This is a genomic window from Streptomyces sp. NPDC002156, from assembly GCF_053593675.1.
Genome location: NZ_JBSFDA010000032.1, coordinates 1 through 57,671 on the forward strand (window position 1 = coordinate 1; position 57,671 = coordinate 57,671).

Sequence of the window (57,671 nt, forward strand, 5' to 3'; positions counted from 1 at the left end):
GATGAGCTCGAGCGCGGCATCGAGCACTTCCTCTCGCTTCGCCGCCCCCTTCGCGTACTTCCGGCCCGGTGGCATGGCCACACCCTAACGCGCCCCTCCCCACACAAGGGGGCGCATACCCATCGTGTATCGTCACGCGGTGCTACAGGCAATTCCGGGACGCCGGTTCTGGCACCCCGTGACGGCGTACCGGGCTTTGAAGGACTGGTGAAATGCCCCCCACTCGGAGGGAGCGCGGCAAGACCGAGCGCTACTACCGCATGCGTGAGAACGTGGTGGACATCGCCGTCGAGCTGTTCTCGAAGAACGGGTACACCGGTACGGGCGTCGCCGACATCGGCGAGGCGGCCGGACTGGCCCGGGGCGCCCTGTACTACTACATCGGCTCGAAGGAAGCGCTCCTCGCCGAGATCCACGACCGCGTCATGGATCCGCTGCTGAAGGAAGCCACCGCGATCGTCGAACTCGACCTGAGCTTCCAGACCAGGCTGCGGCTGCTGTCGGAATCCCTGCTCTGGCAGATCGTCAACAGGCAGGAACACGTCTGGGTGTTCCTCCACGAGTACCGCCAACTCCAGGGCGAGTACCGCGAGTTGTTCCGCGACAAGCGGCACCGCTTCGAGTCGTGTATTCGCGACATACTCGCCGACGGAAACAGCCGGGGGCTGCTCCAGGGGCGCCCGCAGGAGGACTTGGAGCTGGCGACGCTCGCCTTCCTGAACCTGCACAACTACACGTACCAGTGGCTGGCCGGCCGCCGGGACATGCAGGTCGAGGAACTCTCCGCCTTCTACTGCGACATCTTCTTCAACGGCATCCTCACCGAGCCCGCCGACCGGGCGGGCGCCGAGGGCGAGTTGGCGGAGGGCAGAGCCGTCCTCCAGGGGATGCGGGGCATCAAGCCCGAGGTCAAGGCCAAGCCCGTCAAGACCAAGGCATAGCCCGCACTGTTTCTGTTCTTCTCTCCGGGGCGTACATTACGCTCAAGAATGTACCGACCGGTCGACACTTTATTGGAGGACGGAATGCCGATATCCGCCGGGAACGCCGAGGTCGCCGGACGACGTGTCGTGATCACCGGGGCCGGACGGGGCCTGGGGCGTGTTCTCGCGCAGGCCTTCGACGCCGCCGGGGCACAGCTGGGGCTCGTGGCGCGGTCCGAGGACGCGCTCAAGGAGGTCGCCGGGACGCTGCAGGGCGACCCTCTCATCTGCGCCGGGGATGTGCGCGAGGAGGCCTTCAACGAGTCCGTCGCCGAGGGCATGGTCGAGCGGTACGGCGGTGTGGACGCCTGGATCTGCAACGCCGGGGTCTCGCCCGGGGTCGCCGCGGTGACCGACACCAGCGCCGAGGCCTGGCGGGAGGTCATCGACGTCAACCTGACCGGAACGTTCCTCGGGGCCCGGGCGGGCGCGGCCGTGATGGGCGCCGGAGGGCGGATCATCGTCACGGGGTCCGTCCTTGGCGACCGGCCCAAGGGCGGCCTCGCCGCGTACTCGGCGTCCAAGAGCGGCGTCCAGTCCCTGGTGGGGGCGCTGGCACAGGAGTTGGGGCCGCGCGGGATCACCGTCAACACGGTGGCCCTCGGCTGGTTCGACACCGGGCTCGGCGCGCACTGGCGGCGCAGCGCGGAGCGCGACAGCGGCATCGTCGACCACACGGCACTGGGCCGCTGGGGCACCCCCGACGACCTCCCTGGCATCTATCTCTTCCTGGCCTCCGAGTCCTCGGCCTATGTGACAGGGACGACGATCACGGTCGACGGCGGCTACTCGCTGCTGTGACCGACCGTTGCCGACCGAGTGGGCCTGTTGGCGTCGCGTGACGTCAACAGGCCCTGGCCAGTGATCAGTTGGTGCTGAACACCCGTACGTCCCAGGCGCCGAGCTCCAGTTCGCCGCCCGCCGCGATCGGACCGCCGCTGTTCAGTACGTCCGTCAGGTCGGCCGGGGCCGTGACGCGCACCGGCTCCCAGCTCCAGTTGTGGACGATGTGCACGCGCCGCCCGTCCTCCGCCGTACCGGTGGTCGCCGTCACCGACTCCGGAAGGTCACCCCAGGCGCTGCGGGCGGCCGGGGTCAGCCAGCCGGCCAGCTCCCGGGCGAGATCGCGGCCCGGGACCGTGCCGACGTACGTCACCTGCCCCGAGCCGTGCCGGCGCGTGGTGACCGCCGGCCAGCGGCCGAAGTGCGGGTGCTCGTACGTCACCAGCGGCTCGGCGTCGGTCACGGTGAGACCGTCGGCCCAGTGCGACGCCGTCGCGCCGTCCGGGAGTTGGAGCGGGCCTCCGGGCACGGCACGAACCGGGATCCCGTCGGTCAGGTTGCTGAACTCGTCGTAGGTGACGCCCGCCGCGTCCACCAGGCGCCCGGGGGCGGGTTCGTGGCGGGCCCGCGCCTCGTGGTCGGCGTACGCCGTGCGCGGGCCGAGGACCAGATGGCCGCCCGCGTGGGCGTACGCGGCGAGCCAGTCGAGGGTCGTGTCGTCGACGACGTACAGCGCCGGGACGACCAGGACGGGGTGCCGGACCACCGCCTCCTCCGGGCTCAGGCCCTCCCGTTCGCCGCTCGGGTCGTGGAGCTGGCGGGCGTGCACGATCCTGACCTGGCGGCCGGAGTCGAAGGCGCCCCGGTAGAAGGGGTCGAAGATCCGGTGGTAGGCGGTGTCGTCGGGGCCGCCGTCTCCGGTCGCGAGCGGCGGATACTTCTGCATCAGCCACTTGCTGGGCGTCGAGTAGACCATCGTGATGTCGGCGTCCGGTTCGAGACCGGCGACCAGGGGGCCCGCCGCGTCCAACTCGGCTCCCAGTCGGGCCAGTTCGGCGTACGTACGACCAGGCCGGCCGCTGTGCGGGAGGACACCGCCCCAGTAGGTCTCGGCGCCGAAGTGCAGGGTGTGCCAGTGCCAGTACTCGATCATCCTGGCCCCGCGCCCGACCAGCGCCCAGGCGGCCTGGCGCCACTGGCCGTCGTAGGCGGGGCGGTTGTCCCACGCGAAGCCGATGGAGGAGGCGTTGGTCTCGGTGACCAGGAACGGGGCCTGCTTGGAGGAGAACATCCAGTCGGCGGTCTGGTACAGGGCCCAGACACCCGTCGTCTTCCAGCGCTGCGCGTGCGCGTCCGGCGTACGGTCGGGAAGCGCGAGGCTGTCCTGCATGTCGTAGTACGGGTTGCCCGACGCGATGTCGAGCCGGTCGGTCAACTCGTCGTCCTGGACCGCCGGGCGGGTGTACGAGATGCAGGTGGTGACGAACTGGTCCGGGTTCGCGTACTCCCGGACGATGTCGGCCTGCCAGCCGATGAACTCGGTGACCTGCCGGGCCTGGAACTCCCGCCAGGCGACGTCGTACTGGGGCTGGACGTTGCCGTCGGGCGTCCACAGGTCGGCCCAGGTGGACAGGCGGTGCGACCAGTAGACGAGCCCCCATTCGCGGTTCAGGGTCTCGATGTCCCCGTACTTCGCCCGGAGATGGTCGACGAAGCGCTCGAACACGCCCCGGTTGTGCAGGAGTTCGTTGCCGGGTTCGTTGTCGACCTGGAAGCCGATGACCGCCGGGTGGCCGGCGTACCGGGCGACGATCTTCCGGATCACCCGCTCGGCGTGGAACCGGAACGCGGGGTGCGTGAAGTCCACCTCCTGCCGGGCGCCCCAGCCGATCCGCTGCCCGGTGGCCCGCTCGCCGGTGATCTCCGGGTACTGGCGGGCCAGCCATGACGGCACGGCGTACGTCGGAGTCCCGAGGACCACGGAGATACCGCGCTCATGGGCGCCGTCGAGCACCGGCTCCAGCCAGTCGAGGTCGAAGCGACCGTTCTCCGGCTCCCAGGTCGACCAGACCGACTCGCCGACCCGGATCACGGTGAACCGGGCGTCGGCCATCAGGTCCAGGTCGGCCTTGAGCTGTTCGCCGGGACGGTACTCGGGGCCATGGGTGGGCTGGTACTCGTGGTAGTACGCGGCGCCGAACAGGACGCGGGCGGGCAGAACCGCCATGAAGTCAACCTCCAGGGGAGAAAGGGGAGTTGGGTAACTTGGCTGGCCGGGTAACGAGTTACTGCTTCACCCCGCCCGTGGCCAGACCGCTCTGCCAGTACCGCTGGAGCAGCAGGAAGGCCACGACGAGCGGGACCACCGAGATCATCGAGCCGGTCACGACCAGCGCGAGCATGTCGCTGCTGGCGCCCGCCCCGCCGTTCTGCGCCTGGGCGGCCCAGGAGGAGAGCCCGAGCGTGATCGGGTACAGATCCGAGTCGTTGAGCATGATCAGCGGCAGGAAGTAGTTGTTCCAGGTCGCCACCAGCGTGAACAGCAGCACGGTCACCAGTCCGGGCGCCAGCAGCCGCAGCACGATCTGGGAGAAGATCCGGAACTCCCCGGCCCCGTCCATCCGGGCGGCTTCGAGGATGCTGTCGGGCACGGCGTCCTGGGCGTACACCCGCATGAGATACAGGCCGAAGGGGCTCACCAGCGAGGGCAGGATGATCGCCCACGGTGTGTTCACCAGCCCGACCTTCGCGAACAGCAGGTAGGTCGGAATGGCCAGCGCGGTCGCCGGCACCATGACAGCGCCGAGTACGAGGTTGAAGGCGGCGCCGTTCCCACGGAACCGGAACTTGGCGAACCCGTACCCCGCCGCTGCCGCCAGCAGTGCGGCACCGACGGCGCTGACACCGGCGTACAGCAGGGTGTTGAGCAGCCAGTGCAGGAAGACGCCGTCGTCCTGGGTGAAGGTGTCGCGGATGTTCGTCAGCAGTTGCGGGGCGTCGGAGAACCACAGGCCGAAGCTGTTGATCAGGTCCTGGGTGCTCTTCGTCGAAGCGATCAGCAGCCAGAGGAGGGGGAGGAGGAAGTAGGCCAGGACCGCCAGCATGGCGATGGTGAGGGGCGTGCTGCGGCGGCGGGCCGGGCGTCGGCGCCGCTTCTCGGTGGCTTCGGGAGCCTTGTCGGCCGTCCGAACCACGCTGCTCGCAGGGGGAGTTGTGGTGGTCACGCGGGCCTCCTGCGGTTCGCGGTGAGGAGGAAGGCGTACGAGATGATCACGATGACCAGGCCGAGGAGGAAGGAGACGGCCGCCGCGTAGTTGATCTGCTGGCTGGTGAAGGCGAGCGTGTAGGCGTAGAGGTTGGCGGTGTACGAGCTGTCGATGACGTCCGGGACGATCTTCATCAGCAGGTTGGGCTCGTTGAAGAGCTGGAAGCTGCCGATCACCGAGAAGAGCAGGGTGAGCGTCAACGCGGGCCGCAGCGCCGGAAGTTTGATGGACCAGGCGATCCGCCAGGCGCCCGCTCCGTCCAGTGCGGCGGCCTCGTACAGGTCCGTCGGAATGGTCCGCAGGGCCGCGTACAGGATGATCATGTTGTAGCCGACGAACTCCCAGGTGACGATGTTCGCCAGGCTGCCGAGCATCCAGCTGTCGGTGAGGAAGTGCGGGGCGGGCAGGCTCAGTTTGTCGCTGAGCTGGGCGAACGGGCCGAAGTCCGGGCCGTAGAGGTAGCCCCACATCAGGGTGGCGACCACGCTCGGGACGGCGTACGGCACGAAGATGCCCAGCCGGATCACCTTGGCGAGCCGCAGCAGGCCGCTGTCCAGCGCGAGGGCGAAGAGCAGGGCGAGCAGCAGCATCACCGGGACCTGGATCACGAAGAAGGTCGCCACCCGGACGACACCCTCGCGGAGCTGCGGGTCCTTGACCGCGGTGAGGTAGTTGTCCAGGCCGACGAACGACGTGCCGCCGACCAACTTCTCCTGGAACAGGCTCAGATAGGCCGCGTAGCCCAGCGGGGCGAGGAAGAGGAGGAGGAACAGGACCATGAAGGGGGCGATGAACAGCGGGCCCGCCGATCGTGGTCGTACGAGGAGCTTCGGCATCAGGGGGCCGCCTTCACCGTGAAGCCCTGGCTCTTGGCGAACGTGGTGATCCGGGACTGCCAACTCCCCAGCGCGGCAACGGTGTCGGTCTTCCTGGCCAGGGAGTGGCCGACGGTCTCCGTCCAGTCGGTGGCCACCTGGTCGAGGAACGGCGGCCACTGGAAGGAGGGGTCGACCTGGGCGCTGATGCCGGCGAAGACCTCGTTGACCTTCTGGCCGCCGTAGAAGGCGGGGGTGGCGCCGATGTAACTCGCGTCCGCCAGCAGGGCCTTGGTGGCCGGGAAGAAGAACTGCTTCGTCGCGAACATCTTCGCGCTCTCCGCGTCACTGTTGAGGAACTGGGCGAACATGGCCGCGGCGATGGGGTTCTTGGTCGAGCGGATCACGGCTGTCGTCGAGCCGCCCCAGTTGCCGGCGCTCGGCTTGGCGGCGTCCCACTGCGGCATCGGGGCCGCCCGCCACTTGCCGGTGGTGTCCTTGGCCGAGCCGGAGAGGAAGGCCGGGCCCCAGGCGCCGACGATCCAGGTGGCGTACTTGCCCTTGTTGAGAGCCGCGTACCAGGAGTCCGTGAAGTCCGGCTCGACACCGATGACGCCCTCCTGGGCGAGCCCGCCCCAGAACGCGCCGAGCTTCTTGGAGACCGCGTCGTCGACGCTGATGGCTATGTCGCTCTTGCCGGAGGTGACGTACGGCTTGGCGCCCGCCTGCCACAACAGCCCGTGCCACGCGGCCACTTGGTTCGCGGCGAGGTTGGTGAGGTACACGTCCGGGTCGGCCTTGTGCAGCTTGCGCGCGGCCTCGGCGAACTCGTCCCAGGTCTTGGGGACTTCGATGCCGTGCTTGTCGAAGATGTCCTGCCGGTACAGCATGCCCATCGGGCCGGTGTCCTGCGGGATCGCCCACACCTCGCCGTCGCTGCCGCTGACCTGGCTCCAAGTCCAGTCCACGAACTGGGACTTGAGCGCGGAGGCGCCGTACGGGCGCAGGTCCAGCAGGCTGTCGGTGATCGTGAAGGTCGGGATGGCCTGGAACTCGATCTGCACCAGGTCGGGGGCGCCGCTGCCGGCCTTGAGCGCGGTACGCAGCTTGGTGTACTCCGGGGTGCCCTGACCGGCGTTGACGGCCTTGACCTTGATCGCCGGGTACTTCTTCTCGAAGAGGGCGATCTCCTGGGCGATCTCCGGGACCCACGTCCAGAACGTCAGCTCGGTCGGGGTCTTCATCGCCTTGTCGATGTCGGCCTGACCGACCGGCTCCGACGAGGTCGAGCCGCCGTCGGACCCGCCCCCGCCACAGGCGGACAGGGCCGCGCCGAGCGAGGCGGCACCGGCCGCGGTGAGCAGGAGGCGGCGGCTGAGGGCAGAGGAGGAGGCGGGGATTCTGGGCATGGTGGACTCCGGCCAGGACGAAAGGGAGTGATGGGAGGGCAGGGGAGGCGACAGGTGGGGCAGGCCGGCCTCTTGTCGGTGGGGCTGAGGGTGGGACTACAGGTGGGACTGGGACTGCGGGTGTGGCTACCGGTGGGGCGGGGGCGCGGTGGAGGACCGTACGACGAGGTCGACCGGTGGGTCGCTCGGCGGCAGGGGGTCCGCGTCCGGGTTCTCGATGGCGTGCAGGAGCCGCTTGAGGCCCTCTTGCGCCACGGCGTCGAACGGCTGCCGCACGGTGGTGAGCGGCGGGGTGATGTACGCGGCGACCGGGATGTCGTCGAACCCGACCACGCTGACGTCGTCCGGCACACGCCGACCGGCCTCCGTCAGCGCCCGGATCAGCCCGATGGCCATGTCGTCGTTGGCGGCGAACACGGCGGTCACCGAGGGATCGGCGGCGAGTCGGCGGCCCGCCGCGTATCCGGAGGCGGCCGACCAGTCGCCCACGACGACGGGCGGCTCGGGCGCGCCATGGGCGGCGAGGGCGGCCCGCCAGGCGTCGAGCCGGTCCCTGGCCGCGAACCAGCGTGGCGGACCGGAGAGATGATGGACCGTCACATGTCCCAGATCCAGGAGGTGTTGGGTGGCCGCCCGGGTGAGCAGATCCGCCCCGCCGCCCGAGGTGACCGGGTGGGAGGTGGCGAAGGGCGACGGTGCGCCGATGACCAGGACCGGTACGTCCACGGTCAGCTCCGCCACGCCGGCGCCCTCGTCGATCGGCTCGGAGACGACGATGCCGTCCACCCCCTGTTCGAGGAGTGAGCCGACGGCACCGGCGACGCCCGCGGGGTCGCCCTCCATCGTGTTGACGACCCGCAGCGCGTACCCGGTGTCCCGGACGGCGCGCTCGATGCCCATCAGCAGCGACGCGGGCCCGTACAGGGCGGTGCCCAGCGTCACCACGCCGATGGATCGCGTCCGCCCGGAGGCGAGTGCCCGGGCGGCGTTGTTCATCCGGTAGCCGAGGTCCTCGGCGGCCTGGAGAACACGGCGCCGTACGTCCTCGGAGACGTACCGCTCGCCGTTGAGCACCCGGGACACGGTCTTCTGGGAGACACCCGCGAGGCGTGCCACGTCGACGCTGCGGGGCGTCGACGAGGCCGCACCCCGTCCTGTCTGTCGTGTCACGGCGACTCCTCGCGGATCTCTGACTGCGCTGTCATGACTGCGCAGTCATATCTACGCAGTCGGAGGGGGCGCGTCAAGGGGTCGCGCAATCTCGGCGTAACTTTCGCCGCTGGAGTCGGGTGCGGGAGGAGGCTGGAATCGGGCGCCGGGGCTGGGAGCTGGGCGCCGGAGCCGGGCGCCGGGGCGGGGTGCCGGAGCCGGATGGTGGAGTCGGACGGTTGAGTCAGGCGGCGGAGTCGGGCGGGGAGGCGGGGTGCCGGAATCGGACGGTGGAGTCGGACGGCGTTGTCAGGCGGCGGGTGTCAGTGCGTGGCAGGCCGTCGGCGGGTGTCAGCGCGTGGCCGTCGGCAGCGGTTCGCCGAGATCCCAGAACAGCCCGGCCATGATGCGCAGGCCCTCCCGTGCCACCGAACCGAGCAGGTGTTCGTCGGGGGCGTGCTGGGCGCAGGACGGGTGCGAGTGCGGCACCCATACGGTGGGCAGGCCCAGGATCTCCGCGAAGGCGTCGTTCGGGAGCGTGCCGCCCAGGTTGGGCAGCAGGGCCGGGACCTTGCCGGTGCTGCGGCGCAGGGAGGCCGTCGCCCAGTGGACCCAGGGGTCGTCCGGGTCGAGGCGGGTCGCCGGGACCGCCTGGAGCAGTTCGACCTCGACCATCGGCAGACCGTGGGCGTCCAGGTGGGCGCGGACGATCGACTCCACGTCCTGCCAGGCGGTGCCGACGACGAACCGGAGCTGGACGTCCGCGTGCGCGCGGCCAGGGATGGCGCCGACAGGCTTGGCGGGGTCCCCGGCGGCCAGGGCGAGGACCTCCAGGGTGTTCCAGGCGAAGACCCGTTCGGCGGTCGTCAGACCGGGCTCGCCCCAGTCGGCGTCGACCTCGGGGTCGTCCGGTCCGCCGCCGACGGTGATGTCGGAAAGCGCCGCCGCCACCGCTTCCGGTACGGCCGGCGGGCGCAGCCCCTCCACCAGGATGCGGCCCCGGGCGTCGACCATGGTGGCGAGGGCGCCGGCGAGCACGGTGGCGGGATTGCGCAGTGCGCCGCCCCAGTTGCCGGAGTGGTGGGCGCCGTCGCGCAGGTCCACGCGGAGCCGGAAGTTGGCGATGCCGCGCGAACCGAGGAACAGGGTCGGCCGGTCCGCCGAGATCCGGGGACCGTCGGAGGCGATCAGCAGATCGGCGGCCAGCTCGTCCTTCATGCGGCGGCACAGCTCGTGCAGCCCCGGTGAGCCGAACTCCTCGCCCGTCTCGACGAGCACCTTCAGATTGAAGCCGAGCCTGCCGCCCCGGGCCGCCAGGACCTGCTCGAGTGCGGCGAGATTGACGGTGTGCTGGCCCTTGTTGTCGGCGGTGCCGCGCCCGTAGAGCCGGTCGCCCTCGACGACGAGCCCCCACGGGGACAGCCCGGAACGCCACCGGCCCTCCTGCCCGGGCACCACGTCCGCGTGCCCGTAGACGAGCACGGTCACCAGCTCGTCGCCCTCGTGCCGATGCCCGAGGAGAAAGGGCCCCGCGCCCGGTTCCGGATTGTCGACGACCTGGACGTCCGCCCCCAACTTCCCTACCGCCGGGACGAGTTCGTCCTCCAGATACGTCCGCAGCGCGGCCGTGTCGACGGGCGGCCGGCTCTCCGTCGGGTACGCGACCCGGCGCCGCAGGTCGGCGAGGAAGTCACCGGAGTCGTAGTACGCCTCGGCCAGGCCGATGGCGGTGTCCCGTGTGGTCATGTGTTCCCTTCCCTCGGGGTTTCCTACGTGTCTTCCTGCGTGTCTTCTTTCGAGCCCGCCGTCGGACTTCCCTCCGCCGCCAGCCGGCCGTCCTCCCGGTTCAGCCAGTGCCGGCGCAGCGCTTCGAGGACCACCGAGACGTCGAAGGAGATCACCCCGGGCAGCTCGGCCAGGTCCTGGGTGAGGAACGCGGCAAGGCCGTCCTCGTCGCGGAAGACGCCCTGGTGGACGACGCAGAAGTTGCCGGCCGTCGTGGAGACGTACCGCGCGGAAGGGTGCCGGGCGAGCGCCTCGGCGACCCGCTGGATCGCGCCCGGCGACACCGTCAGGGCGACCACGGCCTCCAACGCGTAGCCGAGCAGGCCCGGTTCGATCTCGACGCGGGGGCGCACCAGGCCGCGCTGGAGCAACGACTGGGTGGTGCGGTAGGCGGTGGACGAGCCGATGCCCAGCTCCCGCGAGACCTGCGCGGCCGTGATCCGCCCGTCGGCCGCGAGCAGCCGCAGCGTCCGGAGTTCGTCGCCGCCCGGCGGACCGGGGGTGCCGGGCGCGGTCGGCTCCTCGGCCGCAGACAGGAGGTGCTTGGCGAGCAACTGCCTCTGGTCCTCCGTCAGTCGGGGCAGTCGCCAGGTGTCGGACTTGGCGGTCGCGCCGAGGACGAGTTCCGAGCGCGCGGACCGTACGCCGGGGGTGGCGGGGATGGTCCGGGTGAGCAGTTCGCGGGTACGGGCGCGGCGTGCGGGCTGGACGGAGCAGTAGACGTCCGCCTGCCCGGCGGTGACCGCGACGAGGGTCGCCTCGGGCAACTCGGCGAGCCTGCGGGCGACTTCGGGCGCCCGGCCCGGCTCGGCGGTCACCCACACGTGCCACGGGTTGCCCTCGCCCGACACCGACCAGTCGAGCTGGCCGATCACCCGCAGCAGCCGGTCCGACTCCAGCCGGGTCAGCCGCCGCCCCACGGTGCTCGCCGACAGCCCGAGCACCTCCGCCAGCAGGCTCAGCGGCGCGCGCGGGGCGTGCTGGAGCGCGGCGACGAGGTCCAGGTCGTCCTCGTCCAGCGGGATCTCGTCGTGCGGACCGTCTGTCACGTACTCCATGACACCCATCAACCCACAGAATGAATCCGCCAACCAGCCACTTCATGTGAACGATATGAGCGCAACAAGGTTTTAACTTGCATGATTACGGCGGCAGGGTCGTCAATTGGGGCAGCCGATCAGGAAGGCTCCGCCCAGATGACTTCCGTCGAGAAAGCTCCCGAAGGCACGACCCCCGAAGAGAAGACCCCCGTCCCCTCCGCACCGCTCTCCGGTCTGCTCGGCCTGCTGGTCCGGATCGAGCGCGTCGGCAACAAACTCCCGCATCCCTTCTGGCTGTTCGGGGTGCTGGCCGTCGTACTCGCCCTGGTCAGTTGGGTGTTGGCCGCTGTCGGGGCCTCCGCTCCGAACCCCGCCAGCGGCGAGACGGCGACCGTCCGCAGCCTGGTCTCGGGCGCCGGTCTGAAGATGATGATCGGCGACGCGGTGACGAACTACGCCACCTTCCCGCCGCTCGGCACGATCCTCGTCGTCATGCTGGGCGTGGCCGTCGCCGACCGGGCGGGCCTGCTCCCCGCGATGCTGCGGGCCGCTGTCGCCCGGGTCCCCGCCCGCTGGCTGACGTTCACCCTGGCGTTCACCGGCATGGTCGCGCATGTCGCGTCGGACGCCGCGTACGTCGTCCTGGTGCCGCTCGGCGCGCTCGCGTTCAAGGCGGTGGGGCGCAGCCCGATGCTCGGCGCGGTGGTGGCGTTCGTGTCGGTAGCCGCCGGGTACGACGCGAGCCCGCTGGTCACACCCATGGACGCGGTGCTCGCCGGCCTCACCACGGCCGCCGCCCACACCGTCGATCCGTCGTACGTGGTCAGCCCGCTCTCCAACTACTTCTTCTCCATCGGCTCCTCGCTGGTCCTGGCCACCGTCGTCACCGTGGTCACGGAGAAGGTCCTCGCCCGGCGGGTGGCGGCCATGCCGGAGGAGGCCGAGCCGGGGGAGGAGACACGGGAGCAGGAGGACTCCGACGCGCTGACCCTGCGGCCCGAGGAGCGGCGCGGGCTGCGCCGCGCGGGCCTGACCCTGCTGGTGTACGCCGGGATCGTGGTCGTGGCGATGATCCCGCACGGGTCGCCGCTGCGGGGCGAGGGCGGCAGCATCGTGCAGTCGCCGGTGCTCACCGGCATCGCGGTCGTGCTCGCCGTGGCGTTCCTGATCACCGGCGCGGTGTACGGGCGCGCGGTGGGCACCGTACGCACCGGCCGCGACATCCCCGACCACATGGCCAGTGGACTGCGCGAGATGGCGCCGATCCTCGTGCTGTTCTTCGCCATCTCCCAGTTCCTGGCCTACTTCAAGTGGACCGGCGTCGGCGAGGTCATGGCGATCCGGGGCGCCGATCTGCTCAAGTCGGCAGGAATCACCGGCCCGTTGGCGTTCCTGGGCATCCTGCTCGTCTGTACGGTGATCAACCTGCTGGTGACGAGCGGCTCCGCCCAGTGGGCGCTGGTCGGCCCGGTCTTCGTACCGATGTTCATGCTGCTCGACATCCCGCCCGAGGTGACCCAGGCGGTGTACCGCATCGCCGACTCGTGCACCAACGCGGCGACCCCGATGAGCGCGTACTTCGTGATGACCCTGGGCGTCGTCCAGCGCTACCGGCGCTCCGCGGGCATCGGCACGCTGCTCTCCCTGACCCTGCCGCTGTGCCTGGTCATGCTGGTGACGTGGACCCTGCTGTTCTACGCCTGGTGGGCGCTGGGCATCCCGCTGGGACCGGGGGTGCCCGTCCGCTGAAGCCCGGTTCCCCGGAAGTCCACGTTCCCCATGTTCCTTGGCGTTCCTGGGTAGTTACCCGCTTTGCGCCGTCTTCTTCCCGCACCGTACGAGGAGAGCCGTCCGTGCCGCTGCCCGACATCGAGTCCCTGGCCCGTACCGCCCTGCCCGAGATGACCGTCGACCTGCGGACCCTGGTCGAATGCGAAACCCCCAGCGACGACAAGGAGTTGCTGTCTGCCGGACTCGCCGCGATCGAGGGGTGGGCGCACCGGCGCCTGGGCCCGCCGGACCAGGCCGTGCGCCACGACGGGGGCGAACACGGAGACGTCCTGGAACTCCTCTACCGGGGCACCTCGGAGACGGAGGTGCTGCTGCTCGCCCACTACGACACCGTGTGGCCGGCCGGCACCCTCGCCGAGTGGCCGTTCACCGTGACGGACGAGGGGAGGGTGAGCGCGCCGGGCGCCTTCGACATGAAGTGCGGCCTGGTACAGGCGATCTGGGCACTGCGCCTGCTGCGCGAACGGAGCCTGCCGCGTCCGACGGTACGGCTGCTCCTCAACGGCGACGAGGAGATCGGCAGCCCGTTCTCCCGGCCGTACATCGAGCGGCTCAGCGAGCGGGTGGCGGCCACGCTGGTGTGCGAACCGGCGGCGGGGCCGGACGGCGACCTGAAGACGGCCCGCAAGGGGGTCGGCCTCTTCGAGGTGGCCGTGGAGGGCGTGGAGGCACACGCGGGCCTGGACCCGTACGGCGGCGCGAGTGCCGTGCACGCCCTCGCCGAACTGGTCACCCGGATCGCGGACTTGGGCTCACGCGAGCACGGCACGACGGTCAACGTCGGTGTGATCAGCGGCGGTACGGGACGCAACGTCATCGCCGGACACGCCCGCTGCGGTGTCGACGTACGCATCGCCGACCCCGCCGAGGCGGCCCGCATCGACACCGAACTGGCCGCCCTCACGGCCTCCGACCCCCGGGTACGGGTGTCTGTCACCGGCGGCTGGAACCGCCCGGCGATGGTGCCGACGCCCGTCTCCCAACTTCTCCTCAAACAAGCGCAGTCGGTGGCGTCCGGGCTGGGCTGGACGATCCGCGAGACGGGCGTGGGCGGAGCGAGCGACGGCAACTTCGTCTCCGCGCTGGGGCGCCCGGTCCTCGACGGCCTCGGCCCTGTGGGCGGCGGTGCCCACGCCCGCGACGAACACGTGCTGCTGGCCCACGTTCCGGCCCGTACGGCGCTCCTGGCCGGGCTGCTGATGGCCCACGTGGAATAGCCGGCCCCGGACGTACGCTGGAGGAGTAGTCGGCTCTAGTGAACGGGGACCGGGATGACCTACGAAGTGCAGACCACGGAGACCGCCGAGGCGGCGCGGCAGACGCGGTTCGGGCAGCTGCCGGAGCGGATCCGCCTGGAGGACATGGTCGCCGGGCAGCCCGCGTCGGTGCCGGACCCGGCGAGGAACGCGTACAACGAGGATGAGTGGACGGTCCGGTACTGCCTGTGACGAAGGGCGGGCCGCCGGGTGTCCGGCGGCCCGCCCTGCAGGGGACGGGGATCGGTCAGCTCACGTCGGAGGCGTCCAGGCGGTACAGGCCGCTGCTGGTCGACGTGGTGGACGTGGACGTCGAGGTGGAGCTCGACGAGCTGCTCGTCGAACTGGTGCTGTACTCCGAGGAGTCGACCGCCGTACCGTTCGCCTTCACCCAGGTGGCGATCTCGGAGTTGGTGCCCTGGCCGGAGTCGCTGCTGACGATGATGTAGTGCAACTTCCCCGCCTTCACCAGGCTCTTGAGCTTGGCCAGGGTCATCGCGTTGTCGCTGCCCGACCAGCCGCCCATCGAGATCACGGGCTGGCCCGACTCCAGGATGATCGAGGACGCCGTCTGGTCGGTGGCCACCGCCAGCAGCCAAGTGGCGCCGTCCTGGTGCTTCTTGAGGTACGTGATCATGTCCGACGACACCTGGGTGCCGCCGCCCATCCCGCCGCCACCGCCACCGGTGCCGCCACCGTCACCGCTCGGACGGGTGCCCGACTCGGCCGCCGCCTCCGACGAACTCCCGCTGGAGGACGACGAGTTGCCGGACGGGGGCGTCCCCATCGACTGGCCGCCGCTGTTGCTCGTACCGCTGCTGCTGCTCGTACCCCCGGAGCCCTGCGGAGCACCGCCGCCACCCATACCGCCACCCATTCCGCCGCCCGTGCTGGGGCCGGCCGTCGGGTTGGTGCCGTTGGTGCTGGAGGTCGCGGCCGAGACCGAGTAGGCGGCCGGTCCTGCGAGCAGGGCGACCACCGCGGCCAGGGCCGCGATGCCCATCAGACGGTGCCGCTTGGTGAAGCGGCCGACCAGCAGGCCCAGTACGGCGATGGTGCCCGCCACCGCCACCACGATCTCCGCGACCGTGTACAGCGTGCCGGAGCCGGACACCCGCTGGAGCAGGACGACCGCCCAGACCGAGCTCGCCGCGACCGCCACCGGAAGAACCCAGGCCCACTTGGCAGCCGAACCCTCACGGAAGGCGCGGTAGAGCATGACCCCGCCGGCGCCCGCCAGGGCCGCGATACCGGGGGCCATGGCCGTGACGTAGTACGGGTGGAAGGTGCCTTCGGCGAGGGCGAAGGTCAGGTAGTGCAGGACGAACCAGCCGCCCCAGAGCATCAGCGCCGCGCGCTTGGCGTCCGTACGAGGGGCACGGCCGCGCAGGACCAGGCCCGCGACCAGGGCGATCAGCGCGAAGGGGATCAGCCAGGAGATCTGGCCGCCCATGATCTCGTTGAACATCCGGTAGAGACCGGCCTCGCCGCCGAAGCTCGCGCCGTTGCCCTGCGAGCCCACCGACGAACTCGCCCCGAAGATCCGGCCGAAGCCGTTGTAGCCGATGACCAGGTCCCAGACCGTGTTGTCGGTCGAGCCGCCGATGTAGGGGCGGGAGGAGGCCGGGATCAGGTCGACGACCACCATCCACCAGGCGGAGGAGACGATCAGGGCCACTGTGCCGACGGCCAGGTTGCGGATGCGCCTGCCCAGGCTCGCGTCGGCCGCCCAGAGGTAGACCAGGAAGAAGACCGGCAGGACGACGTACGCCTGCATCATCTTGGTGTTGAACGCGAAGCCGATCGCCACGCCCGACCACACCAGCGGCATCAGCCGTCCCGTGCGCACCGACTTCATCAGGGCGGCCGCGCCCAGCAGCATCAGGAAGACCAGGATCGGGTCCGGGTTGGTGTCCCGGGTGATCGCCACCGTGATGGGGGTGAGAGTGAGCGCGAGGGCCGCGATCGTCGCCGCCACCGGGCCGAAGTCCCGCTTCACCATGCGGAACAGCAGGGCCACCGAGCCCGTGCCGACCGCGACCATCGGCAGCATCAACTGCCAGGTGCCGTAACCGAATACGCGGGCCGACAGGCCCATCACCCATAGGGCGAAGGGGGGTTTGTCGACGGTGATGAAGCTGCCGGAGTCCAACGCCCCGAAGAAGAACGCCTTCCAGCTCTTCGTGCCGCTGTACACGGCCGCGTTGTAGAAGGTGTTGCCCGTGATGGAGGAGAGGTTCCAGGCGTAGAGGGCGGTGGCCAGGAGCAGGATTCCCCAGAGAGTCGGGCGGGTCCAGCTCGGGTCCTCGGGGGCGCCGGTGAACAGGCGCTTGGCGCGGGCCGCGAGGCCGCCGCCGGAGGGCGGGGGTTCGGCGCGGTGGCGGGGTGCGGGTGCGCTGTCGCGGGTCGGCGGCGGGGCGAGGGTCGTCATGACGCGTACTCCAAGCTGGGGGCGGGGCTGCTGCTGGTGACGTGCTGGGGTGCGCCTACCGGGCTCTGCGCGGGCACGCGGGCGGGTACGGGGATCCGGGCGCGGCCGGTGAGGCTGCTGCGCAGCATCCGGCGCATGCCTCTGAGGTCGTCGAGGGCGGTGCGGACGATGTCGACCCGGCTGTCGGGGTCGTCGACCCAGTCGACCGGCACCTCGTGGATGCGCAGGCGGTTGCGCTGGGCCAGGACCAGCAACTCGGTGTCGAAGAACCAGGCGTTGTCCTCGATGTGCGGGGCGAGGGCCCGGAAGACGTCGGTGCGGACGGCCTTGAAGCCGCACTGGGCGTCCGAGAAGCGGGCCGCGAGGCCGAGCTTCAGGAGGAGGTTGTAGGAGCGGGAGACGAACTCGCGCTTCGGGCCGCGCACCACGTCGGCCTGGCGGTGCAGCCGGCTGCCGATGGCCACGTCGCTGTGGCCGGAGAGAAGGGGCGCCACGAGCGGCAGGAAACCCGCCAGGCCCGTGGACAGGTCGACGTCCATGTAGGCGACCACGTCGGCCGTGGAGTCGCTCCACACGTGCTTGAGCGCGCGGCCCCGGCCCTTGGCGTCCAGATGGACGGCGTGGACATGGGGGAGGCGGAGCGTCAGGTCGGTCGCGGCCTGCCAGGTGGCGTCAGTGCTGGCGTTGTCCGCGACCGTGATGCGGAACGGGAACGGGAAGGAGGCTTCGAGGTAGGCGTGGAGACGGCCGATGCTCTCGGCGAGTACGTGCGCCTCGTTGTACACCGGCACCACGATCTCGACCGAACGCTGCCGGACGCCCCTCGCGTTCGTTTCGTTCATGCCAGTGACGATCGGGGCCGTATCTGGGGCGACCCTGAGGCGACTCTGAGCGACGAATGAGAATCAGCGGACTCACAGGTTGCTCATAGGCGCCCGGTGACACGTGACGTACTGACACGTGACTTCAGGCCGTGTGCGCGTTCCCGCCGCCCGGAGTCGCCGACGCGATCAACTGGTCGATCAGCGCGATCAGTACGTCCCGGCACGACTCGCGGTCCCGTGCGTCGCACAGCAGGACCGGAGTGTGCTCCGGCAGCGCCAGCGCCTCCCGGATCTCGTCCGGCTCGTACGGATGCTCCCCGTGGAAGCCGTTCACCCCGACGACGAACGGGATGTCCCGGCGCTCGAAGAAGTCGATCGCCGCGAAGCTCGACTCCGGCCGGCGTACGTCGATGAGGACCACGGCCCCCAGCGCGCCGATCGAGAGGTCGTTCCACATGAACCAGAACCGCTGCTGTCCCGGCGTACCGAAGAGGTACAGGATCAGTTCCTGGCTGAGGGTGATGCGGCCGAAGTCGAGGGCCACGGTGGTGGCCTTCTTCTCCTCGATGCCGTCGAGGTCGTCGATGCCGAGGCCGGCCGCGGTGAGCGGCTCCTCGGTGCGCAGCGGCACGATCTCGCTGACCGAGCCGACCATCGTCGTCTTGCCCACGCCGAAGCCGCCGGCGATGAGGATCTTGACCGTGTCGGGCGCCGAGGTCCCGTTCGCGGTCAGGCTAGAGCCGGCCAAGGCCGTCCCTCACTTTCTGGAGCAGGTCCATGTCCGTGGTGCGCGAGATCTGGCGCGGGGACTGGGCGGTGATCCGGCCGGCCTCCAGCAGATCGCACAGCATGATGACGACCACGCTCACCGGCAGGTCCAGATGGGCCGCCAGCTCCGCCACCACGACGGGCCGTGCGCACAGCCGCAGGATCCGAGCGTGCTCGGGCTGCGGCCGGGCGCCGCCGTCGGGCTGCGGCTCCACCGCCGTCACCGACGTGATCAGTGTGAAGTCGGCGCGGCTGGGCCGGGTCCGCCCGCCGGTGAGCGTGAACGGCCGTACGAGCCGGCCGGCCGCGTCGCTTCCGCTCACCTCACTCGCCGGCCGCGCCGACGACCCCGGCACGGGGGGCCGCGCTGAGGTGCTCACCGATCTTCTTCACCAGCATGTTCATCTGGTACGCCACCACCCCGACGTCCGCTCCCTGGCTGGTCAGCACGGCGAGATGGGCGCCCGGACCGGCCGCCGTGAGGATCAGGTAGCCGTTGCGCATCTCGATCAGTGCCTGGCGCACCGGACCGCCGCGGAAGTCCATGCTGACGCCCTTGCTGAGGCTCATCAGCCCGGACGCGGTCGCCGCGAGCCGCTCGGCGTCGTCGCGCAGGAACGCCGTCGACCTGCTGACGACCAGTCCGTCCTCGGAGAGCACGACGGCGTGGTTCACCTCGGCTACCCGGTCCACGAGTCCGGTGAGCAACTGGTCCAGCTCGGTGTGCGTGGCGGGGGTGGGGCGTGTCATTTCTCTGTCCTTCATCAGCGGTCTGCGGGCGGAGTCGAGGTGACCGGAGTGCCTGCGTCGGGGAGCGGTGCGTCGGGTTCCTGAGGCGAGTCGTCCTCCCCATGGTCGTACTGCTCTTCGGCGTCGTCGTCACGGGCCTGGAGGGTTCCGCGCTGGAAACCGGAGAGCGAGGAGGCCGCGCGCTCCGCCGAGAACTCGTCGAGCGAGTCCTCGGACGCGCCGTCGGGGTCGTCCTCCCGCAGCTCGGCGGCCAGACTGGTCTGCGGCACCCGGCGCGGCAGCGGGGTGAGCCCGCCCTTGCGCGCGGCGGCGCCCTTCTCGGCCTTGCCCTCACCGCCGCGGCCCGCCCCGACGAGGGCGGCCTGGCGGGGCGCGGGACCGGCGTCGGCGGTCCGGACGCGGGCCGCGACGGGCGGTGTCTCCCGGTCCCTGATGCGCTCGTGCGCGGGCCGCTCCGCGGCGACCGGCCCCGGCACCGCGGCGGACGCCTTCTCCGCATCCGAGGAGTCCGTGTCGGGCGCGGCGAGTTCGCGTACGACGACATCGTGCGGGATCAGCACGATCGCCGTCGTACCACCGTACGGCGAGGAGCGCAGCGTGACCTGGATGCCGTGCCGGACGGCGAGGCGGGCGATCACGAACATGCCGAGCCGCAGGTCGTCGGCGAGCGCCACCACGTCGAACTGCGGGGCCTCGGCCAGGTGTTCGTTGAAGGACGCGTAGTCCTCCTCGGACATGCCGAGACCGCGGTCCTCGATCTCGATGGCCAGCCCCTTGGCGACCATCGCGGCCCGTACGCCGACCGGGCTGGGCGCGGGGGAGTAGGCGGTCGCGTTGTCGATCAGCTCGGCCAGCAGATGGATGACGTCGGCGACCGCGGGCGGCGCGAGGTACACGTCCTCCTCGGTCTGTACGTCGACCCGCTGGTACTCGGCGACCTCGCCGACGGCGCTGCGCAGGATGTCGATCAGCGCGACGGGCTCGGTCCAGCTGCGGCCGGGCCGTTCACCGCTGATGATGACGAGGTTCTCCTCGTACCGGCGCAACTGGCTCGCGGTGGAGTCGAGTTCGTACAGGCCCTTGAGGATCTCCGGGTCCTGGTGGGCCCGTTCCAGCGCGTCCAGCTTGGTGAGCTGGAGGTTGACCAGGTTCTGGCTCTGCCGGGCGATACCCAGGATGACCTTCTGGAACCCGCGCCGGGTGTCGGCGAGTTCGACCGCGGTGTGTACGGCGGTCCGCTGCGCCGCGTTGAACGCGTGGGCCACCTGGCCGAGTTCGTCGTGGCCGTAGTCGAGCGGCGGGGTGGCCGACTCGACGTCGACCTTCTCGCCCCGGTTGAGCCGCGCGACCACGTCCGGCAGCCGTTCCTCGGCCAGACCCAGGGTGGCCATGCGCAGCCCGCGCAGCCGGCGGGACAGGGACCGGGTGATGCGCCAGGACAGCACGATGCACAGCAGCAGCGCGACGAACCCGCCCGCGCTCAGCGAGGCCGCCTTGATCAGCAGCGACCGTGCCTCGTCGGCGCTGCGGGTGAGCAGGCCCCTGGTCTCGTCGTGGATCAGCGAGCCGTACTGGACGCTCAGTTCGTCCATGGCGGCGGACCACTGCTTCTGCTTGTCCGGCAGGGTGATCTTCCGGTCGGCGCCGCCGCCGGGCGTGCCCGACGCGAGCACCTGGTCCTCGATGGAGGTCAGGGTCTTCCAGGCGGAGCCCGCCAGGATCGCCTCGGTACGGGTCTTCGCCGTGCCGCTGAGGGACTGGATCAGCTGGTCCTCGACGACCCAGCGCCGGGCGCTGACCAGCCGGACGTACGCCTCCCACTCGTTCTGGTCCAGACTCCCCGAGGTCCAGGCCAGGTTGAGCTGCGAGTCCTCCTGGGCGACCAGTTCGGCGGCCTGCTCCAGCGAGACGAGCGGGCCGGCCTGGGAGGTGAGGTCGCCGTCGTCGACCTGGGACAGCTCCTGGAAGGCGTGGATCTGGTTGCCGATGATCGACGAGTACTGGTCCAGCGCCTGCTGGGCGGAGATGTCCGTGAGCCTGTCGACCTGACCGCGGTAGTACTCCAGGCTGCCCGCCGCCGCGATCACCGAGTACATCCGCTCGCTGATACGGTCGGGGGCCTCCTGGATCGCCTTGGTCTGGCCCACCAGTTGAGCGACCGCCTTGTCCGTCACCTTGCGCTGCGCGTCCAGGGCGGTGCGGTCGCCCCTGGGTGAGGCCAGCCACTCGGCCGACAGCGTGCGCTCCTTCTGCAACGCCATCGTGGCATCGGTGCCCATGGCACCGGTCGCCTTGCTGAGCCCCGTCTGGTCCCGCAGCCGCAGGCCCTCCGAGAACATCTGAATCGTCGTCACGCCCCACATCGCGGCGAGGGTGACGCTCGGCACCAGTGCGAGCAGGATCAGCGAGAGACGTATGGAGCCGAGACGGCGCCGGGCACCTTTGCGTGGAGGCATCGTCGTCCTAGAGCGATCAGCGGTGAGCGGGAGTGACAGGTGACAACTGGCAGGGGGCGGCGGAAGCGGAACAGTCGGCGGAACATGTTTCCGGGTCCGCAGGATGCTATCCGTACAAGTGAACGTACGCACCGTGAGCCCCCAAAGCTTGGTGCAGCCGTTGTACGACGGTTGCCGCGCGGGAGGGTTGGGGAGCGAGGCGGAGGGGGATACGGAAGCCCCGCGGAGGGGCGCTGGGCGGAGTCGAGGAGCGGGCGGCTCAGCGGGTGCCGTTGGCGGCGAACCTCGCGACGTCGGCGATGTTCTGCTTGGTGACGAAGGCCGGCCCGGTGAGCACGGGAGCCGAACCGCCGCCGCTGAAGTTGCCGTTGGACTTGTACAGCCAGAGCGAGTCGACGGCGAGATAACCCTGCAGGTAGGGCTGCTGGTCCACGGCGAACTGCACATCGCCGCTCTTGACCGCTTTGACGATGTCGTTGTTGAGGTCGAAGGTGGCGATCTTCGCCTTGCTGCCCGACTCGTCCACCGACTTCACCGCCGCGAGCGCGAACTGCGCGCCCATCGTGACGACTTCGTCGATGCTCGGATCCTGGTTCAGCCGCGCCGCGACGACCGCGGTCACGGTGTCCATGTCGGTGCCGTTCACGTACAGGTTGTCGGTCTCACCGACGAACGTCTTCTTCACCCCGGCGCAGCGCGCCTCCAGGGCGACGTTTCCCTGCTCGTGGATGACGCAGAGGGCGTGCTTGACCTTGAGTGTGTCCAGTTTGTCGCCGAGGGCGCGCCCGGCGGTGCTCTCGTCCTGCCCGAAGAACGCCATGAGGCCCGCGGAACGCCAGGCGTCGATACCCGAGTTGAGACCGACCACGGGTATCCCCGCCGACTCGGCCTGCGCGACCGCGCTCCTCATCGCCTCCGGCTTGGCGAGGGTGACGGCGATCCCGTCGACCTTGTTCTTGACCGCGTCGCGCACGAGGGCCGCCTGGGCGGCGGCATCGGGGTCGCTCACGTACGTCAGCTCGATGTTGTCCTTGGCCGCGGCGGCCTCCGCGCCCTTCTGCACCCGCTCCCAGAAGGCGTCGCCCTTGGCGCCGTGGGTGATCAGGGCGACCTTGATCCGGGCGGTGCCGGCACCGGCGGTGCCCTGGCCGGAGTCCGACCCGTCGGAGCCGGAACCCGAACAGCCGGCCGCGAGAAGACATACGGCGGCCACACCGGCGGCAACGGCGGTGACACGGGCGGATCGTGCGGAACCGGAAGAGACGGGGGGTGTGTTCATGGGAGTGCGGCACCTCGCTGCGCGGCCGAGGAGGGGAAGGAGCAAGAGAAGGACAAGAGAGGGAGAGGAAGGGCGAGAGAGGGAGTGGGTACGGCGAAATCTGCGCGATCGTCGGTCGACGTGCACTGACTGTCCGACTTTCGCTGGGGCGGAGCCAATCGGATGTGACGCCCGGTAGTCAAGTGAGCAACCAGTGGGAACCGGAGTCCACAAGCCGGTTCGGGGTGTGCCCGGCGCGTGTGATCCCCCTCGGTCGGTCCTGGGTAGTGTCAGAAGGATTGCCGGTGCGGAGGAGGAATGGAAGGGGAAATGGGACCTCCGGTTCCCTTTCGTGTCCCCGGCGTCCGGCCGAACCGTCATCAGGCAGCCTCGCCCGTCCTGCACCGAGGAGCGTGACGTGAACGAGTGGCTGATCTACCGAGGCACCGGACAACCGCACGACGGAGTCGACCGGCTCCCGGACCCGCCCGCCTGGCGCCGCTTCGACGGCGGCCCACTGATCCGGCCGCCGGCCGCCGCCGACACCGTCTCCACCCGAAGGCTCGGCCAGAGCCGCGCCTTCGCCGAGCACTATCGGCCGACCCCGGCCGAACTGGAGCTGGTCAACGCGGCGTTGTACCTGCGCCGCCCGCTCCTCGTCACCGGCGAACCCGGCAGTGGCAAGAGCACACTCGCGCACGCCGTGGCCCATGAACTGGGCCTGGGCCGGGTACTGCACTGGCCCATCGTCAGCCGCACCCAACTCACCGACGGCCTCTACAAATACGACGCGTTGGGCCGCCTGCAGGACCTCCAGATCACCCGTCCGCGCGAACGCCCGGAGGCCGGGACGGTGTCGGTACTGCCCGGCCAACTGCCCCCGGAGGCACCCGACCTGCTCGCCCAGGGCATCGGCCGCTACCTCCAACTGGGCCCGCTCGGCACCGCGTTGCTCCCCACGGCACGACCCCGGGTACTCCTCGTGGACGAGCTGGACAAGAGCGACATCGACCTGCCCAACGACCTCCTCGGGGTCCTGGAGGAGGGCGAGTTCGGCATCCCCGAGCTGGAGAGGATCGCCGAACACCGCCCGGCGGTACGGGTCCGCGACCACGACGGGCGCTCCGTCGAGGTCCACGAGGGCAGGGTCCGCTGCCGTGCCTTCCCCTTCATCGTCCTCACCAGCAACGGTGAACGAGACTTTCCCGTACCGCTGTTGAGGCGCTGCGTCCACCTCCATCTGGAACCCCCGGACGAGGACAGGCTCGCCGCGATGGTCCGCGCCCACTTCGGCGAGGACGCGGCCGAACAGCACGCCGACGTCATCGCCCGCTTCCTGGAACGCAGGCCCGGCGAACAACGAGCCGCCGACCAGCTCCTCAACGCCATCTACCTGACCCGCCACGCCCAGAACGAGGAACCGGGCACCCGTGCGCACCTCGCCGACCAACTCATGCGGCCGTTGAATCGGCCGGCGCGGTGAGCGGGGGTGGGGGGGCGCTGGGGCGGCCGGGCCGGCTGGGGCCGACGGGCCGGTCGGGGTCGCTGGGGCCGTCGGATTCGCCGGGGGCGCCGGATCCGCCGGACCAGTTGGGTGCGCCTGGGTCGCCAGAGCCGCCAGACCTGTCGGTGCCGCCGGTGCCGCTGGAACCGCTGGACCAGTTGGGTGCGCCTGGGTCGCCAGAGCCGCCAGAGCCGCCAGAGCCGCCAGACCTGTCGGTGCCGCCGGTGCCGCCGGTGCCACTGGAACCGCTGGACCAGTTGGGTGCGCCTGGGTCGCCAGAGCCGCCAGACCTGTCGGTGCCGGAGGTGTCGGCGGTGCCACTGGAACCGCTGGGCGCGCTGATCCGGCGTCTGGGGGAGGCGGGGGTCAGGGCGGGAGCCGCTGAACTCGCGGATGCGCTCTGGCTGGCGGGGCGGATGGCCGAGGCGGAGACCGGGGCCGAGGTCGGTGGTGGGGTAGGTGTCGGGACTGGCGGCGGGGGCGGTGCCTTCGGCGGCGACGGACTCCCGTCGGATCAGGTGGACCGCCCGGTGACTCCGCGACTCCTCGCGGTCGTGCGGGACGAGCGCGCCGAGGGGACATGTGGCCCGCCTGGCGCCGAGATCCTCGTACCGACGGCTTCCGCCTTTCCGGGGCTGCTGTCTCTGGGGCATGCCCTGCGTCCGCTCCAGGGCCGGCCGGTGCCGGCCGGACCGTCGCGACCCCGGAACGACGACGTGCTCGACGAGTCGCGTACCGCGCAGGCGAGCGCCGTCGGGGACTGTGCCCTGCCGGTCTTCCGGGCCGACCGGAGACGGCAGTCCCGGATACAGCTGCTCGCCGACGACTCGCCGTCGATGGGCGCCTGGGAACGCACCCTGGAGGAACTGCGCCTCGCCTGCGAACAGTCCGGCGCCTTCCGGTCGGTGACCGTCCACCGGCTGCGCCCGCACCCCGACGGCGGAGTCGGCGTGCTGTGCCGGGCGGGCGGCAGCGAATGGCTCGCCCCGGCGGACGGTCTGCGCGACCCGAGCGGCCGGACCGTCACCCTGCTGCTCAGCGACTGCTCGGGCCCGCTGTGGCGGCACGGCGCCGCCCAGCGGCTGCTCCACCGGCGGCTGCGCACGGGCCCGCTGGCCGTCGTACAGCCACTGCCCGCCCGCCTGTGGCCGCAGACCCTGCTGCCCACCGAACCAGGCACCCTGTGGCGCACGACGGGCCCCGGCGGGACGCTCGGCTTCCGGCCGTTCCGCGACCGGGGCCCCGTGAACGGCGGGGCACTGCCGGTCCCCGTGCTGCCGCCGACCCCCGCCGCACTCGGCGGCTGGGCGCGTTTGCTGTCGGAACGGTCGGCGGACACGCTGACGGCCTCCGTTGCCATGGTCGGGCCCGAGGACCCGGGAACGGCACCCGCTCCCCGCCCCGACCGCACCCCGGAACAGCTGGTCGAGGACTTCCGCACCACCGCCTCCGCGGCCGCCCGCCGCCTCGCGGTCTGCCTCTCGGCGGCGCCGCTGTCGTACCCCGTCATGCAACTCGTACAGCGCGCCCTGCTGCCAGGGACCGGCCCGGTCGAACTGGCCGAAGTGCTCTTCAGCGACCTGTTGGTGGAGGTGGCGGACGACAGCGACGGCCCCGGTCCCTGGTACGAATTCGCGCCTGGTGTGAGGGACTTGCTGCTTCGCCGACTGGAGCTGGACGAGGCCCGCGCGGTACTGGAACAGTGCTCGCGCTATCTGGAACGCGTGTGGGGAGCCCGCGCCCGGAACTTCCCGGCGGTGGTGGTCGCCCACCTCTCCGGGACGACCGTCCGGACCGGGGCCGATCGCCCGGACGACACCGAGGAGACTCCCGGCCGACCGGTCCCGCAACCCTTCGCGGACGTACCCCGCAGGGTGCTGCGCAGATTCCAGCCGGGAGACGTCGACGGCACCCCGAACTTCACCACCAGTCGATCGCAGTCGCAATCCCTGGCCCTCCGGCTGGCCCGTGCCCGCCTCGCCCGCTACGAACGGCAGGGCGGCATCCGCGACCTCTGGGACGCCGTACGCATCCTGCGCGCGACCGCGCCCGGCGCGGAGACGGCTGCACTCCTCGCCGAATGCCTGCTCGGCCTCTGGGACATCCACCGGGACCGCGCGGTGCTGCGGGAGGCCGAGGACGCCGTCCGCGCGGCGGCGGACCCCGCCGGCTCGCCGCCGGCCCACGCGCACCTCGTCCTCGGCAGGGTTCTCCGGGCCCGCGCCGCGAACGAGCCCGACGACGAGGCGAGGGCCCGCGCACTGGCCGAGGCGGCCGAGAGCCTGGAGCGTGCCTACGCCCTGCTGCGCTCCGAGCCGGGCCCTCTGCTCGACGTCCTGCTCCACGTCGTAGAGGTCGTCCGCGCCCGCTACCGCCTCCTCCGCGATCGACGGCTGCTGTACGGCGCCCAGGTACGGCTCGACGCCCTGCTGGAGGGCTGGCCGGGCGAACGCCCCCTGCCCGGAACGGCGTTGCTGGCACGCGGCGGACTACTGATGGAGCTGTGCGCCAACGCGCGCGAGCGCGATTCGGCCGACGAGGCACGGGCCTTGGCCGTCCAGGCGGCGGCCGACTTCGAGTCGGCCGCGAAGTCGGCGGAGCGGGCGGGGGAACCGCCGGGGGTCGTCTGCCGGGCGCGGCTCGAACTGGCCGCTGCCCGGGCGGTTGTGACGGGGGATCAGGGGGCGTCGGAGGTCGTCACGGCACTGACCGAGGCCCTGCGGGCCGCCGGATCAGGCGCGCACACGGGCGAGTTGAGGCTGCGCGCGCTCTGGCGGCTGGCGGAGGCCCACATCGCCCGCTGGACCCGCAGCGCCGAACCGGCCGAACTGGACACCGCCGACGGGTACTTCGCCCGGGCACAGGCGCAGCTGAGCACCGACGATCCGCGGCGCCCGGAACTGCTGGCGGCACGTGGCGGCGCGGCACTGAACCGGGCGGCCCACGCCGACGGCGTCGCCGGCGCCGACGTCGCCACGGACGCCGTACGCGTCCTGCGCGCCGCGCTCGCCCAGACCCCCGAGAGCGACCCGGCGCTGCCCGCCCGCCGACTCCTCTTCGCCCGCGCCCTGCACCGCCACCACGAACTCGGCGGCTCGCTCACGGACCTCCACGAGGCCGAGTGGATCCTGGCCCGCGCGGCTCGGGGCGCCCGGACCGGCGGTGATGCTCGGACGGAGGCGCTGGCGTGGCTGGAGCGGGGCGATGTGCTGCGCGCCCTCGCCCGCCCGCAGCACAGCACCACGGAGTACGAGGACCGGGCCGCGGAGTCCTACCGCCGGGCCGCCTCCGCGGCCGAGGCGTCCGACGACCTCCTCGTGACGGCCCGCGCCCTGCACCGGCGCGGCACAGTCCTGGAACGCACGGCGGGCCCGTCCCACGCCCTCGACGCGTACCGCGCCGCCTGGGTCGCCTGGCAGGGGGCGGGCGGCGACGCGCGGCACCCGGAGGCCCGTACGACGCTGGAGCGGATGCGTGCGCTGACGGCACGGTCGGTCGGTACAGGTTCGGCCTGATTCGATCGTTCTTTCGGTCATGTACCCCAGGTGGGCCCGAAGAAAGGTTTCCGTGTGTTGCCCACACGGGTAATTGCCGATGGCCGACGTGCCTGGGAGGAGCACAGCATGTCGAATCCTGCGATCGATGAGCCGACCGCGTGGGATGAACCTCTGCCGGATCTCACGGGGATCGAGTGGGGGGAACTGCCGGGAACCGGCAGCCACCCCGCCTTGAACGGTGTCCTCGCCGAACTGGAACTGAGGTCCCGCGCACCCGATTGGCCCGTAGCCGTGGCGTACTACGAGGACTCGCCCTGACGCAGGGCTGCCGCATCCGACGGACGTGCGATGCCCCGGGGAGGTGGCGGCGCGATGTTCCCTGTGTCGTGCGAGCAGAACCGCTCCACGCTGGGTGAGTTCCTCGCGCCCTGGCCGCTGTCGGTGCTCGACGTCCCGGCTCTGCGCCGTACCGGTCTGCGTCCGGTGCCGGTACGTCAGTTCACCCTCAAGGTCCACAGCAGATGCAATCTGACCTGCACGTACTGCTACATCTACCACGGGGTGGACGGCTCCTGGCGGGACCATCCGCCCCGGGTGTCGGCCTCCGTGATGCGGCAGACCGCCCACCGCATCGCCGAACACGTGCGCACCCATGAACTGAGCGAGGTCCGAATCGCCCTGCACGGGGGCGAGCCGCTGCTCTCGGGCCCCGGTGTCCTGGTGGACTACATCCGGACGATCCGGGCCGCCCTTCCGGCCGACTGCGCACTGCGCGCGACCGTCCAGTCCAACGGCACCCTGCTCACCGAACAGGCCCTGGGTCGGCTGGCCCAGGAGGGCATCCGGGTCGGCCTGAGCCTGGACGGAGGCACGGCCGCGTTCAACAGGCGCCGAGTGGATCACGCGGGGCGTCCTTCCTGGCGCAGGGCCGTACGGGCCGCGAGGCTGCTCGCCCGGAACCCTCAGTCGTACGCCGGGCTGCTGTGCACGGTCGACGTCACGGCCGACCCCGGCGAGGTCTACCGTTCCCTCGCCGCCCTCCGGCCCCCGGTGCTCGACCTGTTGCTGCCGCACGGCAACTGGTCGAATCCGCCACCGGGACTGCCGGTGCGCGCCCCCGAAGCGGCCCGGACCGGCGCCCGGGGCGCCACCCCCTACGGCGACTGGCTGGCCGCGGCCTTCGACCAGTGGTGGGGCAGCCGCGCGAACGAGGGGCCGCCGCCGCGGATCCGGATCTTCTCCGAGATCATCGCGCTGCTGCTGGGCCTGCCCAGCGCGTTGGAGGCCGTCGGGCTGTCACCGACGGCGGCGATCGTGGTGGAGACGGGCGGGAAGATCGAGCAACTTGATTCTCTCAAGCAAACCTACGAAGGGGCGGTGGTCACTGGACTGGACGTCTTCCACAACTCCTTCGACGAGTCGCTCGACCATCCGGGTGTGGCAGCGCGCCAGATAGGAGTGGCGGCCTTGGGTGTCACCTGTCGGGCGTGCCCCGTGATGGCTGTTTGCGGTGGCGGGAACTATGCCCATCGCTATCGTGAAGGGAGTGGCTTCAGACACCCCTCGGTGTACTGCCACGACCTGGAACGACTGATCCGGCACGTGGCGGCCGCGCTGGCGTCGGCGACCGGAAACGAACGTCCTGTTCCGGCCGTTTCGGCTCGTCCTCCCACGGCAATGCCTTAGGGGCTATGAGCTGACCAGATGACTGTGCCTGACTCCGGGACGCGGCCGGACGGCACGGAGTAGGGAGAGAATCCGAATGGCGGACCGGGCCGGGGGAGCCAGGTCCCATGGCCACTACGTCATCAGTTACGCGGGATTCAACCGGCCGTGGGCCACGTGGATCGCGTACCAGTTGGAGCAGTTGGGCCATCGGACGACACTGTTGCGCTGGGACCCGCCCGTCAGCATGCCGTTGACCGAGGCGCTGCGCAGTCTGCTGGATGCGCCCGGACGGATTCTGCTCGTTCTGGACGACTGGTACTTCAATCTGGGGCCACGCAGCGACGAGGAGTGGATCGCGGCTCTTCGCGAGGTCGTGCCGAAACACGAGGACCGGTTCGCCGCGGTCAGTGTGGCCACCCGTGCCATCCCGCCCGGCGGCGAGCGACTGCTCCCCGTCGACCTGCGGGATCTGGACTCAGGCGAGGCCAGACGGCGGATCCTGGTCCGTCTGGGGCTGCCGGGCGAGGAGATGCCGCCCAGCGGCGACTCCGCTCCGCGCTTCCCGAACGATCCGCCGGCCGTGGTCAACATCCCTCGACGGAACCTTCGTTTCACCGGCCGTGACATGGCGCTCGACGAACTGCACTCCCGGCTGAACCAGGACGGAGACGGCGTTTCGAGAGTCGCGCTGCGCGGGATCTCGGGCGTGGGCAAGAGCCAGATCGCGATCGAGTACGCACACAGGTTCGGAAATGATTATGACGTGGTGTGGTGGGTCAACGCCGGGTTCCGGGCCACAGCCCGCGAACAGTTCGCCGATCTCGCGGCCCGGATGCAGCTCTGGGTGGGCTCGGAACTCGGCGAGCGGATCCGGGCCGTCCAAGAGGCGCTGCGCACCGGGAAACCGCACGGCCGCTGGTTGGCGATCTTCGACAGTGCCGACGACATGGCGCAGGTCGAGGATCTGCTGCCCGAGGGCAACGGCCATGTGCTGGTGACGACACTGACCCAGGACTGGGCCACATCCGGCCGCCTCTCGGAGATCCAGATCCTGCCGTTCAGTCGTGAGGAGTCGGTCGCCTATGTACGCCGTCGCGCCCCTCGCCTGACCGAGCGGGAGGCCGACAGGCTTGCGGAAGCCGTGCAGGACCTGCCCCTGCTGTTGGCGCAGACGGCGGCCTGGCTGGACGCGAACAGGATGCCCGCCAAGGACTACATCGAACTGATCAGCAAGGGTGGCGCCAACCAGATCGGCATCCGTATCTCGGACGACTACCCCATGGGGTTCCAGACGAGCTGGTCGATCACGCTCAACACCCTGGAGGCGAACTATCCGGAGGCGTACGAACTGTTGCGCCTCTTCGCGCTCTTCTCGCCGGACGCCATTCCCGTGCGCCTGATCCAGAAGGCTCGCCCCTCCGACCTGCCCGATCATCTCGCTTCGCTCGCGGCCGACCCGTTCCGCTGGTACTCGGCGTTGCAAAGGCTGTCCGAGTCCACTGCGGTACAACTCGTCCATGAGAGTTCGTCGGAGGACGAACCCCTAGTGGGAGGCGCGACCATGCACCGGCTGTACCACAGTTTCCTGACCAGTACCTTGCCGGAGGAACGGCGGGAAGCGATGTCCGCCGTCGCCTGTGAAGTACTGTCCAGTGAGGATCCGCGGGAACCCGGCAACGTCAAAAAGTGGTCCACGTACGCCGATCTGCACGCACAGCTGGAGACCTCGGGGGCACTCGACAGCACCAAGCCGGAAGTGCGCAGACTGGTGTTGAACTGCGTCGAGTACCTGAAAGCACGCGAGGAAGGCAAAGACGGACTCGCGCTGTGCGAAAAGACCCTGCCCCGATGGCGGAGCCGTCTGCAACCGGACGACCCCGACATGCTCCGGCTGACCCACCAGCACGCCAACATGCTGCGTCGCGTCGGACGGTTCAGGGAGGCCGAGGCCGTCGGACGGGCTGTGGTGGACCGATTGACCCAGGTCAGAGGGGCCAGCGACCCCGAACTGCTGCGGGCGAAGAGCGGCCTCGGCGGTACGCTGACCGCTCTCGGCTCCTACCGGGAGGCGCACCAGCTCTTCCAGGAAGCCGCGCGGGTCGACGGCACCGATCCGCAGAAGGGCCTCCAGGAGCAGTCCAACCTCGCCGTGTCGTCTGTGCTGCTGGGCGAGTACGCCAGGGCTGCCGCCCTGCACCAGAGCATCCTGCACACACGGCAGCGGCAACTGCCCGAGTCCCACCCGAAGACGTTGATCTCGGGGCTGTACTACGCCTGGACCCTCCGTCTTCTTGGTGACTACGCGGAGGCCCGGTCCCGGCAGGAACACAATCACCGGCTGTTCAAGGAAGGCATGGGCCAATGGCACGCGAGCACCCTCCTCGCGGAGCACAACCTCGCACTGTGTCAGCGCCGGGCCGGGGATCTGGAGGGGGCGAAGAGATCCATGTCGGGTGTGGTGGCACGCAGTCTGCGCAAACGTGGATCGCGCCACCCCGACACACTTCACGCCCAGGCGGACTACGCCACCTTCCTGCGCGAACACGGCGATCTGGACCAGGCCCGCAAACTGGCCGACGAGGTGGCCACCGGTTACCGCGGTCTCGTCGGTCCCGATCACCCCTTCACCATCGGTACGACGGGCAATATCGGCCTGGTCCTGTGGAAGTACGGCGAGCGTGAGGAAGCCCTGAGGATCGCCGAGACGGCCTGGAGCGGAATGGCCGCGGCGGTCGATGCCGACCACCCCTGGTCTCTCGGCTGCGCCCTCAACCTGTCCGGCGCCCGCAACTACGCCGGAGACGAGGAGGGTGCCGCGCGGCTCAGCGCCGAGACCCTGGAACGAGCCGCGGCGACCATGGGCGAGAATCACCCCATGACCCTGTCCTGCAAGGCCGCCCTCTCCGCCGATCTGAGGTCGCTGCGCCAGGGTGACGAGGCGGCCAGGCTGGAACAGGAGGCTCTGCACGTGCTCACGGAGAAGTACGGTTCCGGCCACCCCCATACGCAGGCGGTGGGTCGCCGGGAGCGCCCCTACTGGGACTTCGAACCGCAACCCACGTGACCGATTCCCGTTACTGGCGCGTCATGTGACACACCGTCGCCGAGACTGCTAACGTCGCGCCCGTCACACGCGCGCTTTTTATCTCTCACCTGGAGAAGGTTTGCCTGCTCCTCAGGGCGCGGCGCCTTCTCTCAGCGCCTCGTATCGAAGCGGTCGGTCGTTGCCGGATTTCGACGGTCTGGATCTGGCCATCCTGGCTGCGGATGTCGATCATCCCGTCCTGGCCGAGGTGGCCGAGACTCTTTGTCGGCGGGCCGGATCTCCGGCTCGCGGCGCGTTCTACGAGGATGCGCCCTACGTCCCGGTCGAGCGGCCGTTCCTGCTCCCGTGACGGTGGCGCCGCCTCCGTGGCCCGCCCAGGGCCTGGACGTCCGAGCGGCCAGGCGTGCCATCGGCGTCGGCCCCACTCCCTTCCAGCAGTTCGTGCTGAAGGTCCACAGCCGTTGCAATCTCGCCTGCACCTACTGCTACGTCTACGAGGGCCCCGACCAGAGTTGGCGTGAGCGTCCCCGGGCCGTACCGGCAGGGGTCGTGGACGCGGCCGCCCGGCGGATCGCCGAGCACGCCGCGGCTCATCAACTGCCCGACGTGCATGTCAATCTGCACGGCGGGGAGCCCTTGCTGTCCGGAACGGAAATCCTCGTCCGCTATGTCGCCGCCGTGCGCCAGGCGGTGGCCGAGCGAGCCGGGGAGTCGTGCCGGGTGCATGTCACCATGCAGACGAACGGCACGCTGCTCAACGACGCAGTCGTCAACGAACTCGCCGCAGCGGGCATCAGGATCGGGGTGAGTCTCGACGGCGGGTTCGCCCGGCACAACAGGGGGCGTGTCGACCGCCGGGGGCGCCCTGCCTGGCCCGCCGCCACTCGGGGGTTACGGGTACTGTCGCGGCACCCGGACTCGTACGCCGGAATCCTCTGCACCATCGACCCCGCCGCGGACGCCGTGGAGGTGTACGAGTCGCTGTTGGCGTTCGCGCCGCCTAGTCTGGATCTGCTGCTGCCGCACGCCAATTGGTCGGCGCCGCCGCCGGGCGCCGGCGGTCCCGCGCCCTACGGCCGATGGCTGGCCGTCGTCTTCGACCAGTGGTTCGATGCCGGCCGGATGCGTACGACCATTCGGCTGTTCACCGAGATCATCGGGCTGCTCATGGGAGTGGCCAGTGCCACCGAGGCGGTCGGGACCTCGCCCGTTGTGGCGGTTGTCGTCGACACCGACGGGGCGATCGAGCAGGTCGACTCCCTCAAGACCACGTACGCGGGCGCTCCCGTCACCGGGTTCGATGTCTTTCGGCACGCCTTCGACTTGGCGCTCGACCATCCCGGGATCGCCGCACGCCAGCTCGGGATCGCCGCGCTCTCACCGACGTGCCGGGGCTGTGAGCTTGTTGATGTGTGCGGGGGCGGGAATTACGCCCATCGCTTCCGGGCCGAGTCCGGATTCCTGAATCCGTCCGTCTACTGCCATGACCTCGAGCATCTGATCAGGCATATTGCCGGGCGGCTCAGCTCGGCCGTGGGGGACGCACGATTGCGGCAGGGCTGAGCCGCCGTCAGAATCCCCTTAGAGCCGGGGGACTTGGGGGCGGGGGATTGAACAAGGTGTTCATCAGCCACAGCACGCGCGGCGACTCCTATGCCACAGCGGTGCGCTTACAGGTCGTCCATGGGCTGCGTGAGCGCGGATACGACGTCCTGGTCGATGCCGACGGACTCCTGCCGGGGGAGAAATGGCATCCGCGGCTGTACGAGTGGCTGTTGGAATGCCGGGCCGCTGTCGTGTTGCTCAACAGGACGGCGCTCGCCTCGGGTTGGGTGCACCGGGAAGTCGACATCCTGATGTGGCGCCATCACTTCAACCAGTCGTTCTTCGTCCTTCCCGCGGCTGTCGGCGATGTGACCCCGGAGGACATGGACCGGGCCGGGTTCGAGGACCTGATGTCCCTTCAGCTCGTGCAGCGGGCCGGGGCGGGCGACGCCGAGAAGGAACCGCAGGATCCCGCCGAAGCCGCGGCGGTCATCGTACGGGCGTTTCCCCCACTTCCGTCCCTGCCAGAGGACGACGACCCCGTGCGGCGCTGGGCCGAGGACATCACCGCACAGTTGAGCCAGGTGCGTACGATGAGCCGGCTCGCGCGGATGGGGCGAGCCCTCGGGATGCACGACCGGCATCTGGCCGGAGCCCCGGTCACGGATGTCAGCTGTGGTTTCCTCGCCGCGCAGATGCTGCACACGCACAACGCTGTGGCACTGCGCAACGCCGTCGGGGAGATCGCCCGGCACATGGACAGCACGGCTCTCGACCAGCTCGTCCGTCTGCTGTTGCCGGTCTGGATCGACGCTACCTCCGCCCGGCACGTGCTGCCGGGCGGTGACGGCACCGGGCCCCGCACCGTCGTGCTCAGCGTGCGCAACCCGGACACCGGGGAGTACTACCTGGGCCGGGCCTTCTGCATGGACTACAGCCGCTATTGGCCCATCGTCGTCAGCGCTCCGCCCCCGGGCGAGGAGGACCCGGAGGAGGAGCTCCGGTACCGGTGCGAACGGACCATCAGGGCCCGGTTCGGGATGACCGACCGGGAAAGCCTGGCGAGTGCGCCGCAGTTGCCCGACTGCGACACCTACGTGGTGATCTTCGCCGAACACTGTTCCCTGGACGAGGCGGAGCGCGTCGTCGACTGGCTGCACGGACAGATTCCCTGGTTGCACATTCTTCTCATTCCGCGGGACGAGCTGACGGACGACGACCCCAGACCCGGGCGGCTCGCAGACGCCTCCTTGCTTGTGCCGCCGTTCGGGGCCGACGACGAGCGCATCGCGATCAGGGTCGCCTACGGGATGTTGAACGACTGGGGTCATGGCAGGGGCGGGGACGACGACAGGCCCGGGCGGCCCCGGGGAAGGGGATGAGCCCGATGACGGAGCACCGGAGCCCCGAGGAGTCGTTCCTCAGCCCCGACCGGGGGGACGGCGAGATCTATGTGATGTCCCCACGCATCGACGAGGCGGTGATGGTGGCCCTCGCCACCGGACGGCCGTTGCTCCTGCGTGGTCGGCCCGGGTCCGGGAAGTCCTCCCTGGCCCCATTCATCGCCCGACAGCGCGGCTGGCGGTACTACGACCACGTCATCACCTACGCCACCAGGTCCACCGAACTCCTGTGGCGCTACGACAGCGTTCGTCGGCTCGCCGACGCGCAGGCCCATCGGCAGGGGGCCGTCGGTCTCGACGACGCCTCGTACGTCGAACCCGGCGTGCTGTGGTGGGCGCTGGCGCCACAGTCCGCGGCACGGCGAGGGCGGTCGGCCGGAGAGGGGGCGCCCGGGTCCGAGTGCCTGGACCCGTCCGCCGAGGTTAACGCCGGGCGCAGTCCCGATCACGCCGTCGTGCTCATCGACGAGATAGACAAGGCCGATCCCGACGTACCCAACAGCCTTCTGGTGCCGCTCGGTTCGCATCGATTCACCGTCATGGAGACCGGCACCGAGGTGCGGCTGGAGCGGCCCACCGGAGAGGTCGACCCGCGCTTCTCCCGGCATCTCGTCGTCATCACGACCAACGACGAACGTGAACTTCCGCAGGCCTTCCTCCGGCGGTGCGTGGTGGAGACGCTGCCCGATCATGATGTGCCGAGCCTGGTCAGGATCGCCGAGGAGCACATGAAGACCTGGCACGGAAGTGCCGGTGACGGCGAACTGCGGCTGGCCGAGGCGCTCGCCGTGGAGCTGGGCAAAGTGCGGGAACAGGCCATGACCATCGGGCTGCGCGAACCCAGCACGGCCGAGTTCCTGGACGCGCTGCGCGCCTGCCTCACCCTCGGGATCACCCTCGGCAGCGAACGCTGGGAGTGGCTGAAGAACTGTGTCCTCATCAAGCGCCAGCAGATCGCGGGGGACGAGTGGTGAGGCCGGTGCCACGGGAGATCTGGCTCGGTGACGTGGTCCGCGCCGCCACAACCCTCGACGTCACGGACAGGAGCGGCTGGGAACGCGTGGCCGCCCTCCTCGGCCTTGGCCCGGGCACCGGGCCCACGCCTCCCGCCGAACCGTCGACGGACGTGACGGCCTTGCCGCAACCGGCTTCCGCCCCAGGACAGAGCGGCCCGGTCGGCGACGGAGATCCGCGGCCGTATGCCGAACCACCCGACGCCGCCCGGCCCGCCCGTGCCGACGAGGAGTCCACGCTGCTCGTCCCCGTCGGCCACCGGCCGCCGCGCCGCACCGGCTGGGCCGTCGACCCGCTGCCCGCTCCCCGGTCCGTCCCCCTGGCCGAAGTGGGCGCGGCCCCGCACCTGCCACTGCTCGCCCCCCGCTCGACCGCGGCCGTGCTCCACGCGGCCCTTGCCCGTGTCACGCCTGAAGGCGACCTCGACGTCGAACGGGCCGCCGACCATCTGGCCCGCGGACTGCCCCTCGCCGAGATTCCGCGCCGCCCCCTCCCCACCCTGCGCTACGGAGTGCAGATCCTCGCCGACATCTCCGCCTCCATGGAACCCTTCGCCCGGGATGTCGAGGACGCCATCGAACAGGTCCGAAGCCTCGTCGGCGTCGCCGGAACCAGGGTGCTGCGCTTCGCCGACTGCCCGTCCCGAGGTGTCGGCGCGGGCCCGCGCGGCACTTGGCGGCCCTACCAGCCGCCCCAGCACGGCACCCGGGTACTACTGCTGTCCGGCCTCGGCAGGATCGGCCCGGTGTTCGACCCGCACCGCAGCACCGAACACGAATGGCGGGAGATCCTGCTCCGGATCAGGCAGCACGGCTGCGACACCGTCGCCCTCGTGCCGCTTCCCGAACGTCTCTGGCCCGCTTGGTGGCAGTCCCGGTTACGGGTGGTCGCCTGGGACCGGGGAACCACTGTGGGGCGGGTTGTCGGAGGGCTCCAGGGAAGCGGCGCGGGTGGTCCCCCATGAGCCCCCCGGCCCGCCAGGGCCATGAACTCGCCGTTCTGCTCAGCGTCGCGAGCCGTATAGAGCCCGAACTGATGCGTGCGGTACGGATCACGGTGGCGCCGCTGCTCGATGTCTCGGCCGAGGTCGACCTGTGGTTCGGGAACCTTGTGGAGCGGCGCGGGTACGGCTATGTCTCGCTCCGCGGCGACCTGTTGCCGTCGCTGCGTGCCGAACTCGCCGACCGGCTTGCCGGTTCACCGACCGGGGCGCCCGTACACACCCTGTGGTCCGTGATCGAACGGCTGCACAAGCATCGTTCACCGGCGCTGTTCGCCGAGGAGTGGGCCACCTGGCTCGCGATCCGGGACGGTGCAGGCGCCGACCGGGCCATCGAACGGGCGCTGGAGCCCGCCCTGCGAGCCCTGGTCGAGCAGGGCCGGGACGGGGTGGCCCGCTGGTTCGCCGGTGCCTGGCCGCGGCTGCCCGAGCCGGTCCGCCGTACCACCACCGCCTGGCAGCTCGCCACGGTCACCAGTGCCCGGCTGTCCGGAGTGACCCTGCGTCCCGAGCTCCCGGAACGCCTCTCGGTGACCGATATCGGACTGATCGCGGCCCGGCTGCCTCGTGTCCCGCTCCGGGTACGCCGGTACGGGCCGGATCTGCTGCTCGGTGAACGGGCCGACGGCGTGGGCGGGTTCACCGTCGAGGTTCCGGACACCGACCCCAGAGTGCTGGACCTGCTCGACGACCCGCTGCCTCGAACCCTGCTGGTGAGGCGGGGCGCCACCGTCACCGAACGCGTCGGCTGGGGGCCCGTACAACTGCTCGCGGCCGACGGCGCCGTCTACGCCCTGCCCGCTCCCAGCCCCGTGCTCGAACAACCGGCGCGGAGGCGGAGGTCCGCCGAAGCCGACCGGCGGATCACCGTCGCCCACACCGGCGCCAGCCAGGCCTGGGGCACCTGGGTCGCCGATCAGGCGGAGGACGCCGGGTTCGGTGTGACGGCGGTGACGTGGCATCCGGACCCCGGGCGGGTGCTGTGGGACGAACTCGGTGAGCTGCTGCGCGGACCGGGGCGGACCCTGCTCGTGCTGGGGGACACCGACTGCCGGCTCGGCGGCCGGAGCGACGCCGAATGGAACGCGGCCCTGCCCGAAGCGGCCGCCGACTGGCCGGGACAACTGGCGGCAGTCCTCGTCGGCGCGGGTGAACGGCCCGCCGCCGTCGGGGCGTTGCCGCTGGCAGACCTGCGGGGAGTCGACCAACGCGAGGCCGTACGCCGCCTGTTCGACCTCCTCGGTACGCCGCTGACGGGGGCCGGCACCGGAAGCGGCGATCGCCGAACCGTCGATCCACGGTTCCCCGGCACCGCACCCGCCGTCTCCAACGCCCCGCATCGCAACCCCCGGTTCACCGGGCGCGAAACCCTTCTTGCCCGGATACGGCAGACCCTGCTCGCCCCCGGCCAGGAACCCGGTGCGGCCGACAGCCACCGCTGCGTGCTGCTCGGCCCGTCCGGCACGGGCAAGACGCAGACGGCCACCGAGTACGTCCACCGGTACGGCAACGAGTACGACGTCGTGTGGTGGATCAGCGCCGGCTTCCAGGGCACGGCCCGCGAACAACTCTCCGAACTCGCACCGAAGTTGGGCCTCACCGCGGGGCAGGGCATCGGCAACCGGATCCGCGCGGTCCAGGCGGCGCTGCGCATCGGACAGCCGTACCACCGCTGGCTCCTGGTGCTGGACCGCGCCGACGACATGACCGAGATCGAGGACCTGCTGCCGGAGGGCGTGGGGCACGTCCTCATCACCTCCAACAGCCGTGCCTGGGCCGACAACGACCGCGTCCACCGCATCGACGTACCCGCCTTCTCCCGCGCGGAGTCGATCGCGTACACGAGGAGTCGCGCCCCCCGGCTGAACCTCGCCGAAGCCGATCTGCTCGCGGAGGCTGTGCAGGACCTGCCTCTGCTGCTGTCCCACACAGCGGGCTGGCTGGACGCCCACCCCATGCCCGTCGCCGAGTACCTGGAGCGTGTCCACAACGGTCACCCCGCCAGGCTGGGGCAGCCGGGCGGGGGTGGGGCCGGCGATGCGGCCGGGTATCCGCAGGCGCTGGAGAGCAGTTGGTCGATCACGCTGGAGTCGCTTCAGCAACGCCATCCGGCGATTGTCGAACTGCTCGAACTCTTCACCTGCTTCTCGCCGGACTCCGTCCCCGTACGGCTGCTGCGGACGGAGTATCCGACCGGCCTGTCGCCGCGTATCGCGGCCCTGGCCGCCGACCGCCAGGCGTGGGACGGGGCGTTGCAGATGCTGGCGGAGACATCGGCGGTGCGACTGGTGTTCGGCGACGACGGGGTCGAGCGGGCCGAGGTGCACCATTTCTACCACTCCCTGCTGCGGGACGGCCTCAGCGAGGACGAGCGTGATCTGTTCTCGCAGGTCGCGTGCGGTGTGCTGGCGGCTGCCGATCCGGGCGACCCATTGGACACCCGGACCTGGTCACGCTATGCCGAGCTGATTCCACATCTGGAGATCTCCGGAGCATTGGACAGCGCCCGCGACGCGGTGTCCGGGCTGGTCCTGAACTGTGTCGAGTACCTGCGCGGCCGTGGTGAGGCACGCACAGGGCTGAGGTTGTGTGAACTGACCATCGCGCGGTGGCACAGCCGGATGCCACCGGACAGCAGCGAGATGCTCATCCTCACCCACCAGCACGCGAACATGCTCCGACGGATGGGGCGTTACCAGGAGGCGGAAGCGGTGGGGCGGACGGTCGTCGACCGGCTGTCGGAACGGCGGCAGGCTGAGGACTACGAACTGCTGCGCGCCAAAAACGGGTTGGGCGGAACCCTGGTGGCGTTGGGGGCGTATCGCGAGGCATCTGAGCTGTACGAGGACACCGTGCGTGTCGAGACGGCAGTGCACGGAGCCGAGGGCATCCGGAGCCGGCAGATTCGCTCCAACCTCGCCAACGTACTGGGCCTGCTCGGGCGTTACGACGACTCGTTGAAGTTGTACACCTCGATAGTCGCGCGGCTGCGGGAGGAGGTGGGCCGGAGACACTACCGATCGCTCTACAACGAACTGCGCTGCTGCTGGACGCTGCGCCTCCTAGGTCACTATGGGGAGGCTCTCGTCCGGCAACAGGCAAATCTGAGCGACTACCACCAACTCATGGGCCGTTACGGCGTCAACCCGATGGTCGCCGAACACAACGTGGCCCTGTGCCTGCGCCGCTCCGGCCAACTGCCGCAAGCGGAACGGAGCATGCGCGAGGTGGTGGACCTGGCCCGCCAGCTCTACGGCCCCCGCCACCCCCAAGCCCTCTTCGTCGCCGCCGACTACGCCTCCCTCCTCCGCGAGCAGCGCGACCTGGACCGCGCCTGGACCCTCGCGGACACCGTCGCCCGGGACTACGCGGACCTGCTCGGAGACGCCCACCCCTTCTCCGCGGGCACGGCAGGCAACGTAGGCCTCACCCTCTGGGAGTCCGGCGACCGGGACGAGGCGCTTCGTGTCGCCGAGCGTGCCCTGCGCGGGATGACCGCCGCGATGGGTGCCGACCACCCCTGGACGCTGGGCTGTTCGCTGAATGTCGCCGGAGCGCGCAGTCTCGTCGGGGACCCTGAGGGGGCCGCCGGATACAGCCGGGACTGTATGGAACGGTCGGCGCGGGTGGTGGGCAGCGCACATCCCCTGACCCTGATGTGCAAGGCGGCGCTGGCCGCCGACCTGCGCTCCCTCCGCCAGACCGACGCGGCCGACCGCCTGGAGCGGGAGACGCTCGGGCAGCTCGTCGAGGCGCTGGGGCCGGACAGCCCGTTCACCCTGGCCGTGCGCCAGGGTGAACGGCCCTACTGGGACTTCGAACCGCAGCCGGAGTGATCGCGGGCCCGAACTCCCGTCACCACTAAGGCTTCCGAGCCACCGCCCCATACATGGCGATGTCCTCGTCCCTGATCCCCTCGCCGCTCTCCGCGTCCGGGTGCCACTTGTGGACCTGGACGATGCCCGGCTCGACCAGCTCCAGGCCCTCGAAGAACTCCTCGGCCTCCGGGAACGTCCGCAGGCGCATCGGCATGTTGCGGGCCTTGTACTCGCGGGCGACCCGGCCCACTTCCTCCGGGGCGAACTCGGCGGTGCCGATGGACATCGCCAGGTAGCTGCCCGAGGGGAGGGGGTCGAGGAGGCGGCGGACGATGCCCACCGCGTCGTCCTCGTCCAGGACGAAGTGGACGATCGCGATCACCGTGAGCGCGACCGGCTTGGTCAGGTCGAGGGTCTCCCGGAAGTCCGGGGAGTCGAGGATGGCCTCCGGGTGCTGGAAGTCGGCCTCGATGTACGCCGTCCGGCCCTGCGGGGTGCTGGCCAGCAGGCCCTGGGAGAGGGTGAGGACGATCGGGTCGTTGTCGACGTACACCACCCGGGACTCGGGGGCCACCGACTGGGCGATCTCGTGCAGGTTGGGGGAGGTCGGGATGCCGGTGCCTATGTCGAGGAACTGGCGGATGCCCGCTTCCTTGGCCAGATAGGCCACCGCTCGGTTCATCCAGTCGCGGTTGGCCTTCATGTGGATCGGCAGGGCGGGCCACTCGTGCGACATGGCGTCGCCCGCTTCCTTGTCGGCGGGGTAGTAGTCCTTACCGCCGAGGATGTAGTCGTAGATCCGCGCGGAGTGTGCGTTCTCCGTGTCGATCCGGTCGGCCGGCCATCCGTTGTCGGGCACGCCGCCCCTCCCATTCACGTGGTGAGTCCGAGTCAAGTCTCAGTAGAAACAAGGCAGTTCAGTACTTCAGATCAGTACGTCAGATCAGTACATCAGTTCTGTTCGTCAGAGCAGGAAGTCTGCTGCACCCGCCTTCACACCGGCCAGGAAACTTGTCATCTCGTTCGGGGTGAAGACCAGGGCGGGGCTGTCGGGATCGGTCGACTGGCGGACGGCGACCCGGCCGTCGGCGAGCTTCATCACTTCGACGCAGGCGCCGCCCGCGTCGTCGCTCCACGGCTTGGACCAGCCCCGGGCGCCGAGTTCACGGGCGGGCATGCCGTTGCGTACGGAGTGGGTGTGTACGGGGTGGTGGGGGTGGGTGGGGTGGTGCATGTCAGAGCTCCTTGCGAATCGCACCGAGGATGGCCTCGGTCTTTCTGGCGGGCGCCGACTGCGCGCCCAACCGGTCCAGGGCCTCGCGATAGACGACGACGTCGTCGGCCTTGTCGAGATACACCGCGCCGACCAGACCGCTCAGATAGACGATGTCCGGCAACTCGGGTGCCCTGAAACGGAAGAGATGGAACGCTCCGGCCCGCATCGCGGGATGCGGGCCGTTGCCGAACGGCATGATCTGCAAGGTCACATGAGGCAGCGCGTTCATCGCGATCAGATGGTCGATCTGCGCGCGCATCACCTCCGGACCGCCGACCGGCCACCGCAGCACGGTCTCGTCCATCACGATCCACACCCGCGGTGGTGCCTCGCGGGTCAGTAGTTCCTGGCGCCGCAGGCGCAGTGCCACCCGGCGGTCCGTCGCCTCCGAAGAGGCGTGCGGATTGCCGGCCCCCAGCAGTGCACGCGCGTAGTCCGCCGTCTGGAACAGGCCCGGCACGAACTGCGATTCGTACGCACGGATCTGCAACGCCGCCTGTTCCAGGCTCAGATACGCCGCGAACCAGTCGGGCAGTACGTCCCGGTAGTTGTGCCACCAGCCGCGCTTGTTGGCCTCGCGGACCGACTTGAGGAACGTGTCGATCTCCTGCTGGTCCGTCACCCCGTACGTCTGCAGCAGTTTCTCGACGTCCGGCAGGCGGAGCCGGGCCACCTTGGCGGCTTCCATCCTGCGGATCGTGGAGTGGCTGACACCGATCGCCACACCCGCGTCCTCGTACGTGAGACCGGCGCGCGTCCGCAGCTCCTCCAGCTGTCTGCCGAGGATCATGCGCAGGACGGAAGGGGCGCCGCCCCAGTCGGTCTCCGCGGTCACGCCTACCCCCTCACGCCGGGCTCAGGGTCGCAGTCTGTCACGATCATCTTTCGACGGGAGCAGCATGCACCCCACAAATTGCAAATTTCAACTTGCTGGTTGCGAGCCGTTGTTGTCAGGTGTCACAGTGTTCGTACCTTCCCGGAAACGGTGAACGACGAGTCTGAATGGCCCTGTTGGGGGAGAAGGGGCTGCAACCTGCGCTTATTCGAGGCGGGTTGACCTACTCGTGGCTCGCATCGGGGTGGCGTCGCACCGGCCAGGGTGCGCAGGCAGACGAAAGGCGAACGGCGATGGCTCCGCCCTCCCTCCCCCAGCCACTCGGCCGACTGCCCAGGGACAGGCTTGCCGGCCCCTCCAAGTACTCTCCGCAACACTCTCCGCAGTCGGGCATGTTCGCTCTGCCCGCGACTCCCGCCTCCGTGGGGGCGGCCCGCCGGAAGGTGCGCGCACTGCTCGGCGCCTGGAGCGTCTGCGACGACACCGTCGACAACGCCCTCCTGGTGACCTCCGAACTCGTCACCAACGCCCTCACCCACACCGCCAGCGAGCGGATCGTGTGCCGGTTGCGCCTGTCCGCCGGGCGGCTGCACGTCGAGGTCGAGGACGAGAACCGCGGCGGGACCCTGCCGTCCCAGCGCATGCCCGGCCCCGACGAACAGTGCGGACGCGGACTCCTGCTGGTCGGCATCCTGAGCAGCGACTGGGGCGTCCGCGACGCCCCGTACGGCTCCGGGCGTATCGTCTGGGCCGAACTCCCCGACGAACACGCGGAGTTGACGGACACCACCGCACCGACGTCCACGCCGACGCCGCCGGTCGCGGTCGCGGCTTCCGGCGAGGCGCCGGCTCCTCCCGAGAGCGCGACCCCCGTGACCACCGAGCCCGCCGCTGCACCCGCCGCCCCCGCCACGCCCGACGTCCAGGCCCCGGTCAGACCCGCCCCCGTCTTACCCCCGACCCCACCCGCCGCCCACGCGGCACAGGTCGCCGCGCCGGCCCCCTGGCAGCCGCCGGCCCCGCACCGCACCCGGCCCGTCCCCCACTCGGCCGAAGGAACCGCCTCACATGGACCGTATGGACCGTATGGAACAACAGCGCCGCACCACTCCCCGTACTCCCGTTCCTGACCCGCGCCCCCACCTCACGCTCCCGCCGTTCCACGCACCTCCCGCGACAAAGCCCCGGCGTGAGCGCCTCGGCGTCCCTGACGGCCCCGGCGTAATCCGCTACGGTTCGCCGGTGGCGCCCCATAGGGGCGCGGGGAACTGCGCGCCCAGCCACGACGGCGCCGCAGCAAACCGACACCTCCCGGCGCTTCCAGCGGAGCGCCTAGGCTGCGACGCCGTCGGCACGCCCCGTGAGCACGGGCAGCGCATCATGGACAGCCTGCCCCGCGTCGGCTGTGTCTTCGCCGACGACCAGCGCTGGTGGTGGATCGTGCCGTCCGGCTCCCACCTCGGAGTCACCTGGCCCCCGAGCACGCGTTACGCGGTCGGTGTCCAGCTCGCCGACCCGTCCTGGACGCGTACCCGACCGGCGTCCCCGTCCGTCCGGCCCCGGCTGATCCACAGCCCCGAGGGCGACTCTCCGTACACCCCGCCGCTACCGCTGTACTTCCTCGCCTGCCGACTGGCCGGCAGCGTTCCCAGCTGGTCGCTCGGCCCCATCGGCTGATCCCGCCGACTCCCTTGCGAATCCCCTGAGGCGAAAGGCCTCGGGGGATCTTGACGGCGCGAATGTTACCGGTAACATCGATGCCGTCCCCGCACCGGCGCGAGGACGAGTTCAGCCGCGTTCTCGACCACAGGTGACGGGAGTCCACGTGACCGATCAACCGACGGCACGACCGACGGTCACCGAGCAACGAACCACCCCCATCGGATCAACCACCCCCGTCTTCAGCCCCGCCGCCGTGGTCGCCTCCTGCGTCGGCTTCGTGCTGATCGGGGCCCTCCAGGCCCTGTACGGTCCGGCCATCCCGGCCCTCCGCGACGAGTTCGGGCTCTCCCCGTCGGCCGCCGGTCTCGGGCTGAGCGCCCACTTCGTCGGTGGCGTCGCCGGGGTGCTGCTCTTCGACCGGCTGTACGTCCGGATCGGCAACCGGCGCATCCTCGGCAGCTCGTACGTCCTGATGGCCGCCGGTGCCGCGGGCTTCGCGCTGGCGCCGAACTGGCCCGTCGCGCTGGCCGCCGCCCTGCTCGCCGGGCTCGGCTTCGGCGGTATCGACTACGGCCTCAACCAGCTCTTCGCGATCGGCTTCGGCAAGCGTTCGACGGCGATGCTGAACATCCTCAACGCCCACTTCGGCATCGGCGCGATCCTCGGCCCGGCGCTGATCGGCGCGGTCGGCTCCGAGCACTATCCGGCCGTTTTCCTGGCCTTTTCGCTCGCCAATCTGCCCCTGCTGCTGTGCCTTCGGGGCGTACGGGAACACGTACCGCAGCCGGTCGCCACCCCCGAGTCCGGCGTCCCCGGCAAGCCGGTGCTCACCCGCAGCCTGGTCTCCGTACTCGGCGTCTTCGTCACCCTCTATGTCCTGCACGTCGGCATCGAGGCGGGCGTCGGCGGGTGGGAGCCGACGCACCTGGAGACGGTCGGGTACGGCGCCGGAGCCGCCGCCACGGCCACCTCCGTGTACTGGCTGATGATGACGATCGGCCGGTTCCTGGTCGCACCGCTCGCCCTGCGCCACTCCGCCCAGTCGATCATCACGGTGTCCTGCGCCGGTATGACCGTCTGCCTGCTGCTGGCCGCGATACCCGGACTTGCCCCCTACGCCTACGCGGGGGTCGGCCTCTTCATCGCGCCGATCTTCCCCACCGGGCTGCCCTGGCTGAACCGGGCCGCCCCACGCGCCCGGAGAGCCGGTGCCGTGGTCATCGCCGCGTCGATGGCCGGGGGAGTGGCCGCGGGCCCGGTGCTCGGCAAGGCCATCGAGTGGTCGGGCGTACGGGCCGTGCCGCTGCTGCTCAGCGGGGTCTCGGCGCTCTGTCTGGCCGCCACGATCTGGCTGATCCGGGCGACCCGCACCCACTGACCCCCTCGCTCACCGACCACCACCCTCCAGCGGACCGGCTGGAGTCCACGACCCGAAGGGAAGCCCCCGCATGCCCGCCCTGACAACGACGTCCGACGGTTTCCTGCTGCGCGGCGAGCCGTTCCGGATCATCTCCGGCGCGATGCACTACTTCCGCGTCCACCCCGACCAGTGGGCCGACCGGCTGCGCAAGGCCCGGCTGATGGGCCTCAACACCGTGGAGACGTACGTCCCCTGGAACCTCCACCAGCCCGAACCCGGCACCCTCGCCCTCGACGGCATCCTCGATCTGCCGCGCTATCTGCGGCTGGCCAAGGCGGAGGGGCTGCACGTCCTGCTGCGGCCCGGACCGTTCATCTGCGCGGAGTGGGACGGCGGCGGGCTGCCCTCCTGGCTCACCACCGACCCCGACATCCGGCTGCGCTCCAGCGACCCCCGTTTCACGGGTGCCATCGACCGTTATCTGGATCTGCTGCTGCCTCCGCTGCTGCCGTATCTCGCCGAGTCGGGCGGTCCCGTCATCGCCGTGCAGGTGGAGAACGAGTTCGGGGCCTACGGTGACGACGCCGCGTATCTCGAACACCTCGCGGAGGCCCTGCGCTCGCGCGGGATCGGGGAGTTGCTCTTCACCTGCGACCAGGCCAACCCCGAGCACCTGGCGGCCGGCAGTCTTCCCGGGGTACTCACCACGGGGACCTTCGGCAGCAGAGTCGACCGGTCACTCGATCAGTTGAGGGTGCATCAGCCCGAAGGGCCCCTGATGTGCTCGGAGTTCTGGATCGGCTGGTTCGACCACTGGGGCGAGGAGCACCACGTCAGGGACGCGGGCGATGCCGCCGCCGACCTGGACCGGCTGCTCTCGGCGGGCGCGTCCGTCAACATCTACATGTTCCACGGCGGCACCAACTTCGCCTTCACCAACGGCGCCAACCACGACCACGCCTACCAGCCCATGGTCACGTCCTACGACTACGACGCCGCCCTCACCGAGAACGGCGACCCCGGACCGAAGTACCACGCCTTCCGCGAGGTGATCGCCCGGCACGCGCCCGTCCCCGACGAGCCGGTTCCCGCGCCGAGCCGCAAACTCCCGCCCACGGTGGTGGAGTTGGGGCAGTGGGCGCCCTTGCTGCCCAATGTGGGGGTTCTTGCCAAGCCCGTACGTACCGAGGAACCGGCGACCATGGACGAGCTGGGGCTGCGCGCCGGGTACGTCCTGTACCGCACCACCGCTCCCCTCCCGGGCGACGGGCTGCTCCACTTCGCCGGCGGAGTGGGCGACCGGGCTCAGGTGTTCGTCGACGGCGCCCCCGTCGGCGTACTCGAACGCGAGCGGCACGACGAGACCCTGCCCGTCCGGATTCCCTTCGCCGGAGCGGCAGTCGACGTCCTCGTCGAGAACATGGGCGGGGTCAACTACGGGCCGCGCATCGGCTCGCCCAAGGGACTCCTCGGGGCGGTCACCTTCAACGGCACCTCCCTGCACGGCTGGGACAGCCACCCCCTCACCCTCGACGACCTCAGCGCCCTGCCCTTCGCGCCCTCCGACGCGACCCCGGCCACCCAACCCGCCTTCTACAAGGGCACGTTCGAGGTCGAGGCGCCCGCCGACACCTTCCTGTCGCTGCCCGGCTGGACCAAGGGCCAGGCCTGGATCAACAACTTCCACCTCGGCCGCTACTGGAACCGCGGTCCGCAGCGCACCCTCTACGTCCCCGCGCCCGTACTGCGCCCCGGCGCCAACGAGTTGGTGCTCCTTGAGCTGAACGCCACCACCTCCGCGCAGGCCCTGCTCACCGACACCCCCGACCTCGGACCGGTGAAACCGTGACCCATCACTCCCTCCGGATCCCGGCGCCCGCCGGACCTCCGCTCACCGGCCACCTCCCCTTCACGGACGCGCCGGGCGTCGCCGACCCGATCGCGGTGACCAGCCGCTGGTTCACCCGTGGCGGACGCCCCTGGTTCCCCGTCTCCGGCGAGTTCCACTACTCCCGCTACCCGGCCGGGGAGTGGGAGGAGGAGCTGCTGAAGATGAAGGCGGCCGGTGTCACGGCTGTCGCCAGCTATCTCATCTGGATCCACCACGAGGAGATCGAGGGCCGGATCCGCTTCGACGGCGACCGCGACCTGCGCCGCTTCGCCGAACTCTGCGCCCGCCACGGCCTGGATTTCATCCCGCGCATCGGGCCCTGGAGCCACGCCGAGGTACGCAACGGCGGCCTGCCCGACTGGCTGCTCACCCGCACCACCGAACCGCGCACCGACGACCCCGACTACCTGGGACCCGTACACGGCTGGTTCACTGCGATCGCCGAGCAGTTGAAGGGGCTCGACCGGGCGCACGGCGGCCCGATCGTCGCCATCCAGATCGAGAACGAGCTGTACGACCGGCCCGGCCACCTCCTCACCCTGAAGCGGATGGCGCAGGAGGCCGGACTGAGCGCCCCGCTCTGGACCTCGACCGCCTGGGGCGGAGTCCAACTCCCGCCCGACGAACTGCTTCCGCTGTACGGCGGCTACACCGAGACCTTCTGGACCGAGTGGGACGGCGGCTGGTCCGACACCTGCCGCAAGCACTTCTTCTTCACCCACCAGCGCGACGACGAGGGCATCGGCGCCGACCTGCGACCGACGACCGTGCGGGGCGGAGAACCGGCGCCGACCGACCGATTCCCGTGGGCCACCTGCGAGTTGGGCGGCGGGATGGCCGTGGCCTACCACCGCCGCCCGCGTGTCGACGCCGCCGACATCGGCGCGCTCGGGCTCACGAAGATCGGGTGCGGCTCGGTCTGGCAGGGCTACTACATGTTCCACGGCGGCACGAATCCCGTCGGCGAGCTGAGCACCCTCCAGGAGTCCCACGCCACCGACTACCCGAACGACCTGCCCGTACTGACGTATGACTTCCAGGCACCGCTCGGCGAGTACGGGCAGTACCGACCCTCGTACGACGGACTGCGCCTCCAGCACCTGCTGTTGGCGGACTTCGGCGACCGCATCGCACCCATGGAGTCCGTCCTGCCCGAGCGGCAGCCGGCCGGGCAGGACGACCGGGAGACGCTGCGATGGGCCGTGCGCAGTGACGGCGACTCCGGCTTCCTCTTCGTCAACAACCATCAGCCGCACGAGCCGTTGCCGGATCATCCGGACACGTCGTTCACGGTGGAGTTTCCTGATGCGCCCGAACTGACCGTGCCCAGTGCACCGGTGACGATCCCTCAAGGTGCCTATTTCTGCTGGCCGTTACGGCTCGACGTCGCCGGACTGCGGCTCGACTGGGCCACCGCCCAGCCCGTGTGCACGGTCGACGTCGGCGGACGTACCGTCCTGGTGCTGGCCGCCATGGACGGGGTGGACGTCGAACTGGCCCTGGACATCAGCACGTTGAGGTATGTGCACACACCCATGGGGAAGGTCGTGTCCGCCGACGGGCGCTTCCTCGTCACCGGGCTGCGGCCCGGCACCGACGCCCTCGTCGAGGTCGGCACGCCGGACGGCGGACAGGTCGGCCTGCTGGTGCTGGACGCGGCGACCGCCCGTACCGCCTACCGGGGTGTGGCTTGGGGCGCCGAGCGGCTGGTCCTGTGCGGCGCCGGCGGCGGGGTCGTCTTCGACGAACCGGCCGGAGAGGTGCGGGTGCACAGTGCGGCGGCGGAGACCTCGTTCGCCGTGCTGCCCGCACCCGAGCGGCCTCCCGGCGAGAACCTGGCCGTGACCTCCGACGGGGTGTTCACCCGCTACACGCTCCCCACGGGCGGCGACTCGGGCACCCTCGACGTCTCTCTCCTCCGGGCCGTCGGACCCGCCCCCGACACCGTCACCGGCGTACTGGACCGGGCCAGTACGCCCGCCGACAAGTACTTCGACACGTCCGCCGCCGAGTACCTCATCGACGTACCGGACCAACTCCCGCGCAGTGGAACGCTGTTGCGCATCCACTGGACCGGTGACGTGGGCCGCGCGTATGCCGGGGAGACGCTGGTCGCCGACCAGTTCTCCTCGGGGCGGGTCTGGGACATCTCCCTCGACCGGATCCCGGACGACGCACTGCGCACCGGCGGAGGGCTGCGCGTGAAGGTGCTGCCGTTCGCCGCCGACGCACCCGTGTACCTGCCGGTGCCCGTGCCGGCGGGGGAGGCCGGGATCTCGCGCGTCGAATGGGTCACCGTACGGACTCAGGTGATCACCGGGTAGGTCCCGGTCGGTGGTGAGCGTCGCCCGGCGGCCTATCCTGTGGGCCAGCCGGGCGGGGCACGACCGCCACCCACGGGACGAAGCCGAAGGATGCACCCCATGACCCGAAGTGCCGGTGGCGGCGCCGCTCCCAAGGGACGCAGCCGGCGCAACTTCGCGGGCACGCGGCCGGTGATGGACGACGTGGCGCGGCTGGCCGGTGTCTCCAAGCAGACCGTGTCGCGGGTGCTCAACGACAACCCGGCCGTGCGGGCGGAGACCCGGGAAGCCGTGCTGGAGGCGATGCGTTCGCTCGGGTACCGGCCGAGCCGCAGCGCGCGTTCGCTGGCCAGCGGGCGGACCCGGATGCTCGGGGTGATCTCCTTCGACGCGGCCCGCTACGGGCCCGCCTCCACGCTCACCGCGATCAACACCGCGGCCCAGGACGCGGGTTACCTGGTCAGCTCCATCGCCCTCGACACCGCCGACCGGGACACCGTCGTCCAGGCCGTGGACCGGCTGTCGGCGGAGGGCGCCGACGGGGTCATCGCCATCGCCCCGCAGCGGCGGGTGGGCAAGGCGCTCGCCGAGGCGCACCTCGACATCCCTCTCGTCGTGATGGACAACGCCCTCGGCGACGACACCCCCATGGTCACCGCCGACTCCCGGGGCGGAGCGCGCCTGGCCACCGAACACCTCCTTGACCTGGGCCACCGTACGGTCCGGCACATCGCCGGACCCACCGGCTGGACCTCCGCCGAACGCCGGGCCGCGAGCTGGCGCGAGACCCTGGAGAAGGCCGGGGCCGAGGTGCCCGAACCGCTCGTCGGCGACTGGAGCGCCGACTCCGGATACGAACTGGGCCGACGGCTCGCCCGCGATCCGGACGTCACCGCCGTCTTCGCCTCCAACGACCAGATGGCGCTCGGCGCGCTGCGCGCCTTCCACGAGGCCGGCCGCCGGGTCCCGGACGACGTCAGCGTCGTCGGCTACGACGACATCCCGGAAGCCGCCCATCTGCTGCCCCCGCTCACCACCATCCGCACCGACTTCCAGGAGATCGGCACCCGCTCGCTGCGGCTGCTCCTGGCGCGGATCGACGGTCAGGCGAACACGGGTACGACGGCAGGTGCGGAACCGGACACGGGCCTTGTCACCGTCATCCCGGCCCACCTCATCGTGCGGCGCAGCACGGGTCCCGTACGGGCCTAAACTGGGCGCGTGGTAACAGGTACGAGCAGCTCCGGTTCCGACGATCCGTCCGCCGAGGTGCTGGCGGAGGCCGCCGGGGCCTTCGGGTTGCTCGCCTCGCCCGCCCGGCTGCACATCGTGTGGGCGCTGGCCCAGGGCGAGAGCGATGTGACCGGGCTCGCCGAGCGGGTCGGCGGCGCGCTGCCCGCCGTGAGCCAGCACCTCACCAAGCTGAGACTCGCCGGGCTCGTCCGGTCCCGGCGCGAAGGGCGCCGGCAGGTGTACTTCGTCGACGACCCCGATGTCGTCACCGTCGTACGGCTGCTGGTCGGGCGGCTGACCGACCGGGCCGAGGACACGTCCGTACGGCACCTCCGTGGAGTCTGATCTTCGGACGCCGAGCCGCCTCGACGACTTCCCGCGTGGCCTGACGGACAGCGAGGCCGAGGCGCGGCTGGCGGTGGTCGGGGGGAATGTGGTCCCGGCCGCCCGTCAGATCCGGTGGCCCGTCCGGTTCGTACGGAGTCTGCGCGATCCGTTCACCGCCGTACTGCTCTGTCTCGGGCTCGTCTCGGCGGCTGTCACGGCCTGGGGGACGGCCTCGGTGATCCTGTCCCTGGTCGCGGTCAGCTGTGTGCTGCGTGCCTCGGGCGAACATCAGGCGGAACGTTTCCTCAAAGGGCTGCGCGAGCTGGTCGCCGGTACCGCGACCGTCCTGCGCCGCCCGGCTGCGGGCGGGCCGCCGCTCGCCCGGGAGGTCCCGGTCGCCGAACTCGTGCCGGGGGATGTGGTCCGGCTCGGTCCCGGCGACCTGGTCCCGGCGGACGTACGGCTGCTGCGCGCGACCGGGCTGACCGTGCACCAGGCGCCGCTCACGGGCGAGTCGGCGCCGGTGGCGAAGGGCGTACGGCCGGATGCGGCGGACCGGGGCGTGTTCGCGCGGCCCGAACTGTGCTTCCAGGGCAGTGCCGTCGTCTCCGGGAGCGCCACCGCCGTGGTGGTGGCCACGGGGGCGCGTACGCGGTTCGCGGGCGCGCACGGGGGAGCCGTGCGCCGCGACGGGAGTGCTCGGATCCGGCGGACTCCGGTGCGCTTCACGCGCCACTGTGTCCGCAATCGGCTCCGCCGCGGGGCGCGGCCAGCCGCAACAACGGTCTCGCAGCCTGAACACCGCACTTCCCGCGGGGCGCTCACCGCCTTCGACCGGTCTCTGCACGGGATCTCCTGGGTGCTGATCCGGTTCATGCTGCTCGCCCCGCCGCTCGTGCTGATGGCGAGTGCGGCGCTGCGCGGGCAGGGGCCCGAGACGCTGCCGTTCGCCGTCGCGGTGGCCGTCGGGCTGACGCCCGAGATGCTCCCGGTCGTCGTCAGCACCTGTCTGGCGCGCGGGGCCTCGGGGCTCGCCCGGGCACACGGGGTCGTGGTGAAAAGGCTGCCCGCGCTGCACGATCTGGGCGCGGTCGACGTCCTGTGCCTCGACAAGACCGGCACTCTCACCCGGGACCCCCCGGTTGTCGAACGCTCGTACGATGCCAGCGGCCGGGACGATCCGGAGGTTCTCGACTGGGCCGCCACGGCCGCCTGGTGGACCCTCCAACTCGCCGAACTCCCCACCCCGGACGCCCTCGACGAGGCGCTGCTCGCGGCGGCGGGACCGGTCGGGGAGCGGTACGACGGGGTGGCGGCGCTGCCCTTCGACCCGGTGCGGCGAGTGGCGACGGCGGTCGTACGGGGGCGGCTGGGGACCCACGTTCTCGTCGTCAAGGGCGCGGTCGCCGAGGTCGTCGGGCGGTGCGCTCTGGACCCCGTCGAGCGGGAACGGCTGCTCGCGCGCGCCGACCGGGAAGCGGCGAGCGGGCTGCGGCTGCTCGCCGTCGCCACCGCCGAGCGGCCCGCGCGCACCCGCGCCTGGACCCCGGCCGACGTACACGGCCTGACCTTCCGGGGTTTCGTCGCCCTGCGGGACGACCTCGCGCCTACGGCCGCCGAGGCCCTGCGCGACCTCACCGCACTGGGCGTAGGGGTGAAGGTCCTCACCGGCGACCATCCGGGCACGGCCGCCCGCGCCTGCCGTGACCTGGGCATCGATCCGGGGGTGGTGGCGGAGGGGGAGGGTACGGACGGCCTCGGGGACGCCGAACTGGCCGATCTGGTCCGGCGTACGACCGTCTTCGCGCGCTGCACTCCGGCCGACAAGGCCCGGATCGTCGCCGCGCTGCGGGCTGATGGTCATACCGTCGGCTTTCTCGGGGACGGGGTGAACGACGTGCCCGCGCTGGGTGCCGCCGACGTCGGGATCGCGCCGCGCACCGCCGTCGACGTGGCCCGTGAGCGCGCCGATGTCGTCCTCGGGGAGAAGGATCTCGCCGCCGTCGCCCACGCCGTCACGGCCGGGCGGCACAGCAGCGGCAACATCGCCACGTATCTGCGCGTCACGCTCTCCTCGAACCTCGGCAATGTGGTTGCGATGCTCGCCGCCGGGCTTCTGCTGTCCTTCCTGCCGATGCTTCCGGCGCAGGTCCTCGCGCAGAACCTGTGCTTCGACGCGGCCCAACTGGCGTACGCGTACGACCGTCCGGCGGCCGGTGTCCTGGCCCGGCCGACCGTGCTGCGTACCCGTGACTTCCTGCGCTTCCTCGGCGGCTTCGGCGCGCTCAACGCCGTCGCCGACCTCGCGACCTTCGCCGTGCTCGCCCTCGCGCTGCACGGGCCCGACGCCCTGGACGACCGGGCCGTCTTCCACTCGGCCTGGTTCACCGAGAACCTCCTCACCCAGGCCGTGGTGATGCTGCTCCTGCGCGGCGGTGGCGGGCGTCGGGGCGCGGGAGTCGTCGGGCGGGCGGCCGGTGCGCTCGCCGCCGTCGGGCTGCTGCTGCCGCTCTCACCGGTCGGGCACTCGCTGGGGCTGGTGGGGCTGCCGGGGCCGTACTACGCGGGTCTGGTGGTCGTGTTGGGGCTGTACGGGGGTGCCCTCGCCGTCGCTCGTCGGCGGCGAGGGGTCGGTCCGCCGTAGGTCCGGTTCAGCCGTAGCTGAGGTTGGAGCAGGGGTTGTCGTCCGCCGAACGGGCGCCCTCGGCGACGTCCTTCGGGACCGAGGTGGGCGTAGGCGAGGCCGTGGCGCCGCCCTGGTACGACTCACCGACGACCACGTTGATGCCGTTAACTGTCACCGGCTGGAGGGCGGCGCCGGGGAAGACGCGGGCCACCGTCTGGGCCTCGGACTTGTGGTCGGGGCCGTACTCGATGACCGTCGTCGCGTGGTCCTGGCTGCTCGCGGTCGCCGTGCCGGTGACCGTGAAACCGTCGGCGGTCAGCTCGGCGGCGGCCTTCGCGGCCAGGCCCGTGACGGTGGTGCCGTTGTAGACGGCGACGGCGATTCCCTTGCCGGACACGGGAGTCGGGGTGGCCTTGGGGCTCGCGCTCGGGGAGGCCTTCTTCTTGCCGCTCGCGTCCTTGCCGTCCAGGGTGCGGTCCGCCTTGAGCGCGGCCCAGAGGTCGCCGGCGTCCGGTTCGACGATCGCGACGCGCGAACCCTCGTACCGCCAGGGGATGGTGACGAACTTCGTGTTGTGCAGGTCGATGTCCTTCAGCGACATCGCGAAGGAGATCAGCTTGTCGGCGGAGCCCAGACCGGGGTCCACGGTCAGGGACTTGGTGGCCGCGTCGGCGAGGGGGAGGAGCTTGGTCGGGGTCAGACCCTTGTTCTTCACCTCCTTCATCAGGCTTGCCACGAAGGCCTGTTGGCGCTTGATACGGCCGATGTCGGAGCCGTCCCCGATGCCGTGCCGGATCCGGACGTAGTCCAGCGCCTTCTGGCCCGACACCTCCTGCTCGCCCTTGTCGAAGAGCAGCTTGCCGCGCGTGGGGAGCTTGGGTTTGAGATCCTGTTCGTACACCTTCTGGGGGAGGCACACCTTCACCCCGCCCACCACGTCGGTCAGCGCGGCGAAGCCCTTGAAGTCGACGATGACGGTGTGGTCGACGCGCAGACCGGTGATGCTCTCGACCGTGTTCTGCGTGCAGGCCGGGTTGCCCTTCTCGGTCTCGCCGACCGAGTAGGCCTCGTTGAACATGGTGTCCGGCTGGGCGGTCGTCCACTTGCCGTCGGGCAGTTTGCAGGGCGGGATGGTGACCAGGGTGTCGCGGGGGATGGAGACGGCGACGGCGTTCTTGTGGTCGGCGTATATGTGCAGCAGGAACGCGGTGTCGGAGCGGCCGATGTCGTTCACGTCGCCGCCGCCGAGCGCCGCGTTGCCGTCGTTGCGCGCGTCCGAGCCGATGACCAGGACGTTCTCGCCCTTGGACGAGCCCTCGGCGGGGCGGTCGTCCGAGATGCCGCCCGAGTCGAAGGTCTTGATGTCACCGTCCAGCTTCAGATAGATCCAGCCGGCGCCGGCCGCGACGAGCAGCAGGAACGAGAGGAAGATCCCCAGTGCCAGCCGTCCCCGCCGCCCCGACTTCCGCCGCCGGGTGCCCGCGGCGGACCGGTGTCGTGCTGGTACGGCCCGCCTGCTGGTGCTGGTGGTCATCGGCGCCCTTCTCACGTCTCACCTTGGTTGTACAGTTGCGCAAAGTGGCAACTGTTATGTGTGACGAAGGAAAGGGCTGTGAGGTTGTGCTCCGGAACGGACTGGAACCCTGGCATCTGCTGATCGTGGCGATCGTGTTCATCGTGATGTTCGGCTCGAAGAAGCTGCCGGACACAGCGCGTGCACTGGGCCGCTCGATGCGCATCCTCAAGAGCGAGGCGCAGGCCATGAAGGCGGACGGCACGGTGGGTGGGCCGGTGAACGGCTCGGCGGGGGAGGGGTCTTCGCAGGTGGGCGAGGGTGCTGCCCACCGTGCCCAGCCTGTCGTCGACCGCCGGGAGCCTGTCGCGGATCGGTAGGATCATCTGCGGGGCCGCTGGGTGGCAGGGGGTGCGTCAGGTACGTCCGCACGATTGTCCGGGACGTCGGGCACTCACTCAGGTTGGCTTCGCGATGCCCGCGCAGGTCATGCCTGCCGACTTGCTTTTCTGCTGGGGGTCCGGGGAAGCCCGCGCCGGCGCCGCTGGTGTTACAGCCCCCGGGAAGATGCGGCCCGATGCCCAACCCGGTACCACCGACGACTCCTTCGGCCCCGAACTCCGGCCGCTCACCGACGCGTTGGGGTTTCTGCCGGACGGCAACGGGGTGCACTACGACAGCGACGCGGGCCGCCGCCCGCTGGTCCACACGCTGGTTGCCGACGGCACCCTGCCCACCACGCACTGCACCGACGACGGGGTCGGCCTCGTCTGCCGAGGGACCGAACTCGTCGAGGCGGTCGCGGAGTTGCCGGGCAAGGGTGCCTATGTCGTCAGGTGTGAAGGGGAGTCGACGGTGGAGGAGCGCATCGAGCCGCGCAGGCTGCCCTCTCCGGTGTCGTCCTGACCGTCGTCCGTCGCCGGCGCCTTGGATTCCGTGGTCGTCCGAGCCGCCATGGCGGCCTTGTGCTCCCGCTTGGCCTTGCGCCGCTTGCGGCGACTGACCTTCGGTTCCTGGTCCGGGAGCCAGCCGAAGGCCATGCAACTGCCCACGGCGCCCAGGGTGAGGCCGATGAAGAAGCCGCCCAGGTTCGAGGTGAGCCACGTGCCCAGCGTCAGCAGGATGCCGACGATCGAGTAGAACAGGCGTTGTGCGGGGTTGAAGATGATCAGCAGACCGCACACGATCATCAGCGACGGCAGCAGATAGCCCGCCAGACCCTGCATACCGATGTGCAGGACGACCTTCAGCGACACCTTCATGGTGACCAGGATCTCCGCCCCGCCCAGGGTGAGCAGCACCCCGGCCAGGAACGGACGGTGGGCCCGCCATGCTCTGAAGGCGGGCCGCACCCCCTGCCGTATGTCGGCCGACATCAGCAACCCG

At 70.6% G+C, this 57,671-nt stretch carries 45 protein-coding genes and 1 pseudogene (1 of these 46 running past the window's edge); 26 read left to right on the plus strand and 20 right to left on the minus strand.

Annotated elements, in window-relative coordinates; all coding sequences use genetic code 11:
• Positions 1-212: 212 nt before the first annotated feature.
• Positions 213-941 (plus strand): TetR/AcrR family transcriptional regulator, encoded by a 729-nt coding sequence (locus tag ACWCRB_RS15930; RefSeq protein ID WP_450996618.1) that lies wholly within the window; start codon positions 213-215, stop codon positions 939-941.
• A gap of 84 nt (positions 942-1,025) precedes the next feature.
• Positions 1,026-1,784, plus strand: a complete 759-nt coding sequence (locus tag ACWCRB_RS15935) for an SDR family NAD(P)-dependent oxidoreductase (protein WP_450996619.1) — start codon at positions 1,026-1,028, stop codon at positions 1,782-1,784.
• A gap of 64 nt (positions 1,785-1,848) precedes the next feature.
• On the opposite strand, the gene ACWCRB_RS15940 is transcribed toward ACWCRB_RS15935, so the two are convergent.
• The 7 genes from ACWCRB_RS15940 to ACWCRB_RS15970 all read right to left on the minus strand — a co-directional run bounded on the left by ACWCRB_RS15940 (position 1,849) and on the right by ACWCRB_RS15970 (position 11,248).
• A complete protein-coding gene (locus tag ACWCRB_RS15940; RefSeq protein ID WP_450996620.1) occupies positions 1,849-3,993 on the minus strand; it encodes a beta-galactosidase in 2,145 nt (714 codons plus the stop codon).
• A gap of 58 nt (positions 3,994-4,051) precedes the next feature.
• Positions 4,052-4,990 (minus strand): carbohydrate ABC transporter permease, encoded by a 939-nt coding sequence (locus ACWCRB_RS15945; RefSeq protein WP_450996621.1) that lies wholly within the window; start codon positions 4,988-4,990, stop codon positions 4,052-4,054.
• On the minus strand, positions 4,987-5,868 hold the full coding sequence (locus ACWCRB_RS15950) for a carbohydrate ABC transporter permease (RefSeq protein WP_450996622.1): 882 nt from the start codon (positions 5,866-5,868) through the stop codon (positions 4,987-4,989). The genes ACWCRB_RS15945 and ACWCRB_RS15950 overlap by 4 nt, the downstream gene beginning before the upstream one ends.
• Positions 5,868-7,256 (minus strand): ABC transporter substrate-binding protein, encoded by a 1,389-nt coding sequence (locus tag ACWCRB_RS15955; protein ID WP_450996623.1) that lies wholly within the window; start codon positions 7,254-7,256, stop codon positions 5,868-5,870. The genes ACWCRB_RS15950 and ACWCRB_RS15955 overlap by 1 nt, the downstream gene beginning before the upstream one ends.
• A gap of 126 nt (positions 7,257-7,382) precedes the next feature.
• Positions 7,383-8,426, minus strand: a complete 1,044-nt coding sequence (locus ACWCRB_RS15960; protein WP_450996624.1) for a LacI family DNA-binding transcriptional regulator — start codon at positions 8,424-8,426, stop codon at positions 7,383-7,385.
• A 330-nt stretch (positions 8,427-8,756) separates the two neighbouring features.
• Positions 8,757-10,151, minus strand: a complete 1,395-nt coding sequence (locus tag ACWCRB_RS15965; RefSeq protein ID WP_450996625.1) for a M20 family metallopeptidase — start codon at positions 10,149-10,151, stop codon at positions 8,757-8,759.
• 23 nt (positions 10,152-10,174) lie between these two features.
• Entirely contained in the window at positions 10,175-11,248 is a 1,074-nt protein-coding gene (locus ACWCRB_RS15970) for an Lrp/AsnC family transcriptional regulator (protein WP_450996626.1), read from the minus strand.
• A gap of 138 nt (positions 11,249-11,386) precedes the next feature.
• Here ACWCRB_RS15970 and ACWCRB_RS15975 point away from each other — a divergent pair, with 138 nt between their 5' ends.
• The 3 genes from ACWCRB_RS15975 to ACWCRB_RS15985 all read left to right on the plus strand — a co-directional run bounded on the left by ACWCRB_RS15975 (position 11,387) and on the right by ACWCRB_RS15985 (position 14,469).
• A complete protein-coding gene (locus tag ACWCRB_RS15975; protein WP_450996627.1) occupies positions 11,387-12,979 on the plus strand; it encodes an AbgT family transporter in 1,593 nt (530 codons plus the stop codon).
• A gap of 152 nt (positions 12,980-13,131) precedes the next feature.
• On the plus strand, positions 13,132-14,238 hold the full coding sequence (locus ACWCRB_RS15980; RefSeq protein ID WP_450996666.1) for a M20 family metallopeptidase: 1,107 nt from the start codon (positions 13,132-13,134) through the stop codon (positions 14,236-14,238).
• 54 nt (positions 14,239-14,292) lie between these two features.
• Positions 14,293-14,469: a hypothetical protein gene (locus ACWCRB_RS15985; RefSeq protein ID WP_369034651.1), complete on the plus strand. Its 177-nt coding sequence runs from the start codon at positions 14,293-14,295 to the stop codon at positions 14,467-14,469.
• Positions 14,470-14,524: 55 nt separating this feature from the next.
• Here the strand turns inward: ACWCRB_RS15985 and ACWCRB_RS15990 are convergent, their stop codons facing one another.
• From ACWCRB_RS15990 to ACWCRB_RS16020, 7 genes are all read right to left on the minus strand, one after another.
• Complete coding sequence (locus tag ACWCRB_RS15990; protein WP_450996628.1) at positions 14,525-16,708, minus strand: ArnT family glycosyltransferase; 2,184 nt, start codon at positions 16,706-16,708, stop codon at positions 14,525-14,527.
• Positions 16,705-17,550, minus strand: coding sequence for a dolichyl-phosphate beta-glucosyltransferase (locus tag ACWCRB_RS15995; protein ID WP_450996629.1), 846 nt, complete (start codon positions 17,548-17,550; stop codon positions 16,705-16,707). The genes ACWCRB_RS15990 and ACWCRB_RS15995 overlap by 4 nt, the downstream gene beginning before the upstream one ends.
• Before the next feature lie 124 nt (positions 17,551-17,674).
• Positions 17,675-18,280 carry a GTP-binding protein gene (locus ACWCRB_RS16000; RefSeq protein WP_450996630.1) on the minus strand — a complete coding sequence of 202 codons (606 nt, stop codon included), beginning with the start codon at positions 18,278-18,280 and terminating at the stop codon, positions 17,675-17,677.
• A complete protein-coding gene (locus tag ACWCRB_RS16005) occupies positions 18,267-18,623 on the minus strand; it encodes a DUF742 domain-containing protein (protein WP_235474180.1) in 357 nt (118 codons plus the stop codon). The genes ACWCRB_RS16000 and ACWCRB_RS16005 overlap by 14 nt, the downstream gene beginning before the upstream one ends.
• Before the next feature lies 1 nt (position 18,624).
• On the minus strand, positions 18,625-19,050 hold the full coding sequence (locus ACWCRB_RS16010) for a roadblock/LC7 domain-containing protein (RefSeq protein WP_006377390.1): 426 nt from the start codon (positions 19,048-19,050) through the stop codon (positions 18,625-18,627).
• Between the two features lie 14 nt (positions 19,051-19,064).
• Entirely contained in the window at positions 19,065-21,506 is a 2,442-nt protein-coding gene (locus tag ACWCRB_RS16015) for a nitrate- and nitrite sensing domain-containing protein (protein WP_450996631.1), read from the minus strand.
• Positions 21,507-21,765: 259 nt separating this feature from the next.
• The gene (locus tag ACWCRB_RS16020; RefSeq protein WP_450996632.1) at positions 21,766-22,785 is read right to left on the minus strand and encodes a substrate-binding domain-containing protein; all 1,020 of its coding nucleotides are present in this window, start codon (positions 22,783-22,785) and stop codon (positions 21,766-21,768) included.
• Positions 22,786-23,182: 397 nt separating this feature from the next.
• Here ACWCRB_RS16020 and ACWCRB_RS16025 point away from each other — a divergent pair, with 397 nt between their 5' ends.
• The 11 genes from ACWCRB_RS16025 to fxsT (ACWCRB_RS16075) all read left to right on the plus strand — a co-directional run bounded on the left by ACWCRB_RS16025 (position 23,183) and on the right by fxsT (ACWCRB_RS16075) (position 41,277).
• The gene (locus ACWCRB_RS16025) at positions 23,183-24,247 is read left to right on the plus strand and encodes an AAA family ATPase (RefSeq protein ID WP_450996633.1); all 1,065 of its coding nucleotides are present in this window, start codon (positions 23,183-23,185) and stop codon (positions 24,245-24,247) included.
• A 335-nt stretch (positions 24,248-24,582) separates the two neighbouring features.
• Positions 24,583-27,783 (plus strand): SAV_2336 N-terminal domain-related protein, encoded by a 3,201-nt coding sequence (locus ACWCRB_RS16030; protein WP_450996634.1) that lies wholly within the window; start codon positions 24,583-24,585, stop codon positions 27,781-27,783.
• 108 nt (positions 27,784-27,891) lie between these two features.
• Positions 27,892-28,083 (plus strand): hypothetical protein, encoded by a 192-nt coding sequence (locus tag ACWCRB_RS16035; protein ID WP_450996635.1) that lies wholly within the window; start codon positions 27,892-27,894, stop codon positions 28,081-28,083.
• A 54-nt stretch (positions 28,084-28,137) separates the two neighbouring features.
• On the plus strand, positions 28,138-29,451 hold the full coding sequence (locus ACWCRB_RS16040) for an FxsB family cyclophane-forming radical SAM/SPASM peptide maturase (protein ID WP_450996636.1): 1,314 nt from the start codon (positions 28,138-28,140) through the stop codon (positions 29,449-29,451).
• 76 nt (positions 29,452-29,527) lie between these two features.
• Positions 29,528-32,497, plus strand: coding sequence for an FxSxx-COOH system tetratricopeptide repeat protein (gene fxsT, locus ACWCRB_RS16045; RefSeq protein ID WP_450996637.1), 2,970 nt, complete (start codon positions 29,528-29,530; stop codon positions 32,495-32,497).
• Positions 32,498-32,657: 160 nt separating this feature from the next.
• Positions 32,658-32,828 carry a hypothetical protein gene (locus ACWCRB_RS16050; RefSeq protein WP_405534916.1) on the plus strand — a complete coding sequence of 57 codons (171 nt, stop codon included), beginning with the start codon at positions 32,658-32,660 and terminating at the stop codon, positions 32,826-32,828.
• A 2-nt stretch (positions 32,829-32,830) separates the two neighbouring features.
• Positions 32,831-34,042 carry an FxsB family cyclophane-forming radical SAM/SPASM peptide maturase gene (locus ACWCRB_RS16055; protein ID WP_450996667.1) on the plus strand — a complete coding sequence of 404 codons (1,212 nt, stop codon included), beginning with the start codon at positions 32,831-32,833 and terminating at the stop codon, positions 34,040-34,042.
• A gap of 56 nt (positions 34,043-34,098) precedes the next feature.
• Entirely contained in the window at positions 34,099-35,406 is a 1,308-nt protein-coding gene (locus ACWCRB_RS16060; RefSeq protein WP_405534915.1) for a toll/interleukin-1 receptor domain-containing protein, read from the plus strand.
• Positions 35,407-35,411: 5 nt separating this feature from the next.
• Positions 35,412-36,401 carry an AAA family ATPase gene (locus ACWCRB_RS16065; protein WP_450996638.1) on the plus strand — a complete coding sequence of 330 codons (990 nt, stop codon included), beginning with the start codon at positions 35,412-35,414 and terminating at the stop codon, positions 36,399-36,401.
• 5 nt (positions 36,402-36,406) lie between these two features.
• Positions 36,407-37,405 (plus strand): hypothetical protein, encoded by a 999-nt coding sequence (locus tag ACWCRB_RS16070; protein WP_405534913.1) that lies wholly within the window; start codon positions 36,407-36,409, stop codon positions 37,403-37,405.
• The gene (gene fxsT / locus ACWCRB_RS16075; protein WP_450996639.1) at positions 37,402-41,277 is read left to right on the plus strand and encodes an FxSxx-COOH system tetratricopeptide repeat protein; all 3,876 of its coding nucleotides are present in this window, start codon (positions 37,402-37,404) and stop codon (positions 41,275-41,277) included. Before ACWCRB_RS16070 ends, fxsT (ACWCRB_RS16075) begins: the two co-directional genes overlap by 4 nt.
• Positions 41,278-41,302: 25 nt before the next feature.
• On the opposite strand, the gene ACWCRB_RS16080 is transcribed toward fxsT (ACWCRB_RS16075), so the two are convergent.
• The 3 genes from ACWCRB_RS16080 to ACWCRB_RS16090 all read right to left on the minus strand — a co-directional run bounded on the left by ACWCRB_RS16080 (position 41,303) and on the right by ACWCRB_RS16090 (position 43,370).
• Positions 41,303-42,118 carry an SAM-dependent methyltransferase gene (locus ACWCRB_RS16080; RefSeq protein WP_450996640.1) on the minus strand — a complete coding sequence of 272 codons (816 nt, stop codon included), beginning with the start codon at positions 42,116-42,118 and terminating at the stop codon, positions 41,303-41,305.
• Positions 42,119-42,223: 105 nt separating this feature from the next.
• Positions 42,224-42,493 (minus strand): DUF397 domain-containing protein, encoded by a 270-nt coding sequence (locus tag ACWCRB_RS16085; RefSeq protein WP_450996641.1) that lies wholly within the window; start codon positions 42,491-42,493, stop codon positions 42,224-42,226.
• Between the two features lies 1 nt (position 42,494).
• Positions 42,495-43,370, minus strand: a complete 876-nt coding sequence (locus ACWCRB_RS16090) for a helix-turn-helix domain-containing protein (RefSeq protein WP_369034667.1) — start codon at positions 43,368-43,370, stop codon at positions 42,495-42,497.
• Between the two features lie 392 nt (positions 43,371-43,762).
• Here ACWCRB_RS16090 and ACWCRB_RS16095 point away from each other — a divergent pair, with 392 nt between their 5' ends.
• The 8 genes from ACWCRB_RS16095 to ACWCRB_RS16130 all read left to right on the plus strand — a co-directional run bounded on the left by ACWCRB_RS16095 (position 43,763) and on the right by ACWCRB_RS16130 (position 54,790).
• Entirely contained in the window at positions 43,763-44,500 is a 738-nt protein-coding gene (locus ACWCRB_RS16095; protein ID WP_450996642.1) for an ATP-binding protein, read from the plus strand.
• Positions 44,501-44,750: 250 nt separating this feature from the next.
• Positions 44,751-45,047 (plus strand): hypothetical protein, encoded by a 297-nt coding sequence (locus ACWCRB_RS16100; RefSeq protein WP_450996643.1) that lies wholly within the window; start codon positions 44,751-44,753, stop codon positions 45,045-45,047.
• 202 nt (positions 45,048-45,249) lie between these two features.
• Entirely contained in the window at positions 45,250-46,410 is a 1,161-nt protein-coding gene (locus ACWCRB_RS16105; RefSeq protein ID WP_450996668.1) for an MFS transporter, read from the plus strand.
• A 70-nt stretch (positions 46,411-46,480) separates the two neighbouring features.
• Positions 46,481-48,241, plus strand: coding sequence for a glycoside hydrolase family 35 protein (locus tag ACWCRB_RS16110; protein ID WP_450996644.1), 1,761 nt, complete (start codon positions 46,481-46,483; stop codon positions 48,239-48,241).
• Complete coding sequence (locus tag ACWCRB_RS16115; RefSeq protein ID WP_450996645.1) at positions 48,238-50,607, plus strand: beta-galactosidase; 2,370 nt, start codon at positions 48,238-48,240, stop codon at positions 50,605-50,607. The genes ACWCRB_RS16110 and ACWCRB_RS16115 overlap by 4 nt, the downstream gene beginning before the upstream one ends.
• 99 nt (positions 50,608-50,706) lie before the next feature.
• Positions 50,707-51,798, plus strand: coding sequence for a LacI family DNA-binding transcriptional regulator (locus tag ACWCRB_RS16120; RefSeq protein WP_450996646.1), 1,092 nt, complete (start codon positions 50,707-50,709; stop codon positions 51,796-51,798).
• 9 nt (positions 51,799-51,807) lie between these two features.
• A complete protein-coding gene (locus tag ACWCRB_RS16125) occupies positions 51,808-52,164 on the plus strand; it encodes an ArsR/SmtB family transcription factor (protein ID WP_450996647.1) in 357 nt (118 codons plus the stop codon).
• Positions 52,154-54,790 carry an HAD-IC family P-type ATPase gene (locus ACWCRB_RS16130; RefSeq protein WP_450996648.1) on the plus strand — a complete coding sequence of 879 codons (2,637 nt, stop codon included), beginning with the start codon at positions 52,154-52,156 and terminating at the stop codon, positions 54,788-54,790. Before ACWCRB_RS16125 ends, ACWCRB_RS16130 begins: the two co-directional genes overlap by 11 nt.
• Positions 54,791-54,797: 7 nt before the next feature.
• Here ACWCRB_RS16130 and ACWCRB_RS16135 read toward each other — a convergent pair whose 3' ends face one another.
• Positions 54,798-56,306 (minus strand): LCP family protein, encoded by a 1,509-nt coding sequence (locus tag ACWCRB_RS16135; RefSeq protein WP_450996649.1) that lies wholly within the window; start codon positions 56,304-56,306, stop codon positions 54,798-54,800.
• Between the two features lie 86 nt (positions 56,307-56,392).
• On the opposite strand from ACWCRB_RS16135, the gene tatA reads away from it, so the two are divergent.
• Together tatA and ACWCRB_RS16145 are read left to right on the plus strand one after the other, a co-directional pair.
• Positions 56,393-56,665 (plus strand): Sec-independent protein translocase subunit TatA, encoded by a 273-nt coding sequence (gene tatA / locus ACWCRB_RS16140; RefSeq protein ID WP_450996650.1) that lies wholly within the window; start codon positions 56,393-56,395, stop codon positions 56,663-56,665.
• A 208-nt stretch (positions 56,666-56,873) separates the two neighbouring features.
• Positions 56,874-57,191: pseudogene (locus ACWCRB_RS16145) on the plus strand (peptidase E); the annotation flags it as partial.
• On the opposite strand, the gene ACWCRB_RS16150 reads toward ACWCRB_RS16145, so the two are convergent.
• Together ACWCRB_RS16150 and ACWCRB_RS16155 are read right to left on the minus strand one after the other, a co-directional pair.
• On the minus strand, positions 57,110-57,661 hold the full coding sequence (locus ACWCRB_RS16150) for a DUF6114 domain-containing protein (protein ID WP_450996651.1): 552 nt from the start codon (positions 57,659-57,661) through the stop codon (positions 57,110-57,112). The pseudogene ACWCRB_RS16145 and the gene ACWCRB_RS16150 sit on opposite strands and share 82 nt — an antisense overlap.
• Positions 57,661-57,671, minus strand: partial view of a DUF6230 family protein gene (locus tag ACWCRB_RS16155; protein ID WP_450996652.1) — the final stretch only. Its footprint extends 721 nt past the window's final position; only the last 11 of its 732 coding nucleotides appear in the window; its start codon lies off the right edge, out of view; the stop codon is at positions 57,661-57,663. The genes ACWCRB_RS16150 and ACWCRB_RS16155 overlap by 1 nt, the downstream gene beginning before the upstream one ends.

Excerpts from the sequence above, each read along its gene's own strand:
- ACWCRB_RS15930 (WP_450996618.1), top strand. The coding sequence starts at position 213 with ATGCCCCCCACTCGGAGGGAGCGCGGCAAGACCGAGCGCTACTACCGC.
- ACWCRB_RS15935 (WP_450996619.1), top strand. The coding sequence starts at position 1,026 with ATGCCGATATCCGCCGGGAACGCCGAGGTCGCCGGACGACGTGTCGTG.
- ACWCRB_RS15940 (WP_450996620.1), bottom strand. The coding sequence starts at position 3,993 with ATGGCGGTTCTGCCCGCCCGCGTCCTGTTCGGCGCCGCGTACTACCAC.
- ACWCRB_RS15950 (WP_450996622.1), bottom strand. The coding sequence starts at position 5,868 with ATGCCGAAGCTCCTCGTACGACCACGATCGGCGGGCCCGCTGTTCATC.
- ACWCRB_RS15955 (WP_450996623.1), bottom strand. The coding sequence starts at position 7,256 with ATGCCCAGAATCCCCGCCTCCTCCTCTGCCCTCAGCCGCCGCCTCCTG.
- ACWCRB_RS15965 (WP_450996625.1), bottom strand. The coding sequence starts at position 10,151 with ATGACCACACGGGACACCGCCATCGGCCTGGCCGAGGCGTACTACGAC.
- ACWCRB_RS15970 (WP_450996626.1), bottom strand. The coding sequence starts at position 11,248 with ATGGAGTACGTGACAGACGGTCCGCACGACGAGATCCCGCTGGACGAG.
- ACWCRB_RS15975 (WP_450996627.1), top strand. The coding sequence starts at position 11,387 with ATGACTTCCGTCGAGAAAGCTCCCGAAGGCACGACCCCCGAAGAGAAG.
- ACWCRB_RS15980 (WP_450996666.1), top strand. The coding sequence starts at position 13,132 with ATGACCGTCGACCTGCGGACCCTGGTCGAATGCGAAACCCCCAGCGAC.
- ACWCRB_RS15985 (WP_369034651.1), top strand. The coding sequence starts at position 14,293 with ATGACCTACGAAGTGCAGACCACGGAGACCGCCGAGGCGGCGCGGCAG.
- ACWCRB_RS15990 (WP_450996628.1), bottom strand. The coding sequence starts at position 16,708 with ATGACGACCCTCGCCCCGCCGCCGACCCGCGACAGCGCACCCGCACCC.
- ACWCRB_RS15995 (WP_450996629.1), bottom strand. The coding sequence starts at position 17,550 with ATGAACGAAACGAACGCGAGGGGCGTCCGGCAGCGTTCGGTCGAGATC.
- ACWCRB_RS16010 (WP_006377390.1), bottom strand. The coding sequence starts at position 19,050 with ATGACACGCCCCACCCCCGCCACGCACACCGAGCTGGACCAGTTGCTC.
- ACWCRB_RS16015 (WP_450996631.1), bottom strand. The coding sequence starts at position 21,506 with ATGCCTCCACGCAAAGGTGCCCGGCGCCGTCTCGGCTCCATACGTCTC.
- ACWCRB_RS16020 (WP_450996632.1), bottom strand. The coding sequence starts at position 22,785 with ATGAACACACCCCCCGTCTCTTCCGGTTCCGCACGATCCGCCCGTGTC.
- ACWCRB_RS16035 (WP_450996635.1), top strand. The coding sequence starts at position 27,892 with ATGTCGAATCCTGCGATCGATGAGCCGACCGCGTGGGATGAACCTCTG.
- ACWCRB_RS16040 (WP_450996636.1), top strand. The coding sequence starts at position 28,138 with ATGTTCCCTGTGTCGTGCGAGCAGAACCGCTCCACGCTGGGTGAGTTC.
- fxsT (WP_450996637.1), top strand. The coding sequence starts at position 29,528 with ATGGCGGACCGGGCCGGGGGAGCCAGGTCCCATGGCCACTACGTCATC.
- ACWCRB_RS16065 (WP_450996638.1), top strand. The coding sequence starts at position 35,412 with ATGACGGAGCACCGGAGCCCCGAGGAGTCGTTCCTCAGCCCCGACCGG.
- fxsT (WP_450996639.1), top strand. The coding sequence starts at position 37,402 with ATGAGCCCCCCGGCCCGCCAGGGCCATGAACTCGCCGTTCTGCTCAGC.
- ACWCRB_RS16085 (WP_450996641.1), bottom strand. The coding sequence starts at position 42,493 with ATGCACCACCCCACCCACCCCCACCACCCCGTACACACCCACTCCGTA.
- ACWCRB_RS16095 (WP_450996642.1), top strand. The coding sequence starts at position 43,763 with ATGTTCGCTCTGCCCGCGACTCCCGCCTCCGTGGGGGCGGCCCGCCGG.
- ACWCRB_RS16100 (WP_450996643.1), top strand. The coding sequence starts at position 44,751 with ATGGACAGCCTGCCCCGCGTCGGCTGTGTCTTCGCCGACGACCAGCGC.
- ACWCRB_RS16110 (WP_450996644.1), top strand. The coding sequence starts at position 46,481 with ATGCCCGCCCTGACAACGACGTCCGACGGTTTCCTGCTGCGCGGCGAG.
- ACWCRB_RS16120 (WP_450996646.1), top strand. The coding sequence starts at position 50,707 with ATGACCCGAAGTGCCGGTGGCGGCGCCGCTCCCAAGGGACGCAGCCGG.
- ACWCRB_RS16135 (WP_450996649.1), bottom strand. The coding sequence starts at position 56,306 with ATGACCACCAGCACCAGCAGGCGGGCCGTACCAGCACGACACCGGTCC.
- ACWCRB_RS16150 (WP_450996651.1), bottom strand. The coding sequence starts at position 57,661 with ATGTCGGCCGACATACGGCAGGGGGTGCGGCCCGCCTTCAGAGCATGG.